Here is a 57,032-nt window from a genome sequence, read left to right as displayed (position 1 = left end):
AGAACCTCCCCTCGGGGCCCCAACTCGGCACAATCTGTTCAGCCCCGATCACCGACGCCGAGGGCCGGTTCTTTGGAGTGGTTTCGATTTCGATCACCCTGACCGATTTGAGCCGTTTCCTGCAGACGGTCAAGGTCAGCCAACACGGGTTTGCCACCTTGATCGAGGTGCTTCCGGATCGGACCAAGGTGATCGCCGACCCCCAGCCTCAGCGACTTATGACGACCGAAGGCGGCAATCCGCGCCTTGTGACCATCGACGAGATCCCCGATGACCGGCTGCGGATTGTGGCCAAGACAGTCCGCGGGCTGCCGCGGTTTGATTCCAACGAAACCCGGCTGGGCCAGTTCAAATACAACCGGGAACGTTACTTTTTGGGATTTCGCCGGATTGCCGGCGCCCAGAGGCCACCATGGGTTTTGGCGGTGGCCCTGCCGCAGAACGACTTTGTCGACTGGTCCCGCGAAACCACCCTTTTCTTCGCCACCTTCACCGCCCTCTCCCTGGCGGTTGGGGCAACGATGGCCACCCTGCTCGCAGGCCGGGTTGTCCGACCATTGAAGCAGCTGGTGGAAGAAACGATGCGGATCAAGCGGTTTGAGTGGGGCGAAGGAAAACCGTTAGAAAGCCGGATCCGCGAAATCGACAATCTCTCAGCTTCCTTCGAAACTTTGAAGTCCGGGCTCCGGTCCATGGAAAAACTCGTCCCTGCCGAATATGCGCGGTCTCTGATCGCCAGCGGACAGGAAGCCAAACTCGGGGGCGAGCGGCGACACATCACCACCTACTTTGGGGACATTGTGGGGTTCACCCGGCTCAGCCACGAACTTCCCCCAGAGGATTTGGTGGAGATCCTCGCCGAATACTTGGATGTTTTGAGCGATGTCGTCTTGGATAACGGAGGCACGGTCGACAAATTCAATGGTGACGACGTCATGGCATTTTGGGGGGCACCGACAGTCACCGGCGACCATGCGGTTGCCGCCATCGGCGCGGCACTGCGCAGCCTGCAAGCCATCAACGATTTGCATGTGGAGCTGCGGCACAACAACATGCCGACCCTCAGTGCCAGTTTTGGGGTGGCGACCGGAGATGTCATTGTCGGCAATGTTGGCAGCAAAAAACGGATGACCTACACGGTCATCGGCGACAGCGTGAACCTTGCCAGCCGCCTGCAGGGCCTCAACAAATTTTATGGCACCCACATCCTTGCCAGCCACAAGACGTTTTTGGAATCAGAGGAGAACTTTGTCTGGAGGCTCGTCGATTCCGTGGCGGTGATGGGCCGGCTCGAACCGGATGCCGTCTATGAGCCGTTGGGATTTGCCCAAGGGGCCAAGCCGGAAACGCGGGAGCTGGCCCAGATGAGCAACGAGGCCTTTGCGCTTTATCAAAACCGCCGGTTTCAAGAGGCTGCAAAAGCCTATGAAGAGATCTTGGCCAAGGTCCCCCGCGACGGGCCAAGTGCGATCCTCCATGCGCGTTGCCTCAAGTTCATGCGCAAGCCGCCGGAAAAAGATTGGGATGGCAGCTTCCACATGAGCCTAAAATAAGCGGTCATGCACGATTGGCAGGCCCTGACGACGATTTCCCGTGCGCGGTCCCGGCGCAGTTCCAGCTATGACCGCACGGGCGGCAACGACGACTATGTCCAAGTCGCTGCTGGCAGTACTTGCACACTTCAAGAATGTAGTGGAGCGGGCGTGATTCGACATATCTGGATAACGCTCCACTCACACGACCCGATGTATCGGAAAAACCTCGTCCTCAGAATGACTTGGGACGGCCACCCCCATGCGAGCGTGGAATGCCCGGTCGGTGATTTTTTTGGCAACGGCTGGGGGGAAACATACAACTTTTCTAGCCCATACCTAGCATGTGCCCCTCGCGACGGGCGGGCGTTGGTCTGCTACTTCCCCATGCCGTTCGCCCTTGGCGCAAAGATCGAATTGGTGAACGAATCGCCCGAGTTCCCGCTGGAGCGCCTCTACTTTTACGTCGATTGGGAAGAACTGGACGGGCTCCCTCCCGATACGGCGTACTTCCATGCGCAATACCGGCAAGAACTCACCCAGCCGGAAAATGCAGAACGGGACGAGAACGAATGGGCCCTGCTCCGACCCTATGGGAAAAACCCGGGGACTCAAAACAACTTTGTGGTTTTAGAAACTTCCGGCACCGGCCATTTTGTCGGGGTCAACTACTATGTCAACAACCCCGGCCCGATGTGGTACGGCGAAGGCGACGATATGATCCTGGTGGATGGTGAGCCGTGGCCTGGGCTGCACGGGACGGGGACGGAAGACTATTTCAATACATCCTGGTCACCCGACGAACGGTATGACCACCCATGCTTTGGGATTGCTCGGGTTCCCGGCTTCGGCAATGCGGAGCCCCGCATCGGTTGGCTGGGGCGAACCCACCTTTACCGGTTTCACCACATGGATCCCATCCGTTACCAAAACAGCCTCAGCTTTTCGATCGAGCATGGGCACGACAACTGCCTGACCCTGGAATTGGCCACTGTGGCCTATTACTACCAAACCCTGTCCGCCGAGCCGCTCCCCGCTTTGCCCCCTCTGGAAGCGCGGCTCCCGCGTCCTGTCCCGACGGCGTCGGACATCCACCGGTGGCGCGATGCCTACCTGAAGTCACTGGGGCCGGGGCCGCATTGGGGGACGGGGAGGCAACCATGATCGGAAACACCAGAGAATAGTCCCAATCTAGCAAAAATAAGGGGTGTCCGCCCTTGTGAATACGTATTTTTCGTGATACGATGGGCTGTGGATTGGGCCAGATGGGCCCACCTCTTCGAGTCATAGGAGACCAACACCCCGATGAAGCACCGATTCTTGTTGACGGCCATTGCCGTCGTTGCCGCCGGAGCGGCCAATGCGACCCTTTTCACCGACCCGATGAACGACCAAGGCCCGACTAACGGCGGCGGCGCAGGGTTCCCCCACCTCGACATCACGGCTGTCAATGTCACCAACACGGCCAGCACGATCACCTTTGCGTTCACACTGCAAGGCGACATCGCCGCCACCAACTGGGGCAAATATGGCGTCGTCTTCCGCAACCTGTCCAACGCAACGGTCGATAACGGGGCGAACAACAACGCTTGGGGCCGCAGTGGCCACTTGAGCGGTGGCGCAAACGGTTGGATCGGCAGCTGGGTCGATAGCGGCGGCGGCGCCCAAGCGTGGACCTACAACGGAGCCTGGAACCTGAACAACGGGGCCATTGCTCCCACCCTTTCCCAGTTCGGCACGTCGATCACGGTGAACTTGTCCGACCTCGGCTTGGCCTTGGGCGACACGATCATCTTTGACGCTGTGACCACGGCAAACGGCGGTTCGGACACGATGACCGACTCCTTGACTGGGGCAACCCCAGCCGAATGGAGCACGGTGGTCGACATGACCGGCAACACGTACGTCCTCCAAGCGGTTCCCGAACCGGCAACCATGACTCTCTTCGCCGGTGCGGCCGCCCTCGCGGCCCTGCGCCGACGCAAGAAGTAAGCCAGTCCGGCTAGCGACTCTTTCCAACGCCCCTTCGGCCAACAACCGGAGGGGCTTTGTCATAGATCATGTATGCTCCAGGGCCGATGAGCCGACCTCAGATAGCGATATTCACGGGGGCGCGCGGTCGGGGGTCGAACATGTCGGCATTGGTGCAGGCAGCGCAAGATCCGCGTTTCCCGGCCCAAGTGGCGGTCGTGGTCGCCCCGCGTCCAGGAACCCCGGCCGAGGAACGGGCAACGGCTTTGGGGGTAGAAACCCGCATCCTCAACCCAGATTCTAAGGATTACGCGGTTCAGATCGAATCGCTGATCCAAGAGCTTGGTATCGATTTGGTGTGCTTAGCCGGGTACACGCGGCTCTTCCCCAAAGAAATTGTCGCCCAACACCCGACGCAGATTGTGAACATCCACCCTGCGCTCCTGCCCAAGTTTGGCGGCAAGGGGATGTATGGGCACCATGTCCACGAGGCCGTTATCGCCTCTGGGGATGCCCTCACCGGGTGCACCGTTCATTACGTTTCGGAGCGCTACGACGAGGGCAACACGATCCTTCAGCGCACGTGTCCGGTGCTCCCTGGGGACACGCCCGAGACTTTGGCGGCAAGGGTTCTGGAACAGGAGCACATCGCCTATCCGGAGGCGGTCTTCCAACTCTTCACGGCCAAATGAACCGCCATCCCCTGAGTTTTCGGATTGCCTATTTGTTTGTGCGCCCTTTTGCGTGGCTGGTATTTGCGGTTTTCGGTGCGTTCATGAGGAGGCGATACTCCCGCAATGTTCCAATGGATGGTCCGCTCTTGGTTTTGAGCAACCATATGTCGAACACGGATCCCGTGCTGGTGCAATTCGCCTCTCCCCGGCTCCTTCACTTCATGGCAAGGCGCGAGCTGTTCAGTTGGCGGTTCCTGGGATCGTTCTTGAGGTGGTGGCGTGCCTTTCCGATCACCCAATCCAGCGCCGACACGGAAGCCTTGCGGCGGGCGGTGGAGTTGCTCAAAGACGGAAACGCCGTTTGCCTGTTTCCGGAAGGCCAGCTATCCCCAGACGGGCGGTTGATCGACTTATTGCCGGGGGCCCATGTAATTGTCCGCCGGGCGGAGCCGGTTTGCATTTGCGTGGGGATCCGGGGGACAAACCGCCTGATGCCGCACCCCAAAATGACTCCGCAGTGGGCCGGTTCTTGGCTGACCGCAACATGGGGCGAACCCCGCCGGTTCACCAAGGAAACCCCCCGCGAAGAATTCATGGCTTGGGTTGAATCGGAACTTTTGCGGCTTAGTGGCCAAACCAGCTAAGCAAAAGGGGCCGGCTCCCAGTGCCGACCCCGCGTTACCCTCGTGGATGGAAACCCCTCAGTCCGGTTCTTTGGCGGTTGAGCGCGGGAGGGCGGAACTGGAGACCTTCTCCCAGCCCTTGACCGGCTCATATGGCCTTGTGGTGTAGTCGCAGAGCATGACAAACAGGGTGAAGAACCAGATGAATCCGCCGAAAGCGAAGATTTTGATGAGTCGGGTTCCAAATCGCACACCCATGTAATACCAAACGACGAGTCCCCCTTTGACGATGGCGATTGCCAAGGCAAGGACTTGCATGGGCACGGTGTATCCCTTATAGGGCTCGGGCATGTAGATGGCGGCGATGATGGTGATGGCCATCAGGGCGAAGAGTGCCCCTGCCACCCGGATAATCATGGGTTGGGTGAGCACGTGGTGCGGGTGGGCCCCGCCTTTTGTGAGTTCTGCGTGTTCGTGTGCGTGGCTGGCCATTGTGGTCACCTGGGGATGAGATAGAAGAGCGGGTAGAGGAAGATCCACACCAAGTCGACAAAGTGCCAATAGAGGCCCACCATTTCCGTTGGAACGTAGTCGGTGATCAACGACGACTTGATTTGGATGAGCACCATCAACGAGGTGATGGCGATGATGCCGATAACAACGTGCAGCCCGTGCAGGCCCGTCATGGTGAAGTAGAGGCTATAGAACACGCGGGCGTGCTTGGCATCCCCTTCTTGCTCCTTCTTTTCGACTTTAAGGAACGCCGGCAAGGCATTTTCCCAATGACTTTCGGCTTCTGGGTGGTGGGGGTCGGCAAAGCTGAAAGTGTCGTTCGGGAAAAGATGGTGGTCGAACTTGGCCCCGTATTCATAGGTTTTCACGACCAAGAATGTGAAGGCGCAAAGGAGCGTGACCCCGAGGCAGGCGAGCTGAGGGCCTTTTTTGCCCAGTTGGGCGAAATGGACGGCAAACGCCACCATGACCGAACTGAACAACAGCACCAAGGTGTTGAGCCCACCCATTTTCCAGTTGAGCTGTTCATGGGCCCCAAAGAAGTCACTTTGGAACTTCCACCGGTAGAGAGTGTAGATCAGGAACAGGGCCCCGAAGAACATCACTTCGGTTGCCAGGAACGACCACATACCGACGACATAGGTTTCCTGTTGCTGGTCAATGTCTTCGTACTGGAAGTAGACCTCTGGCCCGTCGCTTGGGCCGTGGTGTGCGTGGTCGGACATCAGTAGGTGCCTCCCAGCATCCCTTGTTCGTGTTCGGCTTCGTACATTTTGGAGTCTTCTTCCGGGTTGTAGTCGTAAACGTTGTCGGTGACGAGGATCGGCTTTTCAAAGTTTTCGGTAATGGGCGGCGAAGCCGTGTATTCCCATTCCAGCCCTTTGGCTCCCCAGGGGTTGGGGCCCGCCTTTTTGCCTTTGAAGATGGCATAGGTCAAGTAGATCACCGGCATCAAGAACCCAAGTCCGAGAACAGTGGAACCGGCGGTGGACAGGATATGGTAGACCTGCCACTCGGGCGCGAAGTAGTAGTTGTGGTACCGGCGGGGCATGCCCAGGTAACCGACCATGAACTGCGGGAAGAACGTGAGGTTAAACCCGACGAAGACGATCATGGCGCTCAACCGGCCCCAGAACTCGCTGTAGGTCCGGCCAAACATTTTGGGGAACCAGAAGTGGATTCCGCCCAAGTACCCGAGGATCGTCCCCCCGACCATAACGTAGTGGAAGTGGGCAACGATGAAGTAGGTTCCGGTGAGGTGGATGTCGGTGTCGAGCGAGGCGAGGTAGAGCCCGGTCAAGCCCCCGATGAGGAACAGGCCCATGAACCCGAGCGCATACATCATTGGTGTGCTGAAGTGCACTGAGCCCTTGTACATGGTTGTCGCCCAGTTGAAAATCTTGATCGCCGACGGGATCGCCAAGATCCAAGTGATGATCGAGAAAACGATGCCTTGGAACGCAGATTGGCTGGAGATGAACATGTGGTGCCCCCAGACCAAAAAGCCGAGGAACGCGATGGCCAGCGACGAATACGCAATGAACCGGTAGCCGAAGATCGGCCGGCGACTGAAGCACGTGATGAGTTCGCTAATGATCCCGAACGCCGGCAGGATCATGATGTAGACCGCCGGGTGCGAATAGAACCAGAAGAGGTGTTGGAAGAGCACCGGGTCACCTCCGAGTTCGGGTGAGAAGATGCCAAACCCAAACGACCGTTCCACTACGACGAGGAACAAGGTGATGGCAACGACCGGCGTCCCCAAAAGCACGACGATGGCAGTGGCATAGTGCGACCAGATGAAGAGGGGCAACCGGTACCAGGTCATCCCTGGTGCCCTCATCTTATGGATGGTGGCGACAAAGTTGACGGCCGTGAAGATGGAGCTGAACCCCGTGATGAAGATCCCGACCAGGCAGGTGCTGATTTGGGTTTCACTCAATGTGGAAAGCGGGACGTAGAAAGTCCACCCGGCATCCACACCACCCATCAAGAACGAGATCGTGATGAGCAGGCCGCCGGTCATGAACATGTACCAGCTGAGGAGGTTCAGGCGCGGGAACGCCATGTCTCGCGCGCCGATCATGATGGGAATCAGGAAGTTGCCTAATACGGCCGGGATGGCGACAACCAGGAACTGGAAGACCATGTAAATACCGTGGGCGGAGAACGTTTTGTTGTAGACCTCGTTGCTCAGCAAGATCCCGTGGGGGGATGTGAGCTCGTACCGGATCATCGCGGCCGCAACGGCGCCGATGAAGAAAAAGAGCGTGACCGAGATGAGATAAAGAATCCCGATCCGCTTATGGTCGACGGTGAGCAGCCACGACTTGAGGGTGTGGTCGGCGTTGAGGTAGTTCTTTTCGCTATGCGGATGTTCTGCGGCCCCTTGGCCGACAATTGTTGAGCTCATCGTCTCTCCTCCGTGGTGCGGAATTGGGCATTGCCCGCGCTTGCCCCCTTGTTGGCGATATCGACAGGGCTACTGTCGCTATCCGAACCCAGAGTGCCGAGTTTGAGGTCTTGCCTCATGTATTCGGCCTTTTCTGGGGTCAGCGTTTTGATGAATTCGACGAGTTGCAGCACTTGCAGCTCGGTTAGAGTGCCGCCATAGACCGGCATGGTGTCCTCGTACCCTGCGGTGAGGTTGTTGTGGGGGTTTTTAATGGCCTCCCTCAGGTAATCACGATCCGCCGTGAGCTTGCTCCCGTCGGCCATCGTCCGGGGTTTGCCGAATATCCCGGCAAGGGTCGGGGCCCGCGGGGTGTCGTTGCCGGTGTGACAGTTGGAGCATGCTTTTTCGGCGTAGATCTGTTGCCCGGCTTCCACGATGGTCAGCGGCTTTTCCTTATAGCGGTTGCCGCCTTTTTCGATCCAATCCGCGTATTCGGTCGGGTTCATGACGTAGAGTTGCCCAACCATTTCCGAGTGTTGGGTTCCGCAATGCATGGCGCAGAGGATTTTGTACCGGCCCGGTTTAGTCGGGGTGAAGTGGAGGTCGGTATAGCGTCCGGGCACCACATGGTATTGCGCCCTCATTTCGGGCAGGTACATGGCGTGCAACACGTCTTGGCTGATCATGGTCATCTTGACCGGTTGGCCAACAACCACATGGAGCTCGTTGTTCTCCCGGATGCCGTTCATATGTTGGAAGTGCCACATCCACTGCTTGCCGATGCAGAAGATTTCGACCCCGTCTTTGGGCATGGTGCGGACATCCATGTAGTTTTTGGCCGACCAGCTAAAGAACGCCATTGCGAGGACAAGGGGGATCCCCATCCAAATCAATTCCAGCCCGGTGTGGTGGGTCAGCGGGTTGCGGCGGTCGACTTTTGTCCCTCTGCGGTAGCGGGAGGCGAAAAAGACGATCATCGCCACGACGATGATGATGAAGAAGATTGTGAGCCCTGTGATCGTCATGAACAGGGTGTCGTAATAGGGCGCGTGCTCTGACGCGCTATCCGGCATGATCGGGAATTGGAACGGCCCCCAACCCATCAGTCTTTCCCCTCTTGTTGCTCAAAGGCGTTCTTCATTTGCTTTTTGGCTTGGCGGTTCATGCCGAAGATCCATCCGATGATGGTGAGCACGGTGATGACACCGCCGGTGCGGACGACGTTGAGGATGTTGAGCGACCGTTGGCCGGTCAGCGGGTCGACGTTGACGCAGGCCAAGAAGAAGGGGCGGTCGTCTCGCTCGCCGATCTTCTCGTCCCGGGCATCTTTCAGGGCCAAGAGCGTGGGTTTGGCCTCGAATTCGTCGTTGATGAAATAGCGGGTGATGCGGCGTTTGGGCGACACGACCATAAGCGCGGCGGGGTGGGTGATCCGGTTGTTGGCCGGGTCGCGGTAGAAGCGGAAACCGACTTCGTCGGCGAGCCCATCGATGTTTTTGGCATCCCCGACTAGGAACCGGAGGCCCTTGTCGGTGCCGGGCCGGTTGTAGGCCTGGATGACTTCCTGCCGCTTGGCTTGGGCCATTTCGGGGGTCTCGGTCGGGTCGATCGACACGATCGTGAGGTTGTAGAGTTCGCCCGCGTTGTCTTTTTTGAATGACCGGATCAACTTCTTGACGCTTTCGATCTCGGTGGTGCAGACCCCAGTGCATTTGTAGAAAACCAGAAGCAACAGGGAGGGCCGGCCCGTGAACAATTCACCGGTCGTGGTGGTTTTGCCGTCCTGGTCGGTAAAGGTCCAATCGGGCGAGATCACGGTGCCCAGCTTTTGATCGACTTTGATGCCGCTAGGGGCTTGGGCCGGGATCCGGCTGGTGGACGGGGTGATGTCCCGACTGGGCGGCGAATAGAATTGAGCAGCCGCGAGCCCTGCGGCCATGGCGGCGGCAGCGACGGCGACGGAGCGAAGGCCTTTCACTTCGCGTCCTCCGGCACCCCAGGGGCATTCCGCGTGGGCAATCCGCGTTCCACCACGATTTCCATTGCCTTTTGGATGGGAATCCGGTATTTGCCAGTTTGCGGGTCTTCTTTATACGATTCGAGCTTGTCATGCTCGGCTTTGCGGAGTTCTTCCATATCTGCATGGGCCGCGATGTTGCCTTGGAGCAGCGGGGTGCCTTCTGGCGGCATCACCCGCGCGGCGGCCGTGGAAGACCCTTTAAAACCGTTGACCCGGCCAAACACGGTGAAGAAGATCCAAGACCCAGCAACCATGACGGCAAAGAACACGAAGAACCAAACGGTGAATTTTCCGACGGGGCTTCCAACCGCTTCGTCAGTCGGTTCGTAGCCGAGTTCCTCGAGGAGGTCGAGGTCCCGGCCCTCCATGCGGTCGCCTTCGTGCAGGTCAGACATTTGCGGTTGCCTCCTCCATGTGTTCGTGATTGTGGTGTTGGTAAGGGTGGGCCGGGGTCACCAGCGGGGCGGCCCGGAGTCCGATAGCGAAGATCGTTGCCCAAACGCCGCCAAAGGCCAAAAGGACGCCAAGGTCTCCGGGGAGCGCGGCAAGGTCGATCGATTCCCGGAAGTACGGCATAACGAGCCAGTACATGTCCACAACCCGCATTCCCATGATCAGGAAAGCCGTGGGCACCAAGAGCCAGCTTGTCCGCTTAAGCCGGGGCGAAAGAAGCAGCAGAAATGGCCCGAGGAACTGACCGAAGACAAGCATGTAGCCCAGGATGCTGTAGTTGCCAACGATCCGCTTCAGGTAGTAGGGGATGAATTCCCGGAGGTTCCCGGACCAGATGATGAGGAGTTGGCTGAAGCTCAGGTAGGCCCACAACATCGTGAGCATCAAGAGCAGGTTGCCGAAATCGTTCATCATCAGGCGGTCGATCTTGCCAGCATAGGGGGCCTTGTCTTTTTGAGTCACAACGACCGTTGCGGCGAGGGCGAGTGCGCTCAGGCAGGCGCCGATTGTGAACAAGAAGCCCCAAACTGTGCTGTACCAGTGCGGTTCCACCGACATCAGGTAGTCGGTGATGAAGAACGTCATGGTCAGGATGAAGACAACGATCCCGGGGGCGGCCAGGTTGTTCCGCTTGTCACTATAGGATTTGTCGCCCGTTTGCTCTTCCTTGCGGGTCCAGTTCCCTAGGACAATGCGGAATGCCAGCAGGATGACGAAGTACAGGACTTGCCGGGCGAGGAAGAATCCCTCGTTAAGGTAGGCCGATTTGTTGGTGACAACGGTATCGCCGGGTGCCGGATGCAGCCAAGCCCCATAGAGCGGTTCTTTAAAGACCGTGGCGGCAAGCATCACCAAGACGAAGCAGAACACCAGATTGATGGGGCTTGCGCCTGCTTCGAAAATGCGGAGGACGGGGGTGCCCCAGCGGCCCCTTGTGACATGGAACAGCAACATGAGCCCAAAGCAGCCCATGGTGAGCATGATCCAGAACGTAGCCCCAAACAGAAAAGACGGGGCGAGCTTTTCAACCGAGAAACCTTGGGCCAAGCCTGCCCCCGCCAGCACGGCTCCCAAGACCAGCATGCCAATTCCGGCGGTTTGGGCCATTGCGGCCGCATTGTTGGGTTTTGCGGTGACGGTTTCGCTCATTCGTTGCCCCCTTGCCCGTTGGCGGGCGGTTGGTTTTGGGGAATAGTCCGGCCTTCGACAGGGCCTGGGTTGGGGACTGTCCCCGGTGCGTTAGGCGCCGGAACAAACATCGGTCCGGTGTTCACGGGGCCACCGGCCAAGTTGAATTTGGCCCTTGATTCGGCATCGAGGTCGCCGGCATCGGCAGACTGGCTGAATTGGAGGGCCCGGATGTAGGCCACGATAGCCCAGCGGTCTTCGGGTTTGATCCGGCTGGCATGGCCGTACATGGTGCCGTAGCCGTTGGTGATCACATCGAAGAAGTGGCCCACCGGCATTTGGCGGAGCCGGTCTGTGTGGTAGTTGCCGATTGGGCGGACAAGGGCGAAACCGCGTTGGGCGATCATCCCTTTGCCGTCGCCGGCCGCGCCGTGGCAGTGTTGGCAGTAGATGTTGAACCGTTCCCGTCCGCGGGCCATGACCTTTTCATCGATTACGATCGGGAATTGCCGGGCAAGTTTGCCGTCTTCTGAATAGCCGGTGTAGAACACGGTGTCTTCACGCGGTTTACCGAATTCGATGGTGCCCATGACCGGCATCCTCGTCCCCCGGCTATCGCTGAAGAGCAGGTTTTCGCTTTGGGATTTGATCTTGGGCTGTTGATACATGTCCAAGTGGCACCCGGCGAGCAGGAGAAGCGAAGCGAGTCCGATCGGGGCGATGCGACGCAAGTTCATCAGTAGCCCTCCGTGGTCATGACCCGCTCGACCGAAAGGGCGTTGAGGCCGTTCATGAAATCGTAGACTTCGTCTTCGTCATATCGGGGATCCGTCGCTTCGACGCAGAGCACGAACCGGTCGCTGGTGGCGCGGGCCATGCTGGCCGCGTTGTGGATCGGGTGGTGCGGTTTGGGCAACCCGTTGAAGGCGAGCATCCCAAACGTTGCGCCGAAGGCCGACAACAAGATGGTGAGTTCATAAGCCGGTGGGAAGAAGGCGGGGATGCTGAATTCCGGCTTGCCCCCCACGTTCAGCGTGTATGGCAACAGGCCGTTGACCTGCAAGGCGGTGCTGCTGATGTTGGGCCCGCTGCCGGTCCACCACTCCAGCAAATAGCCCGCCCCAAAGCCGAGAATGCCGTGGAAGAAGACGACCCACCCGAGTTTGTCGTCCCGCCAGCCCATGATGTCGGTCAGGCCGTGTACGGGGAGCGGCGAATAGGCATCCATGTCCCGGTATCCGGCGTCGCGCACCTTTTGGGCGGCTTCTAGCAAGGCGTCCGGCGTTTCGAACTCGGCCACGACGCCGTACGGTTTCGGGGAAGTGTCCCTGCCGTGGCTCATTGCCCTGCCTCCTCGGTTGCGGCAACGAGCTTGCCGTTGCCGGCATGCCCGTTAGCATGCTTTTCATCGTGTTCCATTTGGTGGAGCAACTCCTTCATTTCAAAGATGTTGATGAGCGGCAAGAACCGCACGAACAGGAACATCAGGAAGATGAACAGCCCGATCGTCCCAAAGAACATCGCAAAATCCCAAAGGGTTGGCGAGTAGAACCCGAACGCGCCCGGCACATAGTCGCGGGTGAGGCCAATGGGGATGATGACGTACCGTTCGAACCACATCCCGATGGAAACGCTCATGGAGACCAGGAACAGGGCTTTGAGGTTTTGGCGCATCTTGGGGGCCCACATCAATTGCGGGATGAGCCCGTTGAAGAGGATCAAGAGCCAGAACGCCCAGCTGTAGGGCGCATCTTTGAGGGCAATGCGGTTGTGCAGGAGCCCGGTTTCGAATGGCACCCCGCTGTAGTAGGCGTAAAAGACTTCGCAGAAATAGCCATAGAAGACGATGAGCCCGGTGGCAAGCATGACCTTGGCCATCCAGTCCAGGTGCTTCATTGTGATCAGGCTTTCCAGCTTGTACCACTTGCGCAAGGGGATGGCGAAGGTGATGACCATCGCGAATCCGGCAAAAACGGCCCCCGCGACAAAGTAAGGCGGGAAGATTGTGACGTTCCATCCGGGGACGATCCCCATCGCAAAGTCAAAGGAGACGACTGTGTGGACCGAGAGGACGAGCGGGGTCGAAAGGCCGGCCAGGATGATGGAGGCGTGTTCGTACCGGTGCCAGTGTTTGGCGCTTCCCCGCCATCCAAGACTGACGATGCCGAAAGCGACCTGGGCAAAACGGCTTTTGGCCCGGTCGCGGAGCGTCCCAAAGTCGGGGATCATCCCGACGAACCAGAACAGCACCGAGACGGTGGCGTACGTCGAAACGGCGAAAACGTCCCAAACGAGCGGGCTGCGGAATTGTGGCCACAGTGCCATCCAGTTGGGGTACGGGAACAGCCAATAGGCGACCCACGGCCGGCCGGTGTGCAGCAACGGATAGATGCCGGCGCACATGACGGCGAAAATGGTCATCGCTTCGGCAAACCGGTTGATGGAGTTGCGCCATTTTTGGCGGAGTAGCAGCAAAACGGCCGAAATCAGGGTGCCCGCGTGCCCGATCCCGATCCACCAGACGAAGTTGATGATGTCGAAGCCCCAGCCGACGGGCTGGTTGTTCCCCCAAATCCCGATGCCGTTCCACACCAGCATGGCAATGGAGAGCAGCAGGATGTTGACGAACACGAACCCGATCCCAAACATGATTTGCCACGGACTGCTAAAGATTCCGGGGATCGGTGTTTTGACTTTGGGTTCGTTGTGGGTGGCGGGCACCAAAACGATGTCGCCGATGGTGGCGTCGAGCGAGGTGTTGGTGTGGTGTCCGACCAGCAGGTCCTTATCGACGGGCGTATCGTTCATTTAGTGCGCTTCCTCCAGGGCGGGATTGGGGTTAGTGACCCGGCTCAGGTAAGTGGTCCTTGGCCTTGTGTTGAGCTCTTCGAGCATCAGGTAGTTGCGTTTGCTGGCCCGGCTCATGGCGACCTCGTTTTTCGGGTTGCGCATGTCGCCAAAGATGATGGCTTGGCTTGGGCAGGCAACTTGGCAAGCCGTTTTGATTTCGCCGTCGGCCACGGCGCGGCCTTCCTTCTTGGCCGTGATCCGGGCTTTGTTGATGCGCTGCACGCAGTAGGTGCACTTTTCCATGACCCCGCGGTAGCGCACGGTGACGTCCGGGTTCTGGAGCATTTTGAGCACTGGGACGTTGTCGGCCCTTTGGCTGAAGTGGAAGAAGTTGAAGCGCCGGACTTTGTAGGGGCAGTTGTTGCTGCAGTACCGGGTGCCAACGCACCGGTTGTAGACCATCTGGTTCAAGCCTTCGTGGCTGTGAACGGTGGCGCCGACCGGGCAGACTGGTTCGCAGGGCGCTTGTTCGCAGTGCATGCAGGTGACCGGCTGCACAACGATCGGCGGGTTATCTTTGTCCAAGTCCTTGCCAGTGCCTTTGTAGTACCGATCGATGCGCATCCAATGCATTTCCCGGCCTCTCATCACTTGCTGCTTGCCAACGGTGGGGATGTTGTTTTCGGCCTGGCAGGCGGTGACACACGCCTGACAACCGGTGCAAAGGCTCAGGTCGATCGTCATCGCCCACTGGTAGTTGTTCTTCGCGTCGTCCTTGAAGTCCAACCCCGGGTAGAGAGATGTTTCCTCACCTTTCCCGAATTCGTTGTAGTCCCGCTCCTCGCCATGGTGGCCCTCTTCGTGCTCACCGAACGGTTTGCCGGATTTGTATTGGGCGAGAGAAGCACCTTTCCAGATGTGCCGGTCGCGATCTTCTTGCCGGTAATCGATCGTGTTGTGGTGCTGGGTGTTGGCCAGGGCATATTCCCGGCCAGTCTTTTTGATTTGGACACCACTCACCCAAACCGGGTTAGCCGAACTGCGCAGCGAGTTGGCATCGAAGCCGCCGCCGCCGGATTCGCCCCGGGTTGTCCCAAAGTCGCCGGCTTCCGTACGGCCATACCCCATGTGAAGGATGGCGACGTCGTCGGCCTGCCCCATGTTGACCCAGACGGGGACTTCCAATGTCTGGCCGTTGGCCGTGACTTCGACCATGTCGGCTTTGCCGTAGAACGGCGTGCCGATGACCGGAGTTTTTTTGTCGTATGGCGCGGTGACCCCGAGCTGGTCGGCAGTTTTTTGGCTGATCAGGAGGGCGTTATCCCAAACCAGGTTGGTCACCGGATTCGGTGTTTCTTGCAGCCACATGTTGTTGGCGTTGCGGCCATCGCCGATCATCGGGTCGGGAAGGATCAGGAGCTCCGTACCGCCAGATTGGATCGACGGGAGCGACCCGAGGATGCCGTTCGTGACCGTCGGATTGACCGGCCCCGCCCCGCCAGTGCTGGCGGGTTCGTAAAAGCCGGTGGCCAGAATTGCGTTCCAGTCTCCGCCCTTTTCGGCCTCGGCGGTGGCTTTCACCAAGGCTTGCGGGTCGGCAGTGTCGCCGATGAACTTGCCAACCACTTGGATCGGGCTCTTGCCATCGTAAAGAGGCTCGATGAGGGGCTGGACAACGCAGTGGGTGCCGTCAAACGCCACTCCGTCACCCCAAGATTCGAGGAAGTGCGTTTCGGGCAACGCGTAGTCGCACAGCTTGGCCGTTTCGTTGACGTGGGTGGCCAGGCAAGCTTTGAGCTTGACCTTAGACAAAGCTTCTTTAAAGCCCAGGTCTTTGGGGGCCGTGTAAGCCGGGTTGCCACCCAGGATGATCAGGGTGTCGACTTGGTTGGAATTCATGGCCGCAACCAGGTCGGCCAGATCGGCCATTTGGCTGGACGGCACGGGCTGGGGATTTTTACGGAACGTGGCCGCTTCGCTGCCGATCATAGTGTTGACGGCCATGACTGCGGCGTGGACCTGGGCGGGAAGGTGCGATCCGGCAACCAGGACGGCGCGCCGGCCAGCTGCGCGGAGATCGGCGACCGCCGCATCGAGCATCGCCTTGTCCACTGAACTCGGCGGATTCGCGGATGCCCCGGGCAACCCGAGCCCTTGGGCGATAGCCAACACGAGGCCGAGGGCTTCGCTCGGCTTGACCCGGGCCCGATGGTCGCTGCTGACTCCAAGGGTGGTCGGCTGGCTTTCGAAGGCATAGATCCGCGACATGTCGCCATCCGGGTTGCGTCGGCTGGCAACATCCCGGCTGTACCGGATGCTCATCGGCCCGGAATGCAGCAGGTCGCAATCGATTGAGACGAGGACGTCGGCACGGGTGAAATCGTAGTGCGGAACCAGATCTTGGCCGAACGCCATTTGCGACGCTTGGGTTTCGGCATCCCGGTTGACTGGTTCGTACTGGTGCCACTTGAGCCCGGGAAGCTTGGTCTGGAGATCACTGGCGAGCCGGGCAAGCGTCGGCGATGTGACTGTTTCCGACAAGATGCGGATTCCGGCCCCTTTGGCGGAAACCGCCACGGCTTCTTCAATCTTGGTGAATACCTCGTTCCACCCGGTCGGCACGCCCCGGAATGACGGTGTTTTCATCCGGTCGGGGTCGTAGAGGTTGAGGATTTCGGCGCAAAGCCGGGAATCGATCGAGCCAAGTGTCGTGGCGTGCAACGGGTTGCCATCCAGCCGGACGGGCCGGCCGTCGACTTGTTCGGCCAGGAGGCTGACCGCGAACCCATCTTTCACCGCCGCGGTGGCATACCGTTTGTGGAGCCCGGCCACGGCACCTTCCGGCTGTTGGGCGAACGGGACGATTTTGCGGATCGGCTGATACCGGCATCCGGCCAACCCGGCCAGCATCGCCGCCCCGCCCATCAACTTGAGGACGTCGCGGCGTGGAAGCCCCTTCAGGCTTTCGCGGTCGGGGAACTCGTCGGCTTCCCAGGGCGCGACGGTTTCCGGGGCCTCGTAATGATCCAGCCCCTTGTAGAGCCGGATTGGAGCACCCTTGCCTTGATCGTTAGACTTTCCCATGTCTTGCGTTCGCTTGTCCTTCCTCAAAAATTCCCTGCCCTATCGGTGGCAAACCCAGCAATCAGCCATCTGCGAGACGTTGATCCCCTTTTCTTCCATCCGCTTGTATCCGGCGTGGACTTCGTCGTTCGGGATCCTCTGCGTGCCGCCTTTGCTCAATTCGCGCTCGGTTTCCGAGAGTTCTTCGCCGGCTGCGATCTTGCGATAAAGCTCAAAGACCTGTTCCCTGGGGGTCAGCGTGTTCGCCCCTTCGGCATTGTGCCCGTCGGCCGGCACATCGCCGCCGGTCATGCCGGAGGCAGAAAACTGGGCCATGTATTTTTCCGGGTGCTTGTGGCAATCCAGGCACCACGCCATACTGAACGCCTCGCCTTTCCAGGTGATCGGCATTTCTTGAACCGCCCCGTGGCAGTTGTTGCAACTGATCCCGCGGCTGATGTGGATCGAGTGATCGAAATAGACGAAATCCGGGACGGCGTTCACTTTGTTCCACTTGATCGGTTTGCCGGTCGCATAGCTGTCGCGCACCGGCTCCAGCATGGGCGAGTTCGTCCAAATTTGCGAGTGGCAGCTCATGCAGACTTCGGTTGCGGGCACGCTGGCGTTGGCCTGCTCTTCCACCGTGTTGTGGCAGTAGCGGCAATCAATGCCGAGCTCTTTGACGTGGTGCTTGTGGCTGAACGGAACCGGCTGGTCGATCGGGATGAACTGTTTGGTGTTGTGCGGCGACCGGGTGATGAGGGAGCCACTGACGATCAACACCAGGGGGGCGGTGGCCGCCAAGAGCAGGCTGGTGCTTGCGATCGAGTTTGCCGACGGTTTAAAGAGCTGTGCCATTTGCGGATGAGCCTCCTAAGTGTTGCATGTTCGCACCAGGTTTTGCCGGGCGCAAATCTGGATTGATTTGTCTGGTTTTCATATCGGCCACACCCGGTCGGCCGCGATGACCACGAAAATCAGGGCCAGGTAGACCATCGAATACTTGAAAACCGAGCGGGCATGGGCCCGGTCGGCTTTTTTCCAAAGTCCGGCGCATTGGGCCAGGAGCCCCAGGTTCAAAAGCCCCGCCCCGACGGCGTAGATCCATCCCGCTTGGCGTTGGAGCAACGGCAAGGCGCAAAGGATGACCGTGATGACCGCATAGAGGCCGATCTGCATCACAGTGACCCGGTCGCCTTTGACCACCGGGAGCATCGGCACGCCGGCTTTGGCGTAATCGTCTTTGATCAGGATCGCCAAAGCCCAAAAATGGACAGGGGTCCAGGTGAAGATGAGCGCGAACAGGAACCAGGCATACGGGCTGAGTTCCCCGGTTACCGCCGCATAGCCAACCAGCGGGGGGAAGGCCCCGGCGGCTCCGCCGATGACGATGTTCTGCCATGTGCGGCGCTTGAGCCACAGGGTGTAAACAAACACGTAACAGAGCAGCCCGCAAAGGGCCATTCCGGCGGCAAGCGGATGCGCGCCGAACCAAAGCAGGGCCGTGGATCCTACGGTTAGGACTGCGGCAAAAACAGATGCCGCCCGGTCGGAGACCACATGGGTCAGGGTCGGCCGTTTGGACGTCCGCTCCATCGCGATGTCCAAATCTTTTTCAACCAGCATGTTAATGGTGTTGGCGGCGCCTGCCGACATGTAGCCCCCGAGGCACACCACCACGACCAACCAAAAATCGGGCGCGCCCCTGGCCCCAATGAACATGGCGGCAACGGTTGTGAAAAGCAAGAGCGAAACCACCCGCGGCTTGGTCAGGGCGATATACGCTTTGATCAGATCCCGCGGATCCGCCTTTTCCGTAACCGTTTGGGTTTGGCCATCCGCCGCAACGGCCGCCGGTTTGGGGAGGGCGTGGACGGCGAGCATGACTAGGGCCATCCAGTTGAACAGGGCCAGGGCGAGGTGGGTCAGCTGCATCCAAACTGGGGCCGAGGCGACCAAGTTGGCAATCCCGAACGCCATTTGGGCAACGTAGAGCCACACCGTCCGGCCCGCCCAAAGCTCGACCCGCGGGTCTTCCTCCCGGCGGTCGCTCGCCAACCGGCAGGTGAAGATCAGGATCAAACCCGCTGCCATCGCCATAAGCGGGTGCAGCAACCCGCCTTTCAGGAGTGCCGGGGCATTGGGGCCCAGGTGCATCTGGATCCGTTCAAAAAACGTGTTGGCCGAGGCAAGGCTGGTGGAATATGCCGTTTTTCCCATCGCGGAGATGGCACCTGTCATCCCCAGAAGGAAGAATGCCCCGATCGTCCACTTGAAAGCGGCGGCCAGGGCCCCGTTCCCGGCAAAAGAGGCCACGCGCCCCCCTTTTGCCAGATGCACACCCAACGCCAAGGAACCCATGAGTGCAAAGGTGTTCATCAAGTGGAGCGGCATGGTGATGGCGCGCCCAAGAGAAACATCGTGGACGACCCACCGGGAGATCACCAAAATGGCCCCGATGAGAGACGAAACTAGTGTGAAGGCCAGCGAACCGAGTGCCGCCTTGCGCACCGGGTGTCGGCGGGGGAACAAGCGGTAGGCCCATATGACCAAGCCCAGGGTGCACAGCACCAGCAGGCCGCTGGTGGCCCGATGCGTGAACTCGATCTTTGTCTTCAGGGCCCCTTCGATCGGGATGATGCCGCTGTTGCAGATCGGCCAACTCGTGCCACATCCGTCGCCGCTAAGTGAGGCCCGGACAAAGGCACCGAAGACGACTACGAAGGCCGTCGCAAACAAGATGAAGAGCGCAAATTTGGCGTAGCGCGCAGCCTTTGCCGCGTCGATGTTATGGGAGGCAACAGCCCGATGGTCACTCTCTGATGCCATTTGCGCCTCTCCATCTAACTTGATTCGACCTTGGCCTGTCAAGGAAAAACCGGGTCCTCGGGGCGAATTCGGCAAAAAAGGGCGTCATATAAGGCCCTTTTCCCGGATTCGAAAACTTGAATTTTTTGTCGATTTTCAAAATCCCCGCAACTCACCCCCAACAATTCTGCAGCCAATCATAGTAATTTATGGGTGTGAGGATTTTGGCGATCGGGTTAGCGGCCGGGTTTGGTGCATCGGCATTTGGTTTTTCAACGTCGGCCGATGGCGCGGCCGCCCATTTCACTTTTGTTTCGGGCGACCGGGGTTACCATGCGGTGGTTGCCGACACCGGATCTGACTTAATCACCCCCACTGCCCAAGTTGCCCCCCGGCTCACCAATGTGTGGCGGCTCATCAGCCAATCCCAGCCGGTTGCGGCGATCACGGGAACCTTTTTTGCCTGGGAGAACGGCAAACCTGTTGCCGACGTGGTTGTTGATGGGACGCAGGTCGCCACGGGTTACCGTGGCTCGATCTTGGCCGTGGATTGGTTCGGCAAGCCGCACATCTTGGATACCCCGACCCGCAAACCGTTCGATTACCACGCTTACCGCTATGCCGTGCGGGGCGGGGTGCGGGTGCTGCAATCGGGTGTCGTGGCCAACAACCCGCGGTCACAGGGATTCACCGATTCTTCGATCTGGGGTTCGGCCGCCCGGACGGCAGTCGGCATCACGGCCACCGGGAAACTGATGTTCGTGGCCACGCGGTCCAGCGTGACGCTTTCCGCCCTGGGCAAAGCCATGAAGAGCCAAGGGGCCGTGGACGCCCTTGCGATGGATGGCGGCGGTTCGACCATGTTGTATTTCGACGGGGACTTGAAGATCAGCCCGAACCGGGGGCTTTGCAACCTCTTGCTGATCGAAAAGCGCAGCCCTTACGACGAGGCGTTCCGCACCTATCTGGCCCGGCTCGGCCAGACTCAGGCGGAAGGGTCGCTCAAAGGTGTGATGGATTCTGCCGGCACCCAAGGCGAAAGGTAGAATCGCCGCGCCTTGACCCGACCTTCGCTCGCCGTTTTGATACCGGCCTATAACGAGTCAGCCCGCATCGTCCCGACCCTTGAAAGGTTGGCTGAGTTCTTTGCCGGTTATGGGGAGACCTGGAAGGTGGTGGTAGTCAGCGATGGAAGCACCGACGATACCAACCATTTGGTGGAACAATTTGCCGCTAGCCACATCGGATTTGAGCTGTTGGCCTACTCGCCCAATCGAGGAAAGGGTTTTGCCGTCCGTAAGGGAATGTTGGAAGTTGATGCCGATTTCTTACTCTTTTCGGATGCAGACCTGGCCGCACCAATTGAAGAAATAGCCAAGTTAAGGGCCGAAATCACCACAAAAATCCCGATTGCTATTGGCAGCCGTCCGTTGCGGGATTCTCGGTTGGAAATCCGCCAACCTTGGTACCGGGAACTGTTGGGGAGGGTCTTCAACAAAGCCGTCCAGGTTCTCGCCGTTCCGGGCATCGCCGATACTCAATGCGGGTTCAAGCTGTTCCGTAGCGATGTTGCAAAAGATATTTTCAGCCGCTGCAAGTTGGACGGATTCGGGTTTGATTTTGAGAGCCTCATCATCGCCCGCGACCTCGGCTACACCATTGCCGAAGTCCCGATCCGCTGGTCCCACCAAGAAGGCTCGAAGGTCGTTCTGTTGCGCGACGGGCCGCGGATGTTGCGGGATCTCCTCAAGATCAGGCTCTGGGGCAAAACCAAACGGTTGAAACAGCGCGATGAACCCCGGTGAATACCGAAAAATGCGCGATTTGGAAGACCACTATTGGTGGTTCGTTTCCCGGCGCGAATTAGCCCTCAGCCTTTTGGACCACCATGTGGGCGACCAGCCGCTGATTCTGGATGTGGGATGCGGGACAGGGGCTGTGCTCACGGAATTGGGTCGGCGGGGCACGGCCGTCGGGGTGGATTTGAGCCACGATGCGCTCTCATTTTCAAAATCCCGGGGGCTTGCACTTTTGGTCTATGCCAATGCTGAACAACTCCCCTTTGCCGACGCCACCTTTGACGCGGTCGTGAGCTTGGACACGATCGAGCATGTGCCGGGCCACGAGGCAGCCGCTGCCGAAGTTTTCCGAGTTTTGAAGCCGGGCGGGGTCTTTGTGATGAACGTCCCGGCATTTGCCTGGCTTTGGGGCCCGCACGATATCGCCCTAATGCATCAGCGCCGCTACACCCGCGCCATGGTCAGGGGGCTATTGGCTGATTCGGGGTTCACCATCCTCAAGTTGTCTTACAGCGTTTTCCTGCTGTTCCCGGCCGTGGTTGCCCGGAGGCTTGCCGAAAAAATGCAAGGCGGCGAGCCCAAGGTCCAACTTCCCCGGTTTAGCCCTTTTTGGAATCGGCTACTCCTTGCGGTGATGCGTTTGGAAGCGGCGCTGTTCCGCCGGATGGATTTGCCATGGGGCTCGAGCGTCGTCTGCGTTGCCCAGAAGCCGCATTCCGAATGAGTATCATGGCGGCATGTCCCGGTATCGCGTGGGTTGCGTGCCTTATGTCAATGCAGCTCCGTTGATCCACCGATTTGTTTCGGATCCCGGTTCGCCTGTCAAAGTGGTGTTCGATGTCCCCAGCCGCCTGCCGGCCCAGCATGCGGCCGGGGAAACTGATGCGATGCTGGTCAGCAGCATCGACGCCCTCTCAAACCCGGGTGCAGAAGTGGTCGGGGGGTTGTGCATCGGCAGCGACGGCCCGGTTGCGAGCGTCCGGCTGTTCAGCCGTGTCCCCTTCGGTGAAATCAAATCATTGGCCCTCGATGAGAGCTCGATGACCAGTAACGCTTTAGCCAAGATCATCCTGCTGGAAAAATATAATTGCGAGCCAAAAAACTTAAAGTTAGAACCAGACCTGAACACCATGCTGGGCCTGTGTGACGCAGCGGTGGTGATAGGGGACAAAGGGATGGTGGCCGACTATCCCGGTTCTCGGGTGATGGACTTGGGGGAAGCTTGGACGGACACCTTCGGCGTTCCCTTTGTTTGGGCGATGTGGACCAGCCACCGGCCGATTGAACCGGAATTGGCGCAGCTCCTGCGCACCGCCATGGATCCAAAGGCGGAAATCGGCCAAGGGGTTATCGATTATGCCGCCAAGGAATCCGGATGGCCGACTGATCTGGTGAGGCAGTACCTCTCGACCTGTGTCCGGTTTGAATTCGGCAAACGGCAAGCGGCTGGATTACGCCTTTTTGGCGAAAAACTTGTCGAAAACGGATTCTTGGTCAAATCCCATTTCCCAAGCATCCTCTCACCGGCGCTATAGCCTATTTTTGCTTGGTCGGAACCCAGGCCGTCGTCCGGCCCCCGACTGGTTCTCTTACCAACGGTTCGCCTCGGAACGTTTCCTCCCCTTTTGCACCCCCCCAACGGGCATGGAATAACCAATCCTCTGGGAACTGAGCCTTGTCGGCTCCAACTGCGACCGCCAGATCCACGATTTGATAAAGTTTGTCTAACAACATCTTAATCTCTTCCCTTGAAAGCGAAGCGCCCAGGCGCTTGGGTGCGATCCCGGCTTGATACAAGACTTCGTCGGCAATCCAGTTTCCGACCCCCGCGAAGACGGTTTGGTCCAGCAGGATGGCTTTGATCGGGGCTTTGCGCTTTCCGAGGATCGTTTGCAGTTGCCCGGCGGTGGGGGGCTCGCTCCAAACGTCGGGCCCCAGGGCCCGCACCCTCTCGTCGGATTCGACCGAGTTTGCAGTCCAAAGACGCGACAGCCGGCGGCCGTCGGTCATAACCACTTCCCTCCCATCATCCGCCCGCAGCCTAAGTTTGAGGAACTTTGGGCGGCCATCTTTATCCTCAAGTGGTGCATTGCCGTGCTCCCGGATGCGGATGGTCGGGGCGCCGATCTCCCGTACCCAGCCGGCCATGCCCAAATGGCCAAAAAGAACCCCCCGGTCGCCAAGGTCGATCCACCAATACTTGCCCTTGCGGCCCGTCCCCGCGACCGGTGCGCCTTCCAACCGGGATTGCAGAGCCAGGGGCTCTGCGCCCTGGAGGACGATTTCGTCTGGGGCGACTTCGGCTTCGATAATCGTCTTTCCCGTCAATACCCGGTCGAAGACGCGGCGGACGGTTTCGACTTCTGGCAGCTCGGGCATGGCGCAGAGTTTACTGGGACACTCTGGCGGTGAGCGTATCCCGTTCGGGACAAAGAGAGGACTCGGCAGCGGTTCGGATCAGCCCAGACAAGGTCTGGCCGTCCCAGCCGAAGGCCGCCGAACACCGGGCGAATTCGTCGCTCAGGGTCGTTCCGAACATCGGCGGGTCGTCGCTGTTGATGGTCACAGCCAGGCCGAGGTCATGCATTTCCGCAATCGGGTGGTGGCCCAAATCGGGGATGGGGGTCAGGCAGATGTTGGACGTTGGGCAGACTTCCAAAACCGTGCCCCGACGCCTGAGCTCCCTGACCAACTCTTTGTCTTCCAAGCACCGGATCCCGTGCCCGATCCGTTGGCAACCGGTGTATTCCAAAGCATCCCAAATTGAATAAGCACCCTGTGTTTCTCCGGCATGCGGGACAATGGGGAGCTCCGCCCGCTCGGCCAGGGCGAACACCTCGGCATAAGGGGCCGTCTGACCGACGCCTTCGATACCCGAAAGCCCGAGCGCAACCACCCCGCGCCCCATTGACCGAATCGCCCAATCGGCGACTTCCATCGCATAATCCACGGGCCAACCTCGGACGATATCGATGATCAAGCCCATGTGGATGCCCAGCTGTTCGTGACCATAAACCATAGCCTCTCCCAAGGCACCCAATTGTTCATCCAACGGGATGCCACTCTCCTTGGCAATTGTTCCGGCGGTATATGTGGCTTCGCTCCAAAGGATGTTTTGTTCAGCCTGGCCCTGGAGGAATTCCGTGGCGACAAATTCGATGTCTTCGGGCGTTCGAATGCAACTGCTGACAGCCGTGTAGATTTCGACGAAATGGGGGAAGTCCCGGAAGCGGTACCACTCGGCAAGCCCTTCCACGGTGTCTGCTGGGAGTGCGACCTTGTTCTTTTCTGCCAGCCGGATGAGGGTTTGGGGTCGGATCGAGCCCTCTAGGTGGACGTGGAGTTCGACTTTGGGCATCGCCCGGCATTGTTCGATTGAGACCACGGTGAGATGTTATCCCACCCGGGCCAAATGCCCAGATTCAAGCTAATGCGATGCATTTATGATTGTATTTCTGCATAATATGCAATTCCTATGATCGGAACCAAGGAGTCAAGGCAGGCGTTGATCCGCGAGTTGATCTCAAACGCCGTGGTGCCCAACCAAGATGTGCTGCAGAGGCTTTTGGGCGAAGCCGGCTACACGGTGACGCAAAGCAGCGTCAGTCGCGACCTTGCCGATCTGGGCGTGGTCAAAGAAGGAGGTCGGTACGTTTTGCCTGCGCAGGGTTTGGCGGCCAGCCTCGGGATCATCGACGTTGCCGCGGCCGGCCCTAACCTCCTGGTCCTCAAAACCGCGACGGGGGCCGCCCCGCTTGCCGGCGTCAAGCTCGACGCCCTTAGCCTCCCTGCAATTGCGGGGACGATCAGTGGCGACGACACGATATTTGTGGCGACACCGGATGCTGCGGCCCAAAACGCCGTCCTCGCAAAGTTGGGGTGGCAGCAGTGAAGACGGCCGCCCTTGCCTTTAGCGGGGGGCTCGACACCTGTTGGTGCATCCCGGTCCTACAAAGCCAGGGGTACCGCGTGGTCACGGTAACCGTGGATGTCGGCGGGTTTGACGACGCTGAACTGACGGAGATCGAAGGGCGCAGCCGGTTCCTGGGGGCAGAGCGGCACATCACCGTCCCGGCTTCCGAGATGTTCTTTGATGAAACCCTGCGACACCTGATTGCCGGCAACGTGATGCGCGGAGGGGTTTATCCGCTTTGCGTTGGGGCGGAACGGTCGTTGCAAGCGCGGGAGACGGCGCGGGTCGCCCAAGATCTTGGGGCCACCGCCGTTGGCCACGGGTGCACTGCAGCCGGGAACGACCAAATCCGGTTCGAAGTCGCCCTCCGCACATTGGCCCAGGGCATGGAGATCTTGGCCCCGGTCCGCGACCTGGCCCCCAAACGCCCGGAGCAACTGGCGTTGCTCAAACAACGTGGTCTTGATTTCCCCGCCGACAAAGCCGCCTACAGCGTCAATTCAGGGCTTTGGGGCGTGACGATCGGGGGAGAGGAGACCACGGGCACGAAATCCTCCATCCCAGAATCTCAGTGGCAGCGGACGAAAAACGCCTTTGACATCCCGCAGGGGCCGTTCCAAACGACACTCGGGTTTGAACGCGGAATCCCGACCTCACTGGGCGCTGAACGCCTGGCTCCCGTGGAACTGATCCGCAAGCTCGACAAACTCGCCGGGTCGTACGGAATCGGCCGGGGTATCCACATGGGCGAAACAATCCTGGGGATCAAGGGACGGGTTGCGTTTGAAGCGCCGGCCGCGACCGTCGTCGTCATGGCCCACCGCGAGCTCGAAAAACTCACTTTAGCCAAGAGGCAGATCAGCTTGAAGGATCAGGTCGCCGCCCTTTATGGCGAATGGATCCACGAAGGGTTGGCCACCGACCCGGCCACCCGGATGGCCGAAGCCCTCTTCAATGAATCACAAGTTTCTGTCACGGGCACTGTGCACTTGGAGTTTCGGACGGGTTCGTGTTTTGTCACCGGAGTAGAGTCGCCGTTCTCGCTGCATGCGGCCAGCCGGGCCGTTTACGGGGAATCGGTGGGTGAATGGACCCCCGAAGACGCAAAAGGCTTTTGCCGGATTTATGGATTGAGCGGCGTCCTCCATGCCCGCGCCAATGGGGGAAGCCAGTGCGCGCCTTGATTCTTGACAAGGTTGCGAGTGTCACGCTCAACGCTGGGTTGCGGCGGGATGTCCGGATCGACGACAGTTACCCTTGCCGAGAAGGGGACATCGTGGCGGTTCGGGTGCTCACGGAAAAGAGCACGTACAACATGTTGGAGCTGGCCACGGGAAGGATGGCGGCAATCAAACAGGGCGACGTCATTGCCGGGGCCCTGGGCCACCGGAACGCCCTGCAAGGCTATGCCGGGCATATCCCCAAAGAAATCAAAACCGGCGACACCCTCAACCTGCTCAACATGGGTGGTGTGGTCGGCGTGTGCACATCGCACTCGCCCATGGTTGGCCCTCCGCACCACGTGGAGGTTTTGGGGGCGGTGCTCAGCTTCCCCGATTTGGGAAGCAGGACCGGCATTCCCGCCAACATCGCCGCCCATTGCCCGGCCCTGGAATCCCGGTTGGCCCCCGGCATCCCGCCGGTCGTCGCAGTTGTCGGCACCTGCATGAACTCGGGCAAAACCGAAGCCTGCCTGACCCTCATTCAACAGTTCGTCCGCCGGGGCTGCCGGGTCAGCGCCGCCAAAACGACCGGTGTGAGCTTGCGCCGCGACATCTTGGCCATGGAAGACGCGGGGGCCGGCGAAGTTTGCATCTTCACCGATTTCGGCATCGTCACCACGCAGGCGTCCAACGCGCCCCAACTCACCAAAACTTCCCTCAACCGCTTGGCACCCGCAAAGCCGGATGTTGTCGTCTTGGAACTCGGCGACGGTTTGCTTGGCGAATATGGCGTCGCCGCCATCCTGCAAGACCCCGAAATTGCGGGGGCGATAGATGCCCTCGTTTTGGCGGCCGGGGATCCGGTTGGGGCGTGGGGGGCGGTGGAATTGCTCAAAAACCGCCACGCCATGGCCCCAGCCCTCATCACAGGTCCGGCAACCGATAACTCGGCCGGTTGCGCCACGATTTTCCGGGAAACCGGAATCCCCTGTCTCAATGCACGCCATGAGCCGGCCGCTATGGCCGACCTCCTGTTGCCCGACCCCCAAGGTTCCCATGTCTAAACACATCCCCGCCGCCGTTTTGGGCGGCACCGGCTATGTCGCTGCCGAGATGATCGGCCACTTGATCAACCATCCGTCGTTCCGATTGGACGCACTCGTTTCGGCTTCGCAGGCTGGTTCAAGGGTGGACGAGGTGTTCCCCCACTTGACCGGCCCGGCGGGCGACCTTTGCTTCAAGACCTGGGAGGACGCCGACGCGTTGTTCCAAAGCCGCCGCAAGGTGGCGGTCTTTTCCGCTTTGCCGCACGGTGACGCGGCCGCGCTGTTGGATGGCCTGCTTGCGCGCTCGGCCGCCGATGTCACGATCGTGGATGTTTCGGCCGATTTCCGTTACCGGGCATCCGATGCTTATTCAGCGGTTTACGGCAAACCACACCCGGCGCCTAGCCTCTTGGATCGGTTCGTTTGCGCCTTGCCAGATTTGGAAAAGGCAACCCCGGATGGGCATGTGTCGCACCCCGGCTGCTTCACCACTTGTGTGACGATGGGGTTGGCACCGCTCTTTTCTGCGGGTCTGTTGGAGCCGCATGTCCACGTGAGTGCGGTCACGGGTTCGACCGGTGCCGGCCGGCAACCGGGGGCGGGAACCCACCACCCCCACCGGCAAAGCTCGATGTGGGCCTACCAGCCCTTGTGTCACCGGCACCGACCAGAAATTGAATTCCTCCTCCAGCCCTACGAACCAGATGCGGCCGTTACGTTCGTCCCGCACAGCGGTCCGTTTGCCAGGGGGATCCACGCAACCAGCTTTGCGACCTTGCGAAAAGCGGTTGACCTGGAGCAAGCGGTTGCGGAATGCCGCCAGTTCTATTCCAAGTCCCCGTTTGTGACGGTGGGCACCAAGATGCCAGAGCTCAAGAGCATCGTCGGCACCAACCGGTGCCACATCGGCATCGCAATCGAAGGCAAAAACATTGTCGTGACCAGCGTGGTCGACAACTTGGTGAAGGGTGCCGCCGGCGGGGCGGTGCAGTGGATGAACCGGCTCTTTGGACTGCAGGAAACGGAAGGTCTCATGAACGCCGTCCCGGGGTGGGTCTAGCAATGCAGGACTTCCTCTCCCTCAAAAGCCTGAGCCGAGACGAAATTTCCGGGCTGTTAGACTTGGCCAAATCGCTCAAGCGGGATCCCATCGGGAGCCGCCTGGCCGGCAAAGTCGTCGGGCTGCTGTTCATGAACCCCAGTTTGCGAACCTTGGCCAGCTTCCAGGCCGCCATCGGCCAACAAGGCGGCACCAGCGTCGTCATCCAGCCGGGCGCCGGGACCTGGACGCTGGAGACCCGCGACGGGGTCGTGATGGACGGGGCCGAAGTCGAGCACATCCGAGAAGCCGTCCCGGTTCTGGCCAGCTATTGCGACATCCTGGGGGTGCGATCCTTTGCCTCCCAGCAAGACCTGGAATCTGACCTTGCCGACGGGCTCATGGCGAAATTCGCAGACTTGAGCCCCAAACCATTGATCAACATGGAATCGGCCGTCGACCACCCGTGCCAGGCCCTAGCCGATTGGATGACCTTGGATGAGTTGGGGATCCCCAGCGGCGGTAAATTCGTTCTCAGCTGGGCCTGGCATCCAAAACCCCTTCCCTATGCCGTCCCCAATGCCGCCCTGGCCATGGCGGCGATTCGGGGCATGGAGGTCGTCATCCACTGCCCAGAATCCCACCGACTGCCTGCAGCCCTGACAGATGGATTTGAAAATGTCGCGTACTCCCAAGACCGGCCCGTGGCTCTGCAAGGAGCGCACGTTCTTTACTGCAAAAGCTGGGGTGCCCCTCAATTTTATGGGGATCCCAATGCAGAGATGGATTCCCGGGCCGGGCTCCGCGACTGGTGCGTCGCGGAGGATTGGTTTGAAACGGCCCGCCCTGGAGCCAAGTTTATGCACTGCCTGCCCGTCCGCCGGAATGTGAAGGTGGCGGACCATGTCTTGGATGGACCCCGTTCGGTTGTCATCCAGCAGGCCGAGAACCGCCTGCACGCCCAAAAAGCCGTTCTCTGCAGCGTGGAACAGCCATGACCAATTCCCCCGTTCAAGCCCTCCGCCATGCGTTGCCCTACTTGGGCCATTACCGCGGCAAAGCCTTTGTCGTCAAACTCGGCGGCGAAGCGGTGGCACAGCCGGCCGCCCTTGCCAGCCTGATCGAGCAAGTGGCTATCCTTTCCGCCCTTGGGATCCGGGTCGTGGTGGTCCACGGCGGGGGCCCCCAGACCAACGGGCTTTCGGAGCGGCTCGGGTTGGTCCCCCAATTCGTGGATGGCCGCCGGGTGACCGATCTCGAAGCTTTGGATGCGGCGGTGATGGCCATCAACGGCCAAACTCAAGCGGCCATTTTGGCGGCTTGCCGAAAGCAGGGCCTTGCCGCCGTCGGGCTGAGCGGAATCGATGCCGGGCTCGTGGATGCCGTCAAGCGGCCGCCGGTCAAAACCAGTACCGGACAAACCGATTTTGGGCTCGTCGGCGAAATCTGTTCCATCAATCCTGCCCCTATCGAAATGGCCCTCTCGAGCGGCACGGTCCCGGTTGTCAGCCCGATTTCTTGCGACAACCAGGGCCAGATCCTCAACATTAATGCCGACGACGTGGCAGCCCGGATTGCGACGGCGGTGGGGGCGGCTAAGCTGGTTATCGTTACCACCCCCCGTGGCATCCTGCGTGAAGTCGCCGACCCCAATTCGCTGATCACCCAAATCACTCTGGACGAACTGGACGCTCTGCAAAGCGACGGCACGGTTAGAGCCGGAATGCTTCCCAAAGTCTCGGCGGTGAAAACCGCCCTGCGGGGCGGGGTCGAGCGGGTTCACGTGGTCGGGCTGTCTTTCCCCGACTGCCTTTTGACCGAAGTGTTCACCAACGAGGGCTGCGGCACTCTGATTCTGCCATGAACGACCTGCTTGCCTTGCATCGGAACTTGGTGTCGATCCCGTCGGTGAGCCACAACGAAGGGGAGATTTCCGAGTTCATCGCCGCGCACTTGCGCCGTAGCGGGGCCGAGGTGTCGCGCCACGGATTGAACGTGATTGCGAAAACCGCGGGCAAGCCGAGGCTGCTCTTAAACACCCACTTCGACACCGTCCCGCCCAACGACGCCTGGACAAGGGATCCTTGGACGGCAGATGTCGTCGACGGTCGGGTCTATGGCCTGGGGAGCAACGACGCCAAAGGGTGTGCCGCCGCCATGCTCGCGACCTTTTGCAGCCTCCATGATGTGCCGGGCCTGGCGATCCTCCTCAGCCCCGAGGAAGAAACCGGAGGGCAGGGCACGGAAGTCGCGTGGCCCTATCTGCGAGATGACCTTGGCTGGCGGCCCAAAGGGGTCATCGTGGGTGAACCGACGGGGCTCCAAATCGGGGTCTGGCAACGGGGTTTGCTGGTTTTGGAACTTGTCGCCGAGGGGATAGCAGGGCACGCGGCAAACACCATTCCTGCCGACAACCCAGTGTTCAAATTGGCCCGCGACATCTCCCGGCTGGAACAGGTCGGGCTGACCCCCCACGCCCGGTTCGGCGCGCCCACCATCAACCCGACCGTCGTCAGCGGCTCAGGGGCAAAAAACCAAGTTCCTGCAGAAGCGCGCGCCATCCTGGACATCCGGACGGTGCCGGCAGACGACGGGTTCATTGAAACCCACGAGGAGATCACCGACCTGCTCCGTAGAACCCTGGAAAGCCGGGTGGAGATCCGGAGCTCCCGGCTAAAAGCCTTTTCGTGCGATCCCGGATCCCGGATCGTCCAAACGGTGATAGACGCCGTTCCCGGCGCCACGCCGTTTGCGAGCCGGACGATGAGCGACCAAGTCTGGTTCGAGGGGTTTGACGCCATCAAGTTCGGGCCGGGCGATTCGGCGCGATCCCATACTGCGGATGAATTCATTTGGGAGTCGGAGGTTGTAGCCGGGTACGGGGCCTACCGGGCGGTAGCCCAGAGGTTCTTGGCATGAGCCGCCTTTGGGACAAGGGCACTCCGGTCAGCCGGAAGATTTTGGAATTCACGGTCGGCCAAGACCCCGTTTTGGACCAACGCCTAATCCCGTATGACCTCTTGGCCAGTGCCGCCCACGCCCGCATGTTGGAGTCGTGCGGGCACTTGACGGCGGCAGAGTGTTCCGCAATGTGCCAGGCGTTGCAAGAAATCGGGCAAGAATCGCTCGAGATCTCCATAGAAATGGAGGACTGCCATACGGCCATCGAAAACCGGTTGACGGAGAAATTGGGTTCACTCGGGGGAAAGATCCATCTCGGCCGGTCACGGAACGACCAAGTGCTTGCCGCTTTGCGCCTGTACCTCCTTGATGCCTCCACCGGCATCCGCCATGCCGCCCACGAGGTTTGCCAGGCCCTTGACCGTTTGGCAGAGGCGCAGGGAGACGTGGCCATCCCGGGCTACACGCACCTCCAGCAGGCAATGCCATCCAGTGTCCAATTGTGGGCGGAAGGATTCAGCGCGGAAATCAGGCACTCCGCCGGAGCCCTGGACTATGCTGAGTCATTGGCCGGGCTCAATCCGCTCGGCTCTGCCGCCGGATATGGCACGCCGGGTTTGAACCTGGACCGGAACCAAGTTACCGCGCACCTCGGATTTGCCGCAACCCATCAGCCGGTTACGGCCCCCCAGCTTAGCCGGGGCAAAGCGGAGGCGGCCCTGGCCTTTGCGGGCAGCCTGATTTTGCAAGACATCGGCCGCCTGGGGGCCGACCTCTGCCTTTATGCTTCGCAGGAATTCGGGTTTGTGAGGCTCGCGGAAGACATCACAACCGGATCTTCGGTCATGCCGCAAAAGCGCAATCCCGACGTGTTCGAATTGCTGCGCGGGCACAGCGCCCAGGCCCCTGCCGACCTCCAAGCGGTGTTGGCGGTGACCGCCAAGATGACATCGGGCTACCACCGCGACCTGCAATTGGTCAAGGAGCCGCTCTTCCGATTAATCGACCGCACATTGGGGTGTTTGGATATTGCCGCCTATGCGGTCGGACGTGTGGAGTTCGATGCCGCACGGGCGGCGGCAGTCACGGACCCCGGTATCAACGCCGCCGAAGCGGCCTTCCGCCTTGTGCAGCAAGAAGGGATTCCCTTCCGAGAGGCGTACCGCCGCATAGGCAAGGGTACTGAGACTCCCTAAGAGGGAAAGTGGTAGGGCCGCAGCTGCAAAGTTCGAACCCCCCGGCTTGAAGGCCAGGGGGTTAGGACAGTGACCTACGCGTTCACAAACTGCGCGATCAGGTTCGGCACCGTGACATCGAACCCGACCACGTTCAACGTCAGCGGGTCGAGCGGGTCAGCGACTGACGTCCGGTTGGACGCCATGGCGACCACGACGAGCTTGGCGTTCCGGTTGACCTTCCGGCGGTAATCCGCCATCGCTTCAGCCGGGTGCTGCGACCCGTACCAGGTTTCCGAGTCGGTGTAGAGGATGATCGCGTCAGCTTCCACCTTCTTCTTGACCATATGTTGGATTGGGGCCGCACAGTCGGTTCCGCCGCCACCGGTTTTTGCCAGCAGCGAGGCCACCGTGTCAAGCCTCATCGAACCATCGATCGCCAGCGGGTACACGCTTGTGTCGAACGCGAGGAACGATGCCGATTTTTCCGAAGCCGCCGTCGCCAGAGCCATCGCCCCGCACGCCCGGCGGCAGTCGAGCCCGACGACCCCGGCAACCAGGGTTCCGGCCATCGACCCGGAGACGTCCAAGGCGAGGACGATCCGCTTACCGGTCGGTTCCACGTTCGCGAACGAATCGTAAAACGCCCGGTCGAGCGCGTCGACGACCCGTTGTACCGGCTTCCACGATCCGTCTCCCCGGAACCCACGCCCGGAAGCGTAGGTTGTCAGAGCGGCCAAGACCGCAACCGGGTGAACCCGCGACTTGCGGAGGCGAACCGGATTTTCCAATGTGGAAACAACCTTGTCGACCCCCGGCGAATGCGCCCCGAACAAGCTCTTGCGCAAAACGCCGAGCTTGGAGAGGTTCCCCAAGTTCCGGAGCATCGCGGTCAGCGGCATGTCATCCAAGAGGGCTTCCCAAACACGCGGTTCGGTCAGCATCTCGGTCGGCACGGCTTCCCGCGGGATCCGGAATTCGCGGATGAGTTCGCAAACGGTGTCCAGATCTTTGGCTTGCCGCAAAGCCAGCACGGCGCTAACCAGCGGGATGTCCGCCTTCAGTTCCTTGCTGACGGCCCACTGGAACAGCGCGTCGTGGTCCGGCGTTGCCGCAACCGGATGCGCCAGGCGCAGCAGGTCACGGTGGCTCCACCCTTCGCGGATCTGGTACTTCACCAGGCCGTAGGCCAAGTCTTCGGCGGATTGCGCGTTGTACCAATTCCCGACGGCGCGCCGGAGCCCCCGGCCCCATCCGCGGAGGGAGTCGCAGGCGTCGGCAAACGCGAACAGGTGGGTGCCGGTTCGGCAGACTTGCGACACGGCATCGAACGCGGCCTTCCGCGTCTTTTCATCACCGTGGGCGGCGGCGAGGGCGAGCGCAAAAACCGCGGCGTCGTTTTTCGGCGCCAAGCTTCTGGTGCTGACCTCGACGATGCGCGCCACAGCGCGCACCCCGTCGTCCTTGATGGCCTCGATCACGTTGCGGGCATGGTCGGCGGTCAGCTTTTGGGCTGCCACATAAACCGTGCCGGTTTCGCTCCCAAGGATCAAGAACCGGTCCAGCATCTCCCAGCGGTCGACGTCCCAGCCGTATCCGCCCGCGCTGTTCCGGGTTTGCCCGGAACCCGCGATGGGTTGGCTTTGGCGCGTCTTGGCCTTATGGAAGAGTTGCGTGTATTTCATGTGTTCTGTTCTCCTTGTTTTTCTGTTCCGGTCTTGATTTTCAACCTCGCGGGCAATGTGGTGCCGCTGGCCAAGCAGCGGGGTGGCCCGCTGCCCCTGGATTCGAACCAGGTAACCGCCGAAGCGGCGTAACCGATAACCCAACGGCTTCGGCCCGCAAGGAAGGCATTTGCGACCCCCAGGCAAGGTGTAGGTTGGGAAATAGGCTGCCAAGCCCGCGATCCACTCGCCTCAGCCGGTTGGCTGGCCGGCCTTTCCGCCGGAGACTCCCTAACAGCAGCCCAGGGAAGGGGATAACCCAGACCCTCCGGCCCGGAGGTCAAATCTTCAGTTGTGTCGTTTTAGAGGGGGTTGGGCATGCAGGCAAGGTGATGCTTTGGCGACGTGCTCTTCCACTGAGCTACACCAGGCCCCACCCTACTAAGGTTAAGAGCCAGGTGGCCGGATTCGAACCGGCGTCCACGTGCGTTACAGGCAATAAGCCAAAGGCTTCGGCCCGCATGCGCTGATAGGGTCTGGTTGGCGGGCAAGGAGCGGCAATGGGGGGTTGCTCGGTTGTTGACGATAACCCAGAGCCTTCGGCCCGCACAATTTTTGTTCTGGTTGGGGGATTGGAAAAATTCTCCGCTCCGCTACGTCGATCAGTTCTCTTTAAATGCCTCCGCCAGACCCGGAGGGATCGACGGCGACATTAAGCGATTGGTCTGCTTTTCACAGGTCGGCTACTCTACCAGGCGGGATTGCGGGGCTGTCAACGGGGTCCCAGGCAATTGTTAAGGCCACTTTCAAGAGTGATGTGAAAATCGCGACTAGGCAAAATTTGTGATCCGCGCTCAAAACCGCCATAATAGGAGAGTTCGTTGTCCCGGATCCTGGTTTAACAGCAAAATTAGCAGAACCCGACTCCCTCGACCCTAAAGAAACTCAACAAAACCAGAGACCCAAAAGAAATTCAATGGCTACTAAAACCCTGTTTGTCGGCAACCTCCCGTTTTCGACAACTGAAGCGCAACTCGCCGACCATTACCAAGCTTATGGCGGCACCAATCCCCGCATCATCCCGGACCGCGGGTTCGGGTTCATCGATGTGGACGAAGAACAAATGCAGGCCGCAATCGACGCGACCAACGAAGTGGACTTTAAGGGCCGAACCCTGAGGGTCAACGAAGCCCGACCGCGAGAAGAGCGTCCGAAGCGCGACTTCGGCGGTGGCGGCGGCGGCGGTTACGGCGGTGGCGGTAACCGAGGCGGCGGCGGTGGCTACGGCGGTGGCGGTGGCGGCGGCTATGGCGGCGGCGGGGGCTACGGCGGCGGACGCGGCGGCGGTGGTGGTCGTGGCGGTGGTGGCCGTGGCGGCAGTCGGGGTGGCCGAGGCCGCGACGACGGCGGCGACCGCTGGTAAGGCGGAGTTCGCCCAGTGAACAAGAGGGGGGTGCCGTTCGGCACCCCCCTCTTTTTTCAGATATCCTTGAGCCATGGAGGATCCGGTTCAAAAATGGGAGGCATCCGCCTCAGCTTGGATCGCACTCCAAAAGGACGGCGGCGATTATTCTCGGCGCGCGATTTTGGATCCCCCGATGTTGGAACTTTTGGGATGCGTGCAGGGTCGCCGGATTCTTGACCTGGGGTGCGGCGAGGGACGTTTCGCGCGGATCCTCAGCCAGGCCGGAGCCTCGGTCATAGGAATCGACCCGGTGGCCGAGTTCATCCGGCATGCCGGCGCCCCAAATTGCGGGGCCCAATTCATCGTGGCCGAAGCAGGGGCGATCCCCTTAGACAGCGGATTTTTCGATGACGTCGTCAGCTACCTGACCTTGGTCGACATCGCCGACCTTGAACCAGCCGCGGACGAAATCACCCGAGTGCTCAAACCGGGTGGCCGATTTTTGGCCGCCACAATCAGCAACTTGGCCTCGGCCTCCGACGGGTGGGTCAAAGATGCGGACGGCAACAAGCTCCACCGCCCGGTGGACCGATATATGGACTGTTTTGCCATGGACTTGGCTTGGTCCGGACTGCAAATCGTGAATTACCACCGCCCGCTGGGCTACGTTTTGGGAGTGTTCCTTCGCCGAGGCTTGGTCCTGACCGCGTTCCTTGAGCCACTGCCACCGGAAAACGATCCTGGCTATGCCGAAGAGGCCCGCTGCCCAACCTTCCAGATCTACCAGTTCCAAAAAGGGGGGCTCTAGTTGGCCGGGCGCCCCCGTGCGCGGCTCTTTGGGGGGTTCCAACTGTGGCGCGCCTCCGGCCAAATCGCCCGGCTGCCGACGCGAAGGGCGGCCCTCATCCTTGCGGAGTGCCTGATCGGCGAGCACCCGGTATCCCGTTCCCAAATCGTCGAGGAGTTTTGGCCAGAGACCCCTCCCGAAAAATCGCGGGTCAGCCTGCGCACAGCCCTTTCCCAATTGCGGGCGGCCCTCGGGCCAAGCGTCATTCTCAACGACGGCCAATTCTTGTATGTCGACCGCAATGCCTTGGATTGCGACCTCTTGCGGGCCCGGCAGATCCAACGGCAATGTGAGGCAGCCGGGCCAGGTGCGAAGAAGAGGGCCCTTTTGGAAGAGCTCGCCTTGCTGGCCCAGTCGGGGTTTATGCCCGGCTTCGACTCGGAATCGGTCGAATTGGAGCGGGAGCTTTGGGTCGAAGTTGGCAAATCGTGTTGGCGCGAGCTCGCCGAATCCCAAGCCGAGTCTGGGATGTGGAAGGAGGCCTTGAAATCGGCCCAATCCGCCTTGGACATGGACCAATTCGACGAGCAGTCGCTGGTCTTGGCCATGAGGCTGGCGGCCGAATCGGGTGATCCCGATCGGGCCATCCGGATCGGCCAACGCGCTTCTCGGGCATTCAAGGATGCGCTCGGCATCCCGCCCCCCCGCCAAGTCATCCAATTGGCTTCTGAAATCAAAACCGGGAAAATCACCCCAAACCCCCGCTCCCAAATGTTTGCCGAGCCGGGCGAGAAAAGCCTCTTGGCCACAATAGTGGCCTCGGCGCTGGCCAAGGATCCGGAATCCGTTTTCGAGATGGTCTGCGCCGAAAGCCTAAACCCGTCGTGTGTTCACCACATGCAGGAATACCTTTCGATCTTGGAGCAGGTGCTCGGGGCAACCGAAGGATTCAGCGAAGGACGACTTTTAACCGCAAGGACGGCCGCCCGCACCGCTGGTTTGTTGAATGACCACGCCCGGACTTTGCGTTGGGGCGGGTTTGTGATCGATGCGACCCCAGAAGACAACCCCATGCATGTCGCGATGCTCAGCTTTGTAGGTTATGTCTATGTGGAACTCCGAGACCTCGACCGCGCCCGGGAGTACTTCCAGCTCGCGAACAAGCTGGCGCATGCCAACGGGCTCGAGCTGGACATCACCTCGACAACCATGATGTTGGCGTCCATCAGCTTGAGTGAAATGAAAACCGATGGCGTGAGGGCCGACATGAATGCGAGCATCGCCCGGGCGGAAGCCGAATTTGTCAGCCCATACCGCCTCAGTCAGTTCTACATCCACCGGATGGTGTATTTCATTGTGACCTCCGATTTTGAGTCGGCCATGCGGGACGCCAGCCGGATCTCTGAGTTGCTTGATGGCGCCGAGCCCTTTTACGGGACCGGCTTGGCCGTGTCCCTCCAGGCGTTTGCCGAATCCCACCTAGGCCGTCACCGGGAAGCGCTGGCATCCGCGGCCGCCGGGGTCGAGTCTGCGGTAGCCCTCAATTCCAATTTGGCGGCATTCCGGTGCATGGAGTGCGCCGCGGTGGTGTTGGCACGGGCGGGATCCGAAACGAGCGCAGTTTGGGTAGTCGACTCCTTGGAAACCTTACGCGAATCGCAGAAACATCCCCGGTTGCCCATCGACCAAGACCTGATCAGGGACGACCGCCTATCTCACGACCCAAAGGTGATCGCGCGGGCCCGGCAGTCCAACCGGTTGAACGGTCAGCCCATGGACACGGTCGCCGAATTCCTGTTGGAAGAAATCCGCCTGGCCCGCAGGAATTGTCTCTAACCGACCTCTCCTTTGGCGAGCCCATCCGGCAGCGGTGCGGGTTGGACGCCGCTTTGGAGTTCGACGGCATGGCCCGATTCTGCCGCCTCATGGGCGGCGTGCATGATGTCCAAGACATGGCCGGCGAGGGCCCCGCTGGCCCGGTGGGGTCGTGAATTTGTGATGGCATCCGCCATGTCAGCTACTCCAAGCGACCGGCTGTTTTCCTCGTTCGGGAATTGCAAAGGGATCTCCTCCCATTCCTGCCCGACCCCGCGGAGGATCGTCCCTCCAAAGGTGTTGGGGTCGGGGCAGGTCAGGGTTGCCTCAGACCCGTAGATTTGGATGTGCGGCAGGGTGTGCGCTTGCACGTCGAAACTCGTGATCAGGGTTCCGACGGCCCCGCTCTTCATTTCCAGCAGGCATTGGACATGGGTCGGCACGCGGACAGGCGCCGATTCCCCCCGGTGCGGAAGCGATGTGATGAGGCGTTCGGCATGGGCCTGGCTGGTGGTCCCCATCACCCGACGAACCGGGCCGAGCAGGTGGACGAGCGCGGTCAGGTAATAGGGGCCCATATCGAACATCGGACCGCCGCCCAAGTCGTAATAGAAAAACGGGTTGGGATGCCAGCTTTCGTGCCCGGGGCAGAGCATGAAGGCGGTGAACGAAACGGGCCGGCCGATCCCGCCGCCGTCGATGACTTTGCGGACGGTCTGGTATCCGGCTCCCAAAAACGTGTCGGGGGCGCACCCAACGCGCACTCCCCGGGAATCCGCCAACTCCAGCAACTCCCTGCCCTCTTGCTTAGAAACGGTCAGCGGCTTTTCGTTATAAACATGTTTACCGGCCAAAACCGCTGCTTTAGCGATGTCGAAGTGGGCTTCTGGAGTCGTGATGTTGAGGACGATGTCCACGTTGGACCGGAGCAACGCGTCCACCGAAAGGGCTTCGCAGCCGTATTTCTCGGCCGACACCTCGGCCCGTTTCGGGTCTTGATCGGCACAGGCGGCGATGCGAATCGCGGGCATGCGCTTGGCGTTTTCAAAGTAAGCGCCGCTGATGTTCCCGCAGCCGATGACCCCGACTTCAAGCGCGGCCATAGACCTCCCCAAACCGGTCGCCCTGAAGTGTGGAGGCGCGATCTGCCGCCCACAGCATTCCCCTTGTCACAAATTCCAACGTTAAAGGGTGCGAGACGATTTCCGGGTCGTGACCCAAGGAGCAATAGAACACCCTCCCTTCCCCCCATGCTTTGGTCCAGGCGACCGGCATCACAGTGCCGTCAAAATCTTCGAACTCGGTAGTGGCCAAGACCCGCATGGCGGGGTCGACATGGAGATAGTACTTTTCGGTGGCCACCTCGAAATCTTCGAGTCCTTGGGTCAGCGCGTGCCCCGGGCGGAACCGGACAGAGTATCGCCGGTCACCCGGCCCTGGGTGGGCGACAAATTGCCCCCCAACGACGAACTGGTATTCGGTTGAAGAGCGGAACGCATCACCCATGCCTCCATGGATCCCGGCAAGGCCGATTCCGCCCGCCACGGCCTCGACCAACGGCTGCACTTGGCCCGGATCGATAGAACCCATCGTCCAGTTGGGAACCACCAAATCGAATTCAGCCGACCGCTTCAGGTCGTCCAGGTCGCGCGAATTCTCCACTTGCACGCCCTGGCCCTCTAAAGACCCCGTCAACACCTCTGCCACTTCGAACGGTTTGTGGCCGTCCCACCCTCCGCTTACAATGAGTGCCTTTGCCATCGGGTTTGAGTATGCCGCCTGCCGCCACCTGGTTTCCGGGGCCGGGCAGTAAACTCACGGTGACGCTTCGGCGTCAACACCGCCATGATTGCCGCGCTCTTGCTCCTCGGAACCCAAAAAGATTTCAAGCCGATCTTCAACGGCAAAGACCTCACCGGTTGGACGCCGAAGATTTGCAAGCACCCCCTCGGCGAGAATTTTGGGGACACGTTCCGGGTTCAAGACGGGAAAATCGTGGTCGGCTACAGTCAGTACAAGGCCTTTGACGGGCAATATGGCCACCTGTTCTACAACACGGAGTTGCGGCACTTCATCCTCCGGTTGGAATACCGTTTTGTGGGCGAGCAATGCCCCGGCGGGGCCGGTTGGGCATACAAGAACAGCGGCATCATGTATCTGGGGCAAGACCCCGCCACGATGCGTATCGACCAAGAATTCCCCGTGAGTGCGGAGTTCCAATTCCTCGGTGCCGATGCCGGTCAAACCCGCGGGACGGGCAACGTCTGTTCCCCGGGCACAAACTTCATCAAAGACGGCAAGCTCATTACCCCCCATGTGACTGAGGTCAACGGCCCATCTATCGAAGGTGAGAACTGGGTGAAGGTCGAGCTTGAGGTGAACGGCAAGGAGATCATCCACCGGGTTAATGGCAAAGAGGTGTACCGGTACGAAAAACTCCAATACGACCCGGGCGACGCGGATGCCAAGGAACTGATGAAAAAGAACACGCTCGACATCGTGAAAGGCACCATTTCTTTGCAATCGGAGTCACACCCTTGTGAGTTCCGGAACATCGAGCTAAAAAAGCTGTGAATGTCAATTTGCGTCGGTAGCCAGATAGTGGCGGAATCAATCAGCTTGGGCTCCGCCCAATCCGCTAGAATCCCCATGGAAAACCGATGAGCCGTTCCGTCACCACGAAAGACAAAGCCATCCTGGGCGGGGCGCTCGCTGCTTGTGTTGTCGCCGGCCTAAGCCACGGCCGCACCAACGAAGTCATCGCCTTTTTGTGCGCTGCGGCCGCCCTGAGTTTGTTGGCGGTGGTGGTCGGGCACGCCACCGACCACCTGGGTTCCCGCATGTCGGCCGGGGCGACGGGGGTTTTGCAAAGCGCCCTGGGCAACCTCCCGGAGCTCATGGTGTGCATCTTCTCGCTGAAGGCGGGACTGGTGGATGTTGTCAAGGGGGCTTTGATCGGATCGATCCTCGCCAATTCGGTGCTTGTTTTGGGTCTGGCCATCTTTTTGGGAGGGCGCAAGAACGGGCTGCTCAAGTTCCCTAGCGACCCCCCGCGGATGATTGCCGTGTTGATGCTGCTTGCGTGCGCCGCCCTCATCGTGCCGACTTTGGCGCACGAACTCCACACCCCGGCTGAAGCCCATGAAACCAGCCTCAGCCTGGTTTGCTCGCTGGTGTTGCTTGCCGTCTTTGCCTGCAGCCTCAGCTTTTTCCTCAAGGGGAACGAAGCGGTCACGCCTGAAGACGCCAAAGAATCCCACTCGACATGGCCGGTGGGTTTTGCCATTGCCGTTTTGGCCCTGGCGGGATTGGGGGCGGCTTTTGTTTCGGAATGGTTTGTCGCCGCCCTGGAGCCGGCGACCAAGGCGATGGGCTTGAGCCAGGCGTTTACCGGGCTCGTGGTGGTGGCCATCGCCGGCAACGCCATCGAAAACTTGGTGGGAATCCAACTGGCCCTCAAAAACAAACCCGACTACGCGCTCAGCGTAATCCTCAACTCCAGTTTGCAAATCGCGCTGATGTTGGTGCCGCTGTTGGTGCTGATCTCGTTTTTTGTCGGGACGGCACCGATGACCTTGGTGCTCCCGCCGATGCTGCTCGTCGCCCTCATCTTGGCTGCCGTCATCCCAGCCTGGATCGTTTTTGACGGGGAGGCCATCTGGCTGGAAGGGGCGTCGCTGATCGGGCTCTATGTGCTGATCGCATCGGCGTTTTGGTGGGGTTAGGCACCATCCAAAAGGCTGTTGACGTAGATCTTCCTCTTTTGCCCATCGGGGCATAGGATTTCCACCGTCAGCCGCTGCTTGGATCGTTGGACAAGATCCTTGAGGAGGGTTTGCCGCTTCTCGCCGCCCGCAATCAAGGCGGCCACCAGTTCGGCCCCGGTGTATGTATCGAGTGAAAGTACAGTGCCCCCGGAGCAGAGCCCGTCCCCAGAACCGTCTTCGAACCGTGGCACCCGGCCCACTTTGAGCTCCTGCCCCACGACTTTGACTGGAAACCGGAAAACTTGGCTACTGAGCAGGCAAGCCGCCTGCTCCAATTCGCCCGCTGGCAAGTACCAGAGTTCATGCCGGGCCGTGTCGAGCAGGACACGGCGGCAACCCAGGTCCCGGGCGGTGAACGTGCCAGTTGGGCCCGGGATGTCCTTGGCTTGCGGCGCCCATGTCCCGATGAAGAATGGCAAAGGTTGCCGGCCAAATTCAGCCATACGCCAAAAAGCCCGTTTTTGGATTCCGGATCCGTCGAACTGCTCCCACAACTCGGCCCATTTTGCCGGTTCGTAAGGCGAGTATTGGTCGCTCAGAACACTGAAAAGCTCAAGGGCGAGCGGCCACTTTTCGCCGTCGACGCGGAACTGGTCGGTGAGCCAAAGCCCGTCAACGTTTTTGGCCAGCGGAACGCGCAAAACCGTCGGCTCATCGTCGCCAGACCCGGCCTTCAACCATTCCAAAGCCGCGGTCGAACTGTCCGGTTCGAGGATTTGAATCGTTTCGTTCCAAAAATCGGCGGCGACCAGCTTGTTGGCAAAGAAGTCGTCTCCCAATACCATGGAGATTTTCTTGTCGGTCGGCGTCCGCCCCAAGTCGCTCGACCGGAAGAAGGCTTCACCAGCCTTAAAGTCGCGAATCTGCCCCGCGTACCGGACTTCTAGGTTGCCACCGAATTCCTCTTGGAGGTCGCCGAGGGCCATGCTCTCGGAATTGAGGGGTTCGACCAACGCATATTTCGTTTTGCCGTTGACCTGGATCGCCAAGGCCCGGTAGGGGCCATATTCTTCCAGTTTGGCGGGTTCGGCCATCGGGTTCGCCGTATTGAGCCAGGCCAAGAAAATCGCGCCAACCATTGCACACCAGTATATCGGGGGGCGGCGAATGCGGCAAAATCCCGTCTGGAAACATCACATGCGCTCAACGCCGACCGCATCAAAATCCGGAACCGCGCTCGTGATCGTGGCGGCCGCGCTCGGCTACTTCGTGGACGTCTACGATATTTGGCTCTACTCGGCCCTGCGCGTGCCGAGCCTCAATGCCATCGGGTTCACCGATGCGGCCCAAGTGAAATCTGTCGGGGAATTCTTGCTCAACGTCCAGATGGGTGGCTTCATTTTGGGGGCAGTGGCCTTTGGCATGCTCGCGGACAAAAAGGGCCGTCTGGCCGTCCTCTTTGGCAGCATATTGCTTTACAGCGTCGCCAACATCGCCAACGGCTTTGCCATGAACGTCCCGTTTTATGCGGCTTGCCGGTTTTTGGCGGGCATGGGTTTGGCGGGCGAGCTCGGGGCCGGGGTCGCATTGGTCAGCGAACTGGTCCCCAAGGAGTCGCGCGGCTGGGCAACGACTTTGGTGGCGACTTGCGGGGTCGCGGGATCAGTTGCCGCCGCCATGTTCGCCAAAGTGTTCCATTGGCAAACCGGCTATTGGATCGGCGGCGGGATGGGAATCGCCTTGCTGTTACTTCGGATCGGGGTTTTCGAATCAGGGATGTTTGAGCGGGTCAAAGATCGATCCGATGTGAAGCGGGGTGAATTTCTGGCCCTGTTCAGGACGAAGGAACGGGCCAGCCGCTATTTGGCGACGATCCTGAACGGGGCCCCGGTTTGGTTTTTTGCCGCCATGTTCATGACGTTCGCCAAAGAACTCCAGGCGGCATTAGGGGTTCAAAACCCCATCTCGGTTCCGGATGCGATCATGGTCGGGGCCATTGGTTTGACCGTCGGCGATGTCGTGTTTGGCGGGCTCTCGCAAATTTTGAAGAGCCGGAAAAAATCGTTCTTGATTGCCCTTGCCTTGCTGACAGTCGGGATCGCGTCCATCTTTTTCACCAAAGATTCCAACCAATTCTATTGGCGGATGTTCATTGCCGGGGTGGGGGCTGGCTATTGGGCGGTGTTCGTGACGACAGCGGGTGAAACATTCGGCACCAACCTCCGGGGGACAGTGGCGATCACGGCGCCAAGTTTTGTCCGGGGGATGGTGATCCCTTTGACGTTGTTCCGGAACGCCATCACGCCTTCCACGAGCATTTTGGGGGCGACAGCGATTACGGGGGTGGTCGTTCTCGTCTTAGCCGTTTGGGCGGTACTGAGATTGCCGGAAACCTACGGGCGCGACCTTGATTTTGTGGAAACGGATGATCCGGTGCCATCGGGGGCCAGTCCCGCGTAGACTGGAGGGATGACCTTCCTCGCGGCCATCTTGTTCGCCCATGCCGGCCAAAATGCGGCCGATCTCCCCCGGCGCGAAATGGCGAAGCTGGACTTCATGATCGGCTATTGGGAAGGCACCCTGACCGACTTCCAAACCGATCCCCCCACGGTTGCCCACGGGTATGAAAATGTCCGTTCCGCGGCTGGCGGCACCGCCCTGTTCGACAACGCCCTGTACGAAATCGAAACGAGCGGGGTCAAGAAGCCGGTGAATTCGATCGCGGCGATGATTTGGTTCGACACCGCCCGGCAGGCACACACAATGAGGATCCAATCCGAGTCGGGATGGTCAGACCAATTCGACCTCCACCCCACGCAAAACGGCATGGACTGGTCGGTGAAATTTGGCGAAACGACGGTTTATTACACATTGCGGATCTCCCCAGAGGGCGAATGGGTGGAATCGGCGGTCACCGATCGGGCCTCGCGCAAAAAGATTTTTGAGATAAGGCTAAAACGCACGGGCCCCCCGCGGCAGGAAAGCAGATTTTTGTCGGCCCCGAGCCTGGCTCCGCGTCACCCCTAGGCGAACCATCGCCGAGAAAGACCATGAAGAACTACCTGATCACCATTTTCGGGAGCCAAGAATCAGAAGAGGCTTGGTCCCGCATGGACCCCCAAGAAATGCAAGCCCACCTCAAGCGGTACATGGATTACAGCCAGCGACTGCGGGACGAGGGCCGGCTGGTTGCCGCCGAGGGCCTGAGCCGCAACGGAGCCGTTCTGACAAAGGCCGCAGGAAAACTCGAAGTCACCGACGGCCCCTATGTCTTTGCCAAAGAAATGGTCGGCGGGTTTTTCTACATCACCGCCGGCTCCCTGGCCGAAGCCGTGTCCATTGCCAAGGATTGTCCGGCTTTGGAAACCGGGGGCCGGGTCGAGGTCCGGGAGCAAATGGATTATGGCGATTGAAAACCTTGTCCGGGCTGTCGGCATCGGCATCCGCCAACCGTCATGATCCACGGGAATCCGATGAAGAAATACCTCCTCACCATATTCAACGACACCGAAGCGATGGGCAAATGGATGGCCATGTCCCCAGAAGAACAAGCGGCGGCCATGCAAGACGTGGCCGCCCGCTACATCGCATACACCGAAAAGCTGATCCAAGAGGGCCGGTTGATCGCCGATGCCGGCTTATCAATGCACGGGACCACGCTGAGCCCTGCCGGCGGAACAATCGAGCAGACCGACGGGCCTTACGTCTTTGCCAAAGAAGTCGTGGGTGGTTTTTACTACTTCACGGCCGCAAACTTGGCCGAAGCAACCGAGGTCGCCCGCGGTTGCCCGGCACTCCATTTTGGGAGCCGGGTTGAAGTGCGGGAAGAGATGGACTACCCCGGATGACCCTTGACGGCCCGGATTTCCGTGAAACCCATGCCCAAATCGCGGCAGCGCTGGTGCGGAGGTTCGGGCCACATTGCTTGGAGCCGGCATTGGATGCCGTGCAAGAGGCATTTGTGGCGGCCCTGCAATCTTGGCCGATGCAGGGCCAGCCTTCAAACCCCAAGGCGTGGCTCCACAAAGCAGCCGAACGCCGGCTCATCGACCAGTTGCGCAAAACCCGGCGCGAAACAGCCTGGCCAAGCCAGGACCTTGTTGCAGAAGGAACCGCCCCCGACGACGAGCTCGCGCTGTACTTCATGGTGTGTTCGCCAAAGCTCAAAATGGGCGAGCAGGTCTGCCTGATCTTGCGCACGCTTGGCGGGTTGACGGCCGCGGAAATCGCCGGACTTTTTCATGAATCCGAAGAAGCGGTGCAGCGCCGAATTTCCAGGGCCAAATCCAAATTGGACCCCCAAGACCTGGAACCGGCCGATCCCGCAACGGCAATGCCGTCTGTCCTTCTGGCCTTGTATTTGATGTTCACGGAAGGCTACGAAGCCCAACGGGGACAGTATTACCTCCGGCCCGAATTGGCCGCCGAGGCGTTGCGACTGACTGACATTTTGGCCGGGCATGCCGGCGGTCGCTTCCCCGACCTCTATGCCCTATCGGCGCTGATGCACTTCCATTCCAGCCGGATCAAGGCGCGGCTGGATGCCGACGGCCTGCCGATCTTGTTTGCCGACCAAGACCCGGCTTTGATCGACCGATCCCATATCGGTGCTGGTTTTGCCGCCTTGGAGCAAGCGCAAGCCGCGCCCCGGCTCAGCCGTTACCACGTTGAAGCCGGTTTGGCGGCCGCGGTTGCGGCGGGTGCCCGGAGTCATGAAATCTTGCGTTGGCACGAACTGCTGGTCGAATCGTTCCCCACGCCGATGGCCCGACTGGCGCATGCGGTGGCGGTGGGCACCTGCCGCGGCCCCAAAGCCGGTCTCGCGGCGCTCGCGGCCCTCAAAAGGGAGCCTAGGATTGTCCGCACCCCCCAATACCATGCGGCGATCGGGCATTTTTGCGCTTTGGATGGCGACCGTGTCGCCGGGGCCGCCGCCTATCGAAGGGCGGTGGGGCTCAGCATATCCAACCCAATCCGTCAAAGCCTGGAACAGCGGGCCGAGGAACTTTCTAACTCCGGGCAGTGACGGAGATGGATTCGCCGTTGACCACGACTTCATCCCCCGGCCTTATTTTGCGACCCCGGCGGTTGTCAGGCTCGCCGTTGACGGTCACATCCGCTTCAGACAAAAAGAGCTTGGCCTCGCCCCCATTGGAGATCAGACCGACCGCCTTGATCAACTGTCCCAGGGTGATGAATTCCGTGTGAATGGCAAACGAGTGGGGCACCGCACGAGCATACAAAATAATGGCCCCCGGTTGTGGGCCGGGAGCCGACTGGAGAGGTGCAAACGCGTGCGTTTGCGGGGTTACATAGCCTTGCGGGCGGCCTGGAGGACCTCTTCGGCCGTGAGCCGCACTTTGTAGTCCGGATTCGCGTGGACGAATTTGACCTCGCCCTTGCCGTTTGTGATGAAAACCGAGGGGACGGGGAGGATGTGGTGGGTTTGGCCCGAAGATTTTTCCAGGTCGATTTTGTAGTTGTCCTTGTACATGGCCACGGTGCCCGGATCCAACGTGAACGCAACTCCGAATGCCTTCATCGCTTCGGCCGAGGAGTCCGAGTAGATCAGGTAATCCAGCTTGTCCTTGCCCATTGTCTTGGTGATTTCTGCCGGCAGGTCGGGGGTAATCGCCACGAGCTGGAATCCCATCTCCTTGAGGCCGGCTTCGGCATTGCGGAGATCAGAGAGGTGGCGGTTGCAGAACGGGCACCACCCGCCCCGGTAGAACACCACGACCGTCGGCTTGGAGGCAATCGCCTTCAACGAAACGGCTTTGCCCTCAAGGTCCATGACTTTGACATCCGGCACTTTGGATCCCACCGGGATCGGCTTGGCATCTTCGGGTCGGGTTGGGACTTGGTCAGCGGTCATGGCGCAGGCGCAGGCAACGGCCGCACAGGCCACAGTTGTTGTCACAGTTCTGGGAATCACAACGGAAGGAATTCGCGATTGCCGGCGGAAGTTCCGCAATTGGGGCGAACCGCTTGTCGATGCTCTCAGCCAGCGGCAGGCTCCGCCACGAACCGGCCGTCAAAACGGGATGAAGCAACCGACGGAGGCGGTCGTCGGCATGCTCACCGGCTGCCCCGCCAAGATTTCGTCCAAAGCGATCCTCAGATCCCTCCGATACCCTTCCCGGATTTTGCCGTGTTCGACATTCTGGTCGTCGATTCGCCCCCGGTACCGCATGACGCCCTTGCTGTCCAAAACGACAGCCTCTGGGGTGACGGTCGCCCCGGTTGATTTGGCGAGTTTCAGGTTGAAATCAACCAAGCCGGGCATGGCCAGCCCGAATTCCTTCCCGTGTTCGGCATAGAGTTCGGCATCCTCCATCGCGCCGATGTAAACCCGGTAGAACGCGGCCTTTCTGTCTTTGTAATCGGCATAGATTCTGGCGATCTCCGGCGCATAGCGGTTCGCGATCGGACATTCGTGGCTGATGAACAGGAGCACCGTGGCTTTTGCCGCAGCCGGGTTCGGGGCTGTTGGTTTGCCGGTCAAATCGGCGGCCCCAGTTAGGCTGACCGGTGTGGAAGGCAGGCCGTCTGCACAGGTCACCGCGCAAAAGGCGCAAATCACGGGAAGCATCGCTTTGAGTCTACAACAACTTTGCCCCAGGTAAAATCGCTCTATGGCCGCCAAGGCATGGATCCCTGGAGGGCTCTCCTTGGTTGTCGCCGGTTTGGCAGCCTTCGCGCCCGCCCCCCCGACTTTCCGGGACGACATCGCCCCGGTCGTCGTGGAAAAGTGCCTGCCCTGCCACCAAAAAGCGGGGATTGGCCCGTTCGACTTCACAACGTACCGCAACTTTAAGCGGAACTTGGAACTCATCCGGATTCAAGTCCTTTCCCGCAACATGCCGCCCACATCGGCAGAATCCGACTTTGCCGTTTTGGCCGAAAATCCGCAGTTGACCGACCGGGAAATTTTGGCGTTCCAACAGTTTTACGACGCGGGGGCGCCCGAAGGGCCGACCCTTGAATTGCCCCTGAACCGCAAACCGGCCGAAGTGGGGCCGGGCCTCACCATCGCGAGCCCCGAAGTTGCCGTCGCGGCCGAGGGCGTTCAATATTGGCGGGCCCAAACCATCAGGTTGCCGGATCGCGAAATGCCCATCCAAGCGATGTGGCTGGTTCCAGAAAAGCCGCGGGTTTTGCGTTCAGCCCAGTTCTATTTGATCCCTCCGGGGGTGGAACCCCCCGCTGACGGCTCGCCGGCAAATGTCTTTGCCGAAGGTTTGACCCCGGTTGGCAATTGGTCGCCGGGCTACCCCGTGTGGCGGCTCCCGGATGACACGGCGCTGAACTTGCCGACCGGCTCCCGGATTTTGGTGCTGGCCAAATACCAGCCTTCCGGCCGCCCAGAATCGGGCGGGTTCTTGCTGGGCTTGAAGGTGGCGGAGAGCGCCCCGGCCAAGGATCTCCAAGTCGTCTCTCTTGAAGACAAGGGCTTTGAGATTAAGCCGGACACGTCGCCGACTATCAGCTTGACCAAAAAAATAGGCGAAGACAGCGAGATCCTCGGGCTGATCCCGCAAGCACGGTTCTATTGCGGTTCGCAGTCGAATTCGATCCAAGTTCCTGGCCGCCCGGCACAGAACCTCCTTTCGGTTCCAAAGTGGGACCCCTTTTGGTTGGGGAGTTACGTTTTCCCCAAGCCTGTTGCCGCACCGGCAGGAACGAACCTGCAATTCAGGTTCACCTATTTCAACGATGAGCGGTGCCAGATGAACGAGAAGCGGGATCCGACCACCGTCCGATACGGAACGGGGCCGTACGACGAAGTGTGCCGGATGCACATCCTCATCGCCCGGCCCCGTACGGTGACTAGCGCAAGACCTCGAACTTGACCTGATCCAAGGTGGCCGTGAGCTTGGCAGACTGCCGGATGTCGGACTGGTACCGAACCCCGAGCCGGAGCGTGTTCGAACCAGGTTGGATGAAGTCGGACGTATTGGCCGTGATTTCAAACGTCCTCGTCGTCGAGGAAATCCCCAATTGCCATTGGTCGAACCTGACCCAGACGTTGTGGGCGAAGTCGAACACTTCCAAAACTTGGCTGTATCCTGGGAAGTTGCCTTGGGAGACAACGGTCACTTTGACCTTGTCAGGATGCGTGTCGAACGTATGGGTATCGAGGTCGATCCCGATGGGGAACCCGTCCGGTGTGCCCGACGTGCTGTACCGCATTTTCATTCCGACCCCGTCAGCGACCCGGAGATCGGCAAACGAGCCGGAAACTAGTGTCCCGCCGGCCATCGCCCCAGAATCGGCGTATTGCAGCCGGGTCAGGGCCTGAGTGGCGTCGACGACGTAGAACCCGGAGTTGATGTCGCTGATGATGATGCGGCCGCTCGGGAAGTAGGGATACGTGCTCCAAGCCCCGTCGAAGTTGGCGTTGTTGTCCGCTGGATAGGTGTCATAGAACCCGACGGCCACCGGGGCGGTGGGGTCGGCCATCCGGTCAAAGATCCGCAGCCCACTGCGGTAGTTGGCCTGGAACGAAAAGCCGTCGTCGGTGTATTGGTTGTGGTCGATGGAGGGGAGCCCGGTCGAAAATGTCCCGACAAAGAAGCCGTTGACCGGGTCTTCAACATTGAAGACCAACGAGCGGGTGGCGACGCCGATCCCAGTTTCGTCGAGTTCGTCATCGACGTACAGGTACTTCAAATCTTCGCTGATCCACCCCTGGTGGCAGTAATTCATGTTCGGGTAGACGATCCGCTTAATCATCACCGGGTTGTTCTTGTCGGTGAAGTCGTAGACATCGACCCCGCGCCCTTCGCTGAACCCATACCAAATCTGGTGGCCGGCCAGCGGCCCGGTGGTGTAACTGACCAACTGTCCGTCGTGGTGGTAGTTGGTGGTCATCGAATTCGGGCCGACCCGCACCGGAGCGGCGGGGTTGGCCAGGCTGAAGCACATCGTGGTGCCCGTCCCCCCGTTTGACCCGCACGTATAAAGGAACCCATTGACGGTATCGACATGGATGTTGTGGGTTCGGCTCGGGCTCGTGAGAGTTTGCACCAGCGTGACATTGCCGTTGTCGACATCACCCAGGTCGATGACCTGGATCCCCGTTCCGGACGTCTCGGTGACCGCATAGGCGTAGTGGCCGTAGGTTTTGATGTCGCACCAAGTGCTGCTGCTGTGCGGAATCGTTTTGACGATCACCGGGTTAGTCGGGTTGGTGATTTCGATGACCGCGACTTTGTTGTTGCACCCCATCAGGGCATATTCGCGCCCAGAGGGGCTGACATAGCCCCAGCAGTCATTGCCTGAGCTGGCACTGAGTTGGGCGAGCGTGATATGGCTGAGTTCGACGACCTTGTCGCCGAATTGGGCCGATGCGGTCCCGGCTATGGCCAAAGCCAAGGCCAGGATTCCGAGTTTGTGAAGTGTTGGAGCAGGCATGATGGTCACTCCGGCAAATCGCCAAAGATGTCCCCTTATGCTATCACACAAGAGCTGAAATGCCCCGTTATTTTGCAATAATATTCACTTCAGAGGCGATTGCTATTGATTGTTCACTGAGAACCCGGTAGAAATTGCGGTTTTCCGGCCTTGGGGGGCTACCGAGGGTCGTTCCCACGCTCCAGTTCAGAAGGTGCCGTCCCCAAATAAAGAATACGGACCTGGGCTTGACAAAAGGTGTGGCCGCGGGGTTTTCCGTGGCCACTGCGTCCCGAGCCATTAGTTCAACCGTCGGCGGTGAGCGATCCGGGCACGCCTCAGTCCCGCATCAGGCGGGAAATCCGGCCGTTTTTGCCTTCCATCGCAATGTAGAGGAACCCGTCCGGCCCTTGGATCACATTGCGGACCCGGTCTTTGATCTCCAAACGCGTCATGCCTTGCACCTTTCCGGCGCTATCTAAGTCGATCCGACGGATGTCCATCCCGGCAAGCCCGGCACTGAACAGGTCGCCTTTCCAATCGCCATATTTCCCGCTTGAAAGGAAGGCAATGGCACTTGGCGCGGGGCACGGGGTCCAAGCGACGAGCGGGTCGTCCATTCCCGGCATCGAGGTGATATCGGTGATCGTTGCGCCAGAGTATTCCTTGCTGAATGTCGCTTTTGGCCAGCCGTAGTTGTGGCCCTTTTTGATTTCGTTGACTTCGTCACCCCCAAACGCCCCATGTTCGTTGGCAAAGACGCGGCCGGTCGCGGGATCCATTGTGATCCCTTGTACGTTACGGTGCCCCAAGGTGTAGATTTCCGGCTGGGCTCCTGCTTGTCCGGCAAAGGGGTTGTCTTTGGGGGGGTTGCCTTTTTCATCGAGCCGCAGGATCTTGCCCAGATCGGAATCCATGTCCTGGACGTAGTACCGGGTGAGCTTGCCGTTCATAGCGTTCGGCGGGTTGCCGCCATCGCCCAGGGTCATGAGCAGCGTGCCGTCTTTGAGGAACTGGATCCGCGATCCGAAGTGTTGCCCGCCGGGCTTATCGAAGTTCGGGGTGAACAAAATTTTCGCGTCGCTGATCTTGGCGCCGTCGAACGTCCCCCTCATTAGAACAGAGTGGTTGCCGCTGCCGTTGCCTTGCGCGGCCGTGAAATAGACCCAGCGGTTCTTGGCAAAGTTGGGGTGCAAGGCCACATCCATCAGCCCACCCTGGCCGATTTCGGGGATGGGGGGCAAGCCGGGCACTTCGGTTTTGCTGTTGGCTTTGAGGTCTACCAGGTAGAGCTGGCCTGCCCGCTCGGTCACAAGGAGTTTTCCGTCGGGCAAAAACGCCATGCCCCAAGGCACGTTGAAACCCTTCATCAGGACTTCTTCACGCCAGCCGGTTTCCGGAGTTGGGACGCCGGTTGCCTGGACTTTTTGCGTTTGTACTCCGGCAACCGGATTTGCCGGCAGCTCTGCGACGGGCTGGGCTTTTGGCAAAGCCCCTCCGCCAAACAGGGCAAAGCCGCCTCCGGCGAGCGCAGTGACGGCTACAGGGACGATCCCGATCTTCATCGTTGGGTGCATAGGGCCTCTCTTTTAAGTTACTCCAATCTTGAGTGTGGGACGCCCAACAAATTGTGTTCGCCCCTTGAGCAGCAACGTGTACCGCCCGGGCGCGTCTTCGACGACTCCAGCCGCCGCCCCACCCATCCGTTTGGCTACGGCCCTGGCCCGCTCCCCGCAATCGGCATCGGGGTGAGCCAAACCTTCCGCTACCGCTTCCACCATCGCCTTGGTGAACAATTGCACCGACACTTCCATCAGCCCCAACCCGATTCCCCAGCCGTCGAACATGTGCAGTTCTTTGTTGGTGAGGCAGGCCAACGCGACCGAATCCCTGCCGGGCCCGTTTGCCCACAACATCAAGAAGCCGTGCGCAAAGATGTCGTCCATGATGAAGAGGGCATCGGGGGCGTCCCCTCTTTCAACAAGGCCAAGGAATTCCCCGGCAAATTCTTGACCGACGTGCATAAACGGGGTTGCCATTCGGTCGGTGAGGCTGCGTTCGGCCCAAATCCCCTCCCGGCTCGGCCAGACTTCCAATCCAGCGGATTCCAGTTCGGCCTTGACGGATTCATACATGCTCGGGTGGTGGCACCCGACAACCATGGCGGATTTGCGGCCCTCCCCGACCAGGGATCCTGCGAGTTCCCCAGCCAGGGCCGCCACATCCATGCGACAGTTGATGCTCCCCGGGCCTGCGAACGAGACGGGGCTCAACCCGGCTTCCATGAGGTACTCGACCGAGTTTTCGTCCATGCCGACGGTCACGATGCCGTCGACCCGGCCCTGGCCTAAGGCCAATTCAAATTCGGGCGGGATCAAAAAGGTCTTGGCGGCCTCGTCGGCCGGCTGGGCCAAGTAAAAGCTGGCTTCGAACCCCTTTTCCCGGAACCCCTTGAGGAGTTCGCCGACAAGCAGGCCCCAAACGGGCGACCCGCCGACGAGGAACTGGGTAGCGCTGGCCAGGATGGCCACGCGTGGGATGGCGACCCGCGACGTGACATAGATGCCGCTGCCATGCCGGCGGACGATGACGCCTTTGGCCTCCAATGACCGGAGGGCGGTGCTCAGGGTCGCCAAGGAGATTTTGAGGCTTGAGCAAAGTTCGCGCACCGATGGGAGCCTGGCCCCGGGGCCAAGGCTGCGTGCGAGTTTTTCCAAATCTCCGGCCACGGAGGCCGATTTGCTCCTGCGTGCCGTGCGGGGAGGGAGGGCGTTTGCCAACTGTTCTGCGAAACATCATAACACAAGGTCCCACGGTTGGTGCCACGCCAGTCTGAACAGGGGCGTACTGAAGGTGCCAGGTATCCTGGCTTGCCTGGCCGCCAACCTTATGCCGACGATGCCCCCTCCTGAGCAAACGCAGATGTCCGCACCCGGCAGGAAGCCTCTGTTGGCTGGGCTCAGGGATCTTTTTAGCATCCGGTACCACATCCGAAGGCTCAAAGAGGACATCTCGGCGACCAAGTCGGCCCTGGAGCGGCGCAAGGCCCTCCACGACGGCCAAGCGACCGAAGAAGAGTTGCCCGACATTTTCCGAGGAAAGCTGATGGGGGTTTTCTTTGCCACCGGCTGGACAAACCTGCTCGGCATCATGGCCGGGGGGTTTTTGCAATACCGGTTCGGCAACGGGCTGTTAGGGCTATACGCCACGCCGCCGCTTTGTTTCACGTTTACGGCGGTGGCATTCCAGATCGGCTGGTGGTTCGACAACAAGCCCATTTACCGTTCGGTCGCCGAGACCCCCGGGGGGCGCTTCCTGGCCTTGCAGCGCGACATGGTGCCGGTGCACCGGGCTTCTCTGCCGATAGCCATCGGATTTTCACTGATGAATTACGTGATTCTCTCGCCGTTGTATTTGCTATTGGAGTGGATCAACCCGATGTTGGCCAAAAACACCCCGGCGGGGGCCCTGATCATGGTAATCGAGTTCTTGTTTGTCGGGGGCACGTTCGTCCGGTTGATGGGCGACTTTTTTGACCGCCACGGATATACGTTGGCGGCCAAATACCGGGAAATCTGCGTCGGCAATTAGAGTTTTTGAAGGTGGGCGACGATGTCCCTCGCTGCATGGGGAAGGGCCTGGCCCAAGGCCGCTTGCGACATTTGCGCCAGCTTTTCGTCGGTCAGCGCTTGCAGCGTTGGTGCGATGGCGTTTTCTTGCCGGACGATGACCCCGGCCCCGCAATCGGCCAGGAACCGGGCGTTCCCTTCCTCCTGCCCGGGAATGAGGAACGGTTGGTAGACCATGAACGGGATCCCGCTCGCCAGGCTTTCAAAAGTCGTCAACCCGCCCGGCTTTGAAACGATGAGGTGGCTCGACTGCATGAGCCCGGCCATCGTCACATGGTCGACCAGCCCCAAGATGGCAACGCCCTGGTCGTTGGCAAAGGCCCTTTCCATTTCGTGTTTGAGGGCCTCGTTGCGCCCCGTGACGACCTTCGCCTTCCATCCGGTGGTGCGCAAAGCCCGGACCGCGCCTTCCAGCGGGCCGCCGCCGATCCCGCCGCTGGAAACGATTGCGGTCTTTTCCCCGGACCAGGATCGGGAATGCGTGTGCTCGGCAAAAACGGGGTGGATTGGGATGCCGGTGACGGCGGAATGCCGACCGATGCGGGGGAGTCGGCGGATCAGCACTTTGCGTGACCACTCTTGCGGCACGAAAAAGTAATCTGGCCGCCCGCGCAGCCACATCCGGTGGACGTAAAGGTCGGTGACGACAATGCCGATCCGGAACCCGAACTCCCTCCGGAGCGGGACCAGCCGGGGCTGGGGCAGGCTGTGGGTGCAAACCACCCAATCGGGCCGGAAACGTTCCACCGCCTCCCGGATGCCCCGGGTGAACACGTAATCCAAACCGGTTTGGAAGCCGAAATTGAAGAGCGGGCGGTCGGAAGTCTTATAAAGGTGGCCCCACATTTTGGGCCGATCCTTGACCAATTTTTCGTATCCGCCCCGGTACCACATCGTGAACCCCGGCGGCGTGAAATCGAGCACGTCTACCACTTCAGCGGCAAGCCCGGCGGAATGGGCTTCGGCTTCCACGGCATAGGCGGCAGACATGTGCCCGTTGCCCGTGGAGGCGCTCAAGATCAACAGCCTGGGTTCACCCATCCGGTTGTTGCCTTGCCTCCAGTTTGCGCGCCCGTTTGATCAGCGTCCAGATCCGCCACCGGTTGAGCCTTTGCAAGACGGCACACCCGAAATCCCCCCAGAGGACGAAAACGGTATAGGGGATCGCGAGCCAGAGTTTGTGGCTAGCCGCGAACCAGATCGGCAAAAGGTCGATGGCGGCCATGGTCAAATGGACGCACTCGCTGACCCGCGACCCGTTTTCGAACCGCACGACTTCGGCCATTCCCGACCCGACGTATTCGACCGTCTTCCCGGCTTCCCGTTCTTCCTTAGTCAATCTGAGGCGGTCGATGACGAATTCGACCAGGATCTTGAACCAAAACCCGCCGGTGATCCGGTAGAAGGTCTCGGTTTCCCACTTTTTGGGGGCAAAGTACCATTCGCCCCACACTTCGCTTTTGACGACCTCGGTACTTTTGGGGCGGCCTTCGACTCCTTTGATGTGTTGGAGCACGGCGGCTTTGTAGGCCTCCATGGCCAGCAAGGCCGTGTGCAGGGCGATCAAAGCGGCAAAGATGCCGGTCACCCATCCCCCGTTGAATTTGAGCAGCATCAGCAGGA

The 57,032-nt window shown here is 60.1% G+C and carries 56 protein-coding genes (2 of these 56 cut by a window edge); 29 read left to right on the top strand and 27 right to left on the bottom strand.

Translation table 11 applies throughout. From position 1 onward, the window contains the following. The 5 genes from JNM28_11010 to JNM28_10990 form a co-directional block, all read left to right on the top strand. On the top strand, window positions 1-1,553 hold the 3' portion of the coding sequence (locus JNM28_11010; GenBank protein MBL8068971.1) for a hypothetical protein. The gene continues 577 nt to the left of window position 1, outside the view; the window shows 1,553 of its 2,130 coding nt (coding positions 578-2,130); its start codon lies off the left edge, out of view; its stop codon occupies window positions 1,551-1,553. A 6-nt stretch (window positions 1,554-1,559) separates the two neighbouring features. Further along, on the top strand, window positions 1,560-2,696 hold the full coding sequence (locus JNM28_11005) for a DUF2961 domain-containing protein (GenBank protein MBL8068970.1): 1,137 nt from the start codon (window positions 1,560-1,562) through the stop codon (window positions 2,694-2,696). Window positions 2,697-2,837: 141 nt separating this feature from the next. Further along, window positions 2,838-3,524, top strand: a complete 687-nt coding sequence (locus JNM28_11000) for a PEP-CTERM sorting domain-containing protein (protein MBL8068969.1) — start codon at window positions 2,838-2,840, stop codon at window positions 3,522-3,524. A gap of 86 nt (window positions 3,525-3,610) precedes the next feature. Further along, a complete protein-coding gene (locus JNM28_10995) occupies window positions 3,611-4,195 on the top strand; it encodes a phosphoribosylglycinamide formyltransferase (GenBank protein ID MBL8068968.1) in 585 nt (194 codons plus the stop codon). A 113-nt stretch (window positions 4,196-4,308) separates the two neighbouring features. Next, window positions 4,309-4,821, top strand: a complete 513-nt coding sequence (locus JNM28_10990; GenBank protein ID MBL8068967.1) for a 1-acyl-sn-glycerol-3-phosphate acyltransferase — start codon at window positions 4,309-4,311, stop codon at window positions 4,819-4,821. Between the two features lie 57 nt (window positions 4,822-4,878). On the opposite strand, the gene JNM28_10985 is transcribed toward JNM28_10990, so the two are convergent. The 13 genes from JNM28_10985 to JNM28_10925 all read right to left on the bottom strand — a co-directional run bounded on the left by JNM28_10985 (window position 4,879) and on the right by JNM28_10925 (window position 19,991). Next, window positions 4,879-5,292: a cytochrome C oxidase subunit IV family protein gene (locus tag JNM28_10985; GenBank protein MBL8068966.1), complete on the bottom strand. Its 414-nt coding sequence runs from the start codon at window positions 5,290-5,292 to the stop codon at window positions 4,879-4,881. A gap of 5 nt (window positions 5,293-5,297) precedes the next feature. Further along, complete coding sequence (locus tag JNM28_10980; GenBank protein ID MBL8068965.1) at window positions 5,298-6,038, bottom strand: cytochrome c oxidase subunit 3; 741 nt, start codon at window positions 6,036-6,038, stop codon at window positions 5,298-5,300. Then, window positions 6,038-7,726: a cbb3-type cytochrome c oxidase subunit I gene (locus JNM28_10975; protein MBL8068964.1), complete on the bottom strand. Its 1,689-nt coding sequence runs from the start codon at window positions 7,724-7,726 to the stop codon at window positions 6,038-6,040. The genes JNM28_10980 and JNM28_10975 overlap by 1 nt, the downstream gene beginning before the upstream one ends. Beyond that, window positions 7,723-8,811 (bottom strand): c-type cytochrome, encoded by a 1,089-nt coding sequence (locus JNM28_10970; protein MBL8068963.1) that lies wholly within the window; start codon window positions 8,809-8,811, stop codon window positions 7,723-7,725. Before JNM28_10970 ends, JNM28_10975 begins: the two co-directional genes overlap by 4 nt. Continuing rightward, window positions 8,811-9,686, bottom strand: a complete 876-nt coding sequence (locus JNM28_10965; GenBank protein MBL8068962.1) for an SCO family protein — start codon at window positions 9,684-9,686, stop codon at window positions 8,811-8,813. The genes JNM28_10970 and JNM28_10965 overlap by 1 nt, the downstream gene beginning before the upstream one ends. Continuing rightward, window positions 9,683-10,123 carry a hypothetical protein gene (locus tag JNM28_10960; protein ID MBL8068961.1) on the bottom strand — a complete coding sequence of 147 codons (441 nt, stop codon included), beginning with the start codon at window positions 10,121-10,123 and terminating at the stop codon, window positions 9,683-9,685. Before JNM28_10960 ends, JNM28_10965 begins: the two co-directional genes overlap by 4 nt. Beyond that, window positions 10,116-11,330, bottom strand: a complete 1,215-nt coding sequence (locus JNM28_10955; protein MBL8068960.1) for a hypothetical protein — start codon at window positions 11,328-11,330, stop codon at window positions 10,116-10,118. Before JNM28_10955 ends, JNM28_10960 begins: the two co-directional genes overlap by 8 nt. After that, window positions 11,327-12,046 (bottom strand): cytochrome c, encoded by a 720-nt coding sequence (locus JNM28_10950; protein MBL8068959.1) that lies wholly within the window; start codon window positions 12,044-12,046, stop codon window positions 11,327-11,329. Before JNM28_10950 ends, JNM28_10955 begins: the two co-directional genes overlap by 4 nt. After that, window positions 12,046-12,651 (bottom strand): DUF3341 domain-containing protein, encoded by a 606-nt coding sequence (locus JNM28_10945; GenBank protein MBL8068958.1) that lies wholly within the window; start codon window positions 12,649-12,651, stop codon window positions 12,046-12,048. The genes JNM28_10950 and JNM28_10945 overlap by 1 nt, the downstream gene beginning before the upstream one ends. Further along, window positions 12,648-14,117 (bottom strand): polysulfide reductase NrfD, encoded by a 1,470-nt coding sequence (gene nrfD / locus JNM28_10940; protein ID MBL8068957.1) that lies wholly within the window; start codon window positions 14,115-14,117, stop codon window positions 12,648-12,650. The genes JNM28_10945 and nrfD overlap by 4 nt, the downstream gene beginning before the upstream one ends. Then, window positions 14,118-17,183, bottom strand: coding sequence for a 4Fe-4S dicluster domain-containing protein (locus tag JNM28_10935; protein MBL8068956.1), 3,066 nt, complete (start codon window positions 17,181-17,183; stop codon window positions 14,118-14,120). Window positions 17,184-17,222: 39 nt separating this feature from the next. Further along, entirely contained in the window at window positions 17,223-18,020 is a 798-nt protein-coding gene (locus tag JNM28_10930; GenBank protein MBL8068955.1) for a cytochrome c3 family protein, read from the bottom strand. A 78-nt stretch (window positions 18,021-18,098) separates the two neighbouring features. After that, window positions 18,099-19,991: a protoheme IX farnesyltransferase gene (locus tag JNM28_10925; GenBank protein MBL8068954.1), complete on the bottom strand. Its 1,893-nt coding sequence runs from the start codon at window positions 19,989-19,991 to the stop codon at window positions 18,099-18,101. Window positions 19,992-20,185: 194 nt separating this feature from the next. Here JNM28_10925 and JNM28_10920 point away from each other — a divergent pair, with 194 nt between their 5' ends. The 4 genes from JNM28_10920 to JNM28_10905 are packed head-to-tail and all read left to right on the top strand — an operon-like array spanning window position 20,186 to window position 23,304. Next, window positions 20,186-21,016, top strand: coding sequence for a phosphodiester glycosidase family protein (locus tag JNM28_10920; GenBank protein MBL8068953.1), 831 nt, complete (start codon window positions 20,186-20,188; stop codon window positions 21,014-21,016). Window positions 21,017-21,028: 12 nt separating this feature from the next. Next, entirely contained in the window at window positions 21,029-21,775 is a 747-nt protein-coding gene (locus tag JNM28_10915; GenBank protein ID MBL8068952.1) for a glycosyltransferase family 2 protein, read from the top strand. Then, window positions 21,762-22,493 carry a methyltransferase domain-containing protein gene (locus JNM28_10910; protein ID MBL8068951.1) on the top strand — a complete coding sequence of 244 codons (732 nt, stop codon included), beginning with the start codon at window positions 21,762-21,764 and terminating at the stop codon, window positions 22,491-22,493. The genes JNM28_10915 and JNM28_10910 overlap by 14 nt, the downstream gene beginning before the upstream one ends. 13 nt (window positions 22,494-22,506) lie before the next feature. Continuing rightward, on the top strand, window positions 22,507-23,304 hold the full coding sequence (locus tag JNM28_10905) for a menaquinone biosynthesis protein (GenBank protein ID MBL8068950.1): 798 nt from the start codon (window positions 22,507-22,509) through the stop codon (window positions 23,302-23,304). A gap of 1 nt (window position 23,305) precedes the next feature. Here JNM28_10905 and JNM28_10900 read toward each other — a convergent pair whose 3' ends face one another. Together JNM28_10900 and add are read right to left on the bottom strand one after the other, a co-directional pair. Next, on the bottom strand, window positions 23,306-24,148 hold the full coding sequence (locus tag JNM28_10900) for a hypothetical protein (protein MBL8068949.1): 843 nt from the start codon (window positions 24,146-24,148) through the stop codon (window positions 23,306-23,308). A gap of 10 nt (window positions 24,149-24,158) precedes the next feature. Further along, window positions 24,159-25,154, bottom strand: a complete 996-nt coding sequence (gene add / locus JNM28_10895) for an adenosine deaminase (protein ID MBL8068948.1) — start codon at window positions 25,152-25,154, stop codon at window positions 24,159-24,161. 90 nt (window positions 25,155-25,244) lie between these two features. Here add and JNM28_10890 point away from each other — a divergent pair, with 90 nt between their 5' ends. The 8 genes from JNM28_10890 to JNM28_10855 are packed head-to-tail and all read left to right on the top strand — an operon-like array spanning window position 25,245 to window position 33,027. Then, a complete protein-coding gene (locus JNM28_10890; protein ID MBL8068947.1) occupies window positions 25,245-25,661 on the top strand; it encodes an arginine repressor in 417 nt (138 codons plus the stop codon). After that, window positions 25,658-26,866: an argininosuccinate synthase gene (gene argG, locus JNM28_10885; GenBank protein MBL8068946.1), complete on the top strand. Its 1,209-nt coding sequence runs from the start codon at window positions 25,658-25,660 to the stop codon at window positions 26,864-26,866. Before JNM28_10890 ends, argG begins: the two co-directional genes overlap by 4 nt. Beyond that, complete coding sequence (locus tag JNM28_10880; protein ID MBL8068945.1) at window positions 26,854-27,909, top strand: hypothetical protein; 1,056 nt, start codon at window positions 26,854-26,856, stop codon at window positions 27,907-27,909. The genes argG and JNM28_10880 overlap by 13 nt, the downstream gene beginning before the upstream one ends. Further along, window positions 27,902-28,951, top strand: a complete 1,050-nt coding sequence (gene argC, locus JNM28_10875; GenBank protein MBL8068944.1) for an N-acetyl-gamma-glutamyl-phosphate reductase — start codon at window positions 27,902-27,904, stop codon at window positions 28,949-28,951. Before JNM28_10880 ends, argC begins: the two co-directional genes overlap by 8 nt. A 2-nt stretch (window positions 28,952-28,953) precedes the next feature. Then, the gene (locus tag JNM28_10870; GenBank protein ID MBL8068943.1) at window positions 28,954-29,928 is read left to right on the top strand and encodes an N-acetylornithine carbamoyltransferase; all 975 of its coding nucleotides are present in this window, start codon (window positions 28,954-28,956) and stop codon (window positions 29,926-29,928) included. Further along, on the top strand, window positions 29,925-30,794 hold the full coding sequence (gene argB, locus JNM28_10865; protein MBL8068942.1) for an acetylglutamate kinase: 870 nt from the start codon (window positions 29,925-29,927) through the stop codon (window positions 30,792-30,794). Before JNM28_10870 ends, argB begins: the two co-directional genes overlap by 4 nt. Then, entirely contained in the window at window positions 30,791-31,849 is a 1,059-nt protein-coding gene (locus JNM28_10860; GenBank protein MBL8068941.1) for a M20/M25/M40 family metallo-hydrolase, read from the top strand. The genes argB and JNM28_10860 overlap by 4 nt, the downstream gene beginning before the upstream one ends. Next, the gene (locus JNM28_10855; protein MBL8068940.1) at window positions 31,846-33,027 is read left to right on the top strand and encodes an argininosuccinate lyase; all 1,182 of its coding nucleotides are present in this window, start codon (window positions 31,846-31,848) and stop codon (window positions 33,025-33,027) included. Before JNM28_10860 ends, JNM28_10855 begins: the two co-directional genes overlap by 4 nt. A 74-nt stretch (window positions 33,028-33,101) precedes the next feature. Here JNM28_10855 and JNM28_10850 read toward each other — a convergent pair whose 3' ends face one another. Further along, window positions 33,102-34,691 (bottom strand): TROVE domain-containing protein, encoded by a 1,590-nt coding sequence (locus JNM28_10850; protein MBL8068939.1) that lies wholly within the window; start codon window positions 34,689-34,691, stop codon window positions 33,102-33,104. Window positions 34,692-35,646: 955 nt separating this feature from the next. Between JNM28_10850 and JNM28_10845 the strand changes: the two genes are divergently transcribed. From JNM28_10845 to JNM28_10835, 3 genes are all read left to right on the top strand, one after another. Then, a complete protein-coding gene (locus JNM28_10845) occupies window positions 35,647-36,093 on the top strand; it encodes an RNA-binding protein (protein MBL8068938.1) in 447 nt (148 codons plus the stop codon). Window positions 36,094-36,166: 73 nt separating this feature from the next. Beyond that, the gene (locus JNM28_10840) at window positions 36,167-36,883 is read left to right on the top strand and encodes a methyltransferase domain-containing protein (protein MBL8068937.1); all 717 of its coding nucleotides are present in this window, start codon (window positions 36,167-36,169) and stop codon (window positions 36,881-36,883) included. Beyond that, the gene (locus tag JNM28_10835) at window positions 36,884-38,698 is read left to right on the top strand and encodes a hypothetical protein (GenBank protein ID MBL8068936.1); all 1,815 of its coding nucleotides are present in this window, start codon (window positions 36,884-36,886) and stop codon (window positions 38,696-38,698) included. Here the strand turns inward: JNM28_10835 and JNM28_10830 are convergent. Beyond that, window positions 38,695-39,780, bottom strand: a complete 1,086-nt coding sequence (locus JNM28_10830; GenBank protein ID MBL8068935.1) for a Gfo/Idh/MocA family oxidoreductase — start codon at window positions 39,778-39,780, stop codon at window positions 38,695-38,697. The genes JNM28_10835 and JNM28_10830 overlap by 4 nt on opposite strands. Then, window positions 39,767-40,438, bottom strand: a complete 672-nt coding sequence (locus tag JNM28_10825) for a ThuA domain-containing protein (GenBank protein ID MBL8068934.1) — start codon at window positions 40,436-40,438, stop codon at window positions 39,767-39,769. The genes JNM28_10830 and JNM28_10825 overlap by 14 nt, the downstream gene beginning before the upstream one ends. A gap of 84 nt (window positions 40,439-40,522) precedes the next feature. Here JNM28_10825 and JNM28_10820 point away from each other — a divergent pair, with 84 nt between their 5' ends. Next, window positions 40,523-41,251 (top strand): DUF1080 domain-containing protein, encoded by a 729-nt coding sequence (locus JNM28_10820; protein ID MBL8068933.1) that lies wholly within the window; start codon window positions 40,523-40,525, stop codon window positions 41,249-41,251. An 86-nt stretch (window positions 41,252-41,337) separates the two neighbouring features. After that, a complete protein-coding gene (cax, locus tag JNM28_10815; protein MBL8068932.1) occupies window positions 41,338-42,402 on the top strand; it encodes a calcium/proton exchanger in 1,065 nt (354 codons plus the stop codon). On the opposite strand, the gene JNM28_10810 is transcribed toward cax, so the two are convergent. After that, window positions 42,399-43,523 (bottom strand): hypothetical protein, encoded by a 1,125-nt coding sequence (locus JNM28_10810; GenBank protein MBL8068931.1) that lies wholly within the window; start codon window positions 43,521-43,523, stop codon window positions 42,399-42,401. The two genes, cax and JNM28_10810, sit on opposite strands and share 4 nt — an antisense overlap. Window positions 43,524-43,581: 58 nt before the next feature. Between JNM28_10810 and JNM28_10805 the strand changes: the two genes are divergently transcribed. The 5 genes from JNM28_10805 to JNM28_10785 are packed head-to-tail and all read left to right on the top strand — an operon-like array spanning window position 43,582 to window position 47,410. Continuing rightward, a complete protein-coding gene (locus JNM28_10805) occupies window positions 43,582-44,844 on the top strand; it encodes an MFS transporter (GenBank protein MBL8068930.1) in 1,263 nt (420 codons plus the stop codon). A gap of 9 nt (window positions 44,845-44,853) precedes the next feature. After that, complete coding sequence (locus tag JNM28_10800) at window positions 44,854-45,411, top strand: hypothetical protein (GenBank protein MBL8068929.1); 558 nt, start codon at window positions 44,854-44,856, stop codon at window positions 45,409-45,411. A 23-nt stretch (window positions 45,412-45,434) separates the two neighbouring features. Continuing rightward, window positions 45,435-45,797 (top strand): hypothetical protein, encoded by a 363-nt coding sequence (locus JNM28_10795; protein ID MBL8068928.1) that lies wholly within the window; start codon window positions 45,435-45,437, stop codon window positions 45,795-45,797. A 60-nt stretch (window positions 45,798-45,857) separates the two neighbouring features. After that, complete coding sequence (locus tag JNM28_10790; GenBank protein ID MBL8068927.1) at window positions 45,858-46,232, top strand: hypothetical protein; 375 nt, start codon at window positions 45,858-45,860, stop codon at window positions 46,230-46,232. Beyond that, window positions 46,229-47,410: a sigma-70 family RNA polymerase sigma factor gene (locus JNM28_10785; GenBank protein ID MBL8068926.1), complete on the top strand. Its 1,182-nt coding sequence runs from the start codon at window positions 46,229-46,231 to the stop codon at window positions 47,408-47,410. Before JNM28_10790 ends, JNM28_10785 begins: the two co-directional genes overlap by 4 nt. Here JNM28_10785 and yaaA read toward each other — a convergent pair. The 3 genes from yaaA to JNM28_10770 form a co-directional block, all read right to left on the bottom strand. After that, window positions 47,394-47,612, bottom strand: coding sequence for a S4 domain-containing protein YaaA (yaaA, locus tag JNM28_10780; protein ID MBL8068925.1), 219 nt, complete (start codon window positions 47,610-47,612; stop codon window positions 47,394-47,396). The genes JNM28_10785 and yaaA overlap by 17 nt on opposite strands. Before the next feature lie 80 nt (window positions 47,613-47,692). Continuing rightward, window positions 47,693-48,304, bottom strand: coding sequence for an AhpC/TSA family protein (locus JNM28_10775; GenBank protein ID MBL8068924.1), 612 nt, complete (start codon window positions 48,302-48,304; stop codon window positions 47,693-47,695). 114 nt (window positions 48,305-48,418) lie between these two features. Next, entirely contained in the window at window positions 48,419-48,976 is a 558-nt protein-coding gene (locus tag JNM28_10770; protein ID MBL8068923.1) for a redoxin domain-containing protein, read from the bottom strand. A gap of 43 nt (window positions 48,977-49,019) precedes the next feature. On the opposite strand from JNM28_10770, the gene JNM28_10765 reads away from it, so the two are divergent. Next, window positions 49,020-50,237: a hypothetical protein gene (locus JNM28_10765; GenBank protein ID MBL8068922.1), complete on the top strand. Its 1,218-nt coding sequence runs from the start codon at window positions 49,020-49,022 to the stop codon at window positions 50,235-50,237. Here the strand turns inward: JNM28_10765 and JNM28_10760 are convergent. The 3 genes from JNM28_10760 to JNM28_10750 all read right to left on the bottom strand — a co-directional run bounded on the left by JNM28_10760 (window position 50,215) and on the right by JNM28_10750 (window position 54,497). Further along, window positions 50,215-51,801: a choice-of-anchor B family protein gene (locus tag JNM28_10760; protein MBL8068921.1), complete on the bottom strand. Its 1,587-nt coding sequence runs from the start codon at window positions 51,799-51,801 to the stop codon at window positions 50,215-50,217. The genes JNM28_10765 and JNM28_10760 overlap by 23 nt on opposite strands. A gap of 317 nt (window positions 51,802-52,118) precedes the next feature. After that, entirely contained in the window at window positions 52,119-53,357 is a 1,239-nt protein-coding gene (locus JNM28_10755; protein MBL8068920.1) for a PQQ-dependent sugar dehydrogenase, read from the bottom strand. A gap of 12 nt (window positions 53,358-53,369) precedes the next feature. After that, window positions 53,370-54,497, bottom strand: a complete 1,128-nt coding sequence (locus tag JNM28_10750) for a GntR family transcriptional regulator (protein ID MBL8068919.1) — start codon at window positions 54,495-54,497, stop codon at window positions 53,370-53,372. 181 nt (window positions 54,498-54,678) lie between these two features. On the opposite strand from JNM28_10750, the gene JNM28_10745 reads away from it, so the two are divergent. After that, complete coding sequence (locus JNM28_10745; protein MBL8068918.1) at window positions 54,679-55,371, top strand: hypothetical protein; 693 nt, start codon at window positions 54,679-54,681, stop codon at window positions 55,369-55,371. Here JNM28_10745 and JNM28_10740 read toward each other — a convergent pair. Both JNM28_10740 and JNM28_10735 read right to left on the bottom strand, forming a co-directional pair. Then, window positions 55,368-56,450, bottom strand: coding sequence for a hypothetical protein (locus tag JNM28_10740; GenBank protein MBL8068917.1), 1,083 nt, complete (start codon window positions 56,448-56,450; stop codon window positions 55,368-55,370). The genes JNM28_10745 and JNM28_10740 overlap by 4 nt on opposite strands. Then, a protein-coding gene (locus tag JNM28_10735; GenBank protein ID MBL8068916.1) for a hypothetical protein crosses the window boundary here: on the bottom strand, window positions 56,443-57,032 show its 3' portion. The gene runs 202 nt beyond the window's last position; only the last 590 of its 792 coding nucleotides appear in the window; the start codon falls outside the window, past its right edge; its stop codon occupies window positions 56,443-56,445. Before JNM28_10735 ends, JNM28_10740 begins: the two co-directional genes overlap by 8 nt.

This window comes from Armatimonadota bacterium (assembly GCA_016789105.1).
In the GTDB taxonomy this organism is placed as follows: Bacteria; Armatimonadota; Fimbriimonadia; order Fimbriimonadales; family Fimbriimonadaceae; genus UphvI-Ar2.
This window is presented reverse-complemented; position numbering and strand designations above follow the sequence as displayed.

Coding starts and splice junctions, on each gene's coding strand:
- JNM28_11005 (MBL8068970.1), top strand. CDS start 1,560: ATGCACGATTGGCAGGCCCTGACGACGATTTCCCGTGCGCGGTCCCGG.
- JNM28_11000 (MBL8068969.1), top strand. CDS start 2,838: ATGAAGCACCGATTCTTGTTGACGGCCATTGCCGTCGTTGCCGCCGGA.
- JNM28_10995 (MBL8068968.1), top strand. CDS start 3,611: ATGAGCCGACCTCAGATAGCGATATTCACGGGGGCGCGCGGTCGGGGG.
- JNM28_10990 (MBL8068967.1), top strand. CDS start 4,309: ATGGATGGTCCGCTCTTGGTTTTGAGCAACCATATGTCGAACACGGAT.
- JNM28_10985 (MBL8068966.1), bottom strand. CDS start 5,292: ATGGCCAGCCACGCACACGAACACGCAGAACTCACAAAAGGCGGGGCC.
- JNM28_10980 (MBL8068965.1), bottom strand. CDS start 6,038: ATGTCCGACCACGCACACCACGGCCCAAGCGACGGGCCAGAGGTCTAC.
- JNM28_10975 (MBL8068964.1), bottom strand. CDS start 7,726: ATGAGCTCAACAATTGTCGGCCAAGGGGCCGCAGAACATCCGCATAGC.
- JNM28_10970 (MBL8068963.1), bottom strand. CDS start 8,811: ATGGGTTGGGGGCCGTTCCAATTCCCGATCATGCCGGATAGCGCGTCA.
- JNM28_10960 (MBL8068961.1), bottom strand. CDS start 10,123: ATGTCTGACCTGCACGAAGGCGACCGCATGGAGGGCCGGGACCTCGAC.
- JNM28_10955 (MBL8068960.1), bottom strand. CDS start 11,330: ATGAGCGAAACCGTCACCGCAAAACCCAACAATGCGGCCGCAATGGCC.
- JNM28_10950 (MBL8068959.1), bottom strand. CDS start 12,046: ATGAACTTGCGTCGCATCGCCCCGATCGGACTCGCTTCGCTTCTCCTG.
- JNM28_10945 (MBL8068958.1), bottom strand. CDS start 12,651: ATGAGCCACGGCAGGGACACTTCCCCGAAACCGTACGGCGTCGTGGCC.
- nrfD (MBL8068957.1), bottom strand. CDS start 14,117: ATGAACGATACGCCCGTCGATAAGGACCTGCTGGTCGGACACCACACC.
- JNM28_10935 (MBL8068956.1), bottom strand. CDS start 17,183: ATGGGAAAGTCTAACGATCAAGGCAAGGGTGCTCCAATCCGGCTCTAC.
- JNM28_10930 (MBL8068955.1), bottom strand. CDS start 18,020: ATGGCACAGCTCTTTAAACCGTCGGCAAACTCGATCGCAAGCACCAGC.
- JNM28_10925 (MBL8068954.1), bottom strand. CDS start 19,991: ATGGCATCAGAGAGTGACCATCGGGCTGTTGCCTCCCATAACATCGAC.
- JNM28_10910 (MBL8068951.1), top strand. CDS start 21,762: ATGAACCCCGGTGAATACCGAAAAATGCGCGATTTGGAAGACCACTAT.
- JNM28_10905 (MBL8068950.1), top strand. CDS start 22,507: ATGTCCCGGTATCGCGTGGGTTGCGTGCCTTATGTCAATGCAGCTCCG.
- JNM28_10900 (MBL8068949.1), bottom strand. CDS start 24,148: ATGCCCGAGCTGCCAGAAGTCGAAACCGTCCGCCGCGTCTTCGACCGG.
- JNM28_10890 (MBL8068947.1), top strand. CDS start 25,245: ATGATCGGAACCAAGGAGTCAAGGCAGGCGTTGATCCGCGAGTTGATC.
- argC (MBL8068944.1), top strand. CDS start 27,902: ATGTCTAAACACATCCCCGCCGCCGTTTTGGGCGGCACCGGCTATGTC.
- JNM28_10870 (MBL8068943.1), top strand. CDS start 28,954: ATGCAGGACTTCCTCTCCCTCAAAAGCCTGAGCCGAGACGAAATTTCC.
- argB (MBL8068942.1), top strand. CDS start 29,925: ATGACCAATTCCCCCGTTCAAGCCCTCCGCCATGCGTTGCCCTACTTG.
- JNM28_10860 (MBL8068941.1), top strand. CDS start 30,791: ATGAACGACCTGCTTGCCTTGCATCGGAACTTGGTGTCGATCCCGTCG.
- JNM28_10855 (MBL8068940.1), top strand. CDS start 31,846: ATGAGCCGCCTTTGGGACAAGGGCACTCCGGTCAGCCGGAAGATTTTG.
- JNM28_10850 (MBL8068939.1), bottom strand. CDS start 34,691: ATGAAATACACGCAACTCTTCCATAAGGCCAAGACGCGCCAAAGCCAA.
- JNM28_10845 (MBL8068938.1), top strand. CDS start 35,647: ATGGCTACTAAAACCCTGTTTGTCGGCAACCTCCCGTTTTCGACAACT.
- JNM28_10840 (MBL8068937.1), top strand. CDS start 36,167: ATGGAGGATCCGGTTCAAAAATGGGAGGCATCCGCCTCAGCTTGGATC.
- JNM28_10830 (MBL8068935.1), bottom strand. CDS start 39,780: ATGGCCGCGCTTGAAGTCGGGGTCATCGGCTGCGGGAACATCAGCGGC.
- JNM28_10825 (MBL8068934.1), bottom strand. CDS start 40,438: ATGGCAAAGGCACTCATTGTAAGCGGAGGGTGGGACGGCCACAAACCG.
- JNM28_10820 (MBL8068933.1), top strand. CDS start 40,523: ATGATTGCCGCGCTCTTGCTCCTCGGAACCCAAAAAGATTTCAAGCCG.
- cax (MBL8068932.1), top strand. CDS start 41,338: ATGAGCCGTTCCGTCACCACGAAAGACAAAGCCATCCTGGGCGGGGCG.
- JNM28_10810 (MBL8068931.1), bottom strand. CDS start 43,523: ATGGTTGGCGCGATTTTCTTGGCCTGGCTCAATACGGCGAACCCGATG.
- JNM28_10805 (MBL8068930.1), top strand. CDS start 43,582: ATGCGCTCAACGCCGACCGCATCAAAATCCGGAACCGCGCTCGTGATC.
- JNM28_10800 (MBL8068929.1), top strand. CDS start 44,854: ATGACCTTCCTCGCGGCCATCTTGTTCGCCCATGCCGGCCAAAATGCG.
- JNM28_10795 (MBL8068928.1), top strand. CDS start 45,435: ATGAAGAACTACCTGATCACCATTTTCGGGAGCCAAGAATCAGAAGAG.
- JNM28_10790 (MBL8068927.1), top strand. CDS start 45,858: ATGAAGAAATACCTCCTCACCATATTCAACGACACCGAAGCGATGGGC.
- JNM28_10785 (MBL8068926.1), top strand. CDS start 46,229: ATGACCCTTGACGGCCCGGATTTCCGTGAAACCCATGCCCAAATCGCG.
- JNM28_10770 (MBL8068923.1), bottom strand. CDS start 48,976: ATGCTTCCCGTGATTTGCGCCTTTTGCGCGGTGACCTGTGCAGACGGC.
- JNM28_10765 (MBL8068922.1), top strand. CDS start 49,020: ATGGCCGCCAAGGCATGGATCCCTGGAGGGCTCTCCTTGGTTGTCGCC.
- JNM28_10760 (MBL8068921.1), bottom strand. CDS start 51,801: ATGCCTGCTCCAACACTTCACAAACTCGGAATCCTGGCCTTGGCTTTG.
- JNM28_10755 (MBL8068920.1), bottom strand. CDS start 53,357: ATGCACCCAACGATGAAGATCGGGATCGTCCCTGTAGCCGTCACTGCG.
- JNM28_10745 (MBL8068918.1), top strand. CDS start 54,679: ATGCCCCCTCCTGAGCAAACGCAGATGTCCGCACCCGGCAGGAAGCCT.
- JNM28_10740 (MBL8068917.1), bottom strand. CDS start 56,450: ATGGGTGAACCCAGGCTGTTGATCTTGAGCGCCTCCACGGGCAACGGG.